This is a genomic window from Enhygromyxa salina (assembly GCF_000737335.2).
Taxonomy (GTDB): domain Bacteria; phylum Myxococcota_A; class Polyangia; order Nannocystales; family Nannocystaceae; genus Plesiocystis; species Plesiocystis salina_C.
This window is the reverse complement of sequence record NZ_JMCC02000123.1, coordinates 1-45,173: the sequence shown is the minus strand read 5'-3', so window position 1 is coordinate 45,173 and position 45,173 is coordinate 1. Positions and strand designations below refer to the sequence as shown.

At 66.9% G+C, this 45,173-nt stretch carries 38 protein-coding genes; 18 read left to right on the top strand and 20 right to left on the bottom strand.

What is annotated here, in order from left to right; all coding sequences use genetic code 11:
* Positions 1-8: 8 nt before the first annotated feature.
* From DB30_RS34975 to DB30_RS41915, 7 genes are all read right to left on the bottom strand, one after another.
* The gene (locus DB30_RS34975) at positions 9-1,178 is read right to left on the bottom strand and encodes a tRNA modification GTPase (protein WP_052557390.1); all 1,170 of its coding nucleotides are present in this window, start codon (positions 1,176-1,178) and stop codon (positions 9-11) included.
* 258 nt (positions 1,179-1,436) lie between these two features.
* Complete coding sequence (locus DB30_RS34970) at positions 1,437-1,940, bottom strand: Jag family protein (protein ID WP_052557388.1); 504 nt, start codon at positions 1,938-1,940, stop codon at positions 1,437-1,439.
* A gap of 62 nt (positions 1,941-2,002) precedes the next feature.
* Positions 2,003-3,793, bottom strand: coding sequence for a membrane protein insertase YidC (gene yidC / locus DB30_RS34965; RefSeq protein ID WP_052557385.1), 1,791 nt, complete (start codon positions 3,791-3,793; stop codon positions 2,003-2,005).
* A 12-nt stretch (positions 3,794-3,805) separates the two neighbouring features.
* The gene (gene yidD / locus DB30_RS34960; RefSeq protein WP_146662006.1) at positions 3,806-4,132 is read right to left on the bottom strand and encodes a membrane protein insertion efficiency factor YidD; all 327 of its coding nucleotides are present in this window, start codon (positions 4,130-4,132) and stop codon (positions 3,806-3,808) included.
* A 28-nt stretch (positions 4,133-4,160) separates the two neighbouring features.
* Positions 4,161-4,580: a ribonuclease P protein component gene (rnpA, locus tag DB30_RS34955; RefSeq protein ID WP_146661998.1), complete on the bottom strand. Its 420-nt coding sequence runs from the start codon at positions 4,578-4,580 to the stop codon at positions 4,161-4,163.
* 63 nt (positions 4,581-4,643) lie between these two features.
* Complete coding sequence (gene rpmH / locus DB30_RS34950) at positions 4,644-4,796, bottom strand: 50S ribosomal protein L34 (RefSeq protein WP_052557381.1); 153 nt, start codon at positions 4,794-4,796, stop codon at positions 4,644-4,646.
* A gap of 539 nt (positions 4,797-5,335) precedes the next feature.
* Positions 5,336-5,602: a hypothetical protein gene (locus DB30_RS41915; RefSeq protein WP_052557380.1), complete on the bottom strand. Its 267-nt coding sequence runs from the start codon at positions 5,600-5,602 to the stop codon at positions 5,336-5,338.
* Here DB30_RS41915 and dnaA point away from each other — a divergent pair.
* The 4 genes from dnaA to DB30_RS34930 all read left to right on the top strand — a co-directional run bounded on the left by dnaA (position 5,601) and on the right by DB30_RS34930 (position 11,231).
* Positions 5,601-6,971 (top strand): chromosomal replication initiator protein DnaA, encoded by a 1,371-nt coding sequence (gene dnaA / locus DB30_RS34945; RefSeq protein ID WP_146661996.1) that lies wholly within the window; start codon positions 5,601-5,603, stop codon positions 6,969-6,971. The two genes, DB30_RS41915 and dnaA, sit on opposite strands and share 2 nt — an antisense overlap.
* A 173-nt stretch (positions 6,972-7,144) precedes the next feature.
* Positions 7,145-8,401 (top strand): GAK system CofD-like protein, encoded by a 1,257-nt coding sequence (locus DB30_RS34940; protein ID WP_146661994.1) that lies wholly within the window; start codon positions 7,145-7,147, stop codon positions 8,399-8,401.
* Positions 8,402-8,504: 103 nt separating this feature from the next.
* Complete coding sequence (locus DB30_RS34935) at positions 8,505-10,196, top strand: ATP-binding cassette domain-containing protein (RefSeq protein WP_146661992.1); 1,692 nt, start codon at positions 8,505-8,507, stop codon at positions 10,194-10,196.
* 93 nt (positions 10,197-10,289) lie between these two features.
* Complete coding sequence (locus DB30_RS34930; protein WP_052557374.1) at positions 10,290-11,231, top strand: AgmX/PglI C-terminal domain-containing protein; 942 nt, start codon at positions 10,290-10,292, stop codon at positions 11,229-11,231.
* On the opposite strand, the gene DB30_RS34925 is transcribed toward DB30_RS34930, so the two are convergent.
* Genes DB30_RS34925 through DB30_RS34915 form a run of 3 tightly spaced genes read right to left on the bottom strand, consistent with a single transcriptional unit; the run spans position 11,218 to position 14,813 of the window.
* Positions 11,218-12,600 (bottom strand): class I SAM-dependent RNA methyltransferase, encoded by a 1,383-nt coding sequence (locus tag DB30_RS34925; protein ID WP_146661990.1) that lies wholly within the window; start codon positions 12,598-12,600, stop codon positions 11,218-11,220. The two genes, DB30_RS34930 and DB30_RS34925, sit on opposite strands and share 14 nt — an antisense overlap.
* 8 nt (positions 12,601-12,608) lie before the next feature.
* Positions 12,609-13,916, bottom strand: coding sequence for a 3-phosphoshikimate 1-carboxyvinyltransferase (aroA, locus tag DB30_RS34920; protein ID WP_240480401.1), 1,308 nt, complete (start codon positions 13,914-13,916; stop codon positions 12,609-12,611).
* Positions 13,917-13,973: 57 nt separating this feature from the next.
* Positions 13,974-14,813, bottom strand: a complete 840-nt coding sequence (locus DB30_RS34915) for an OST-HTH/LOTUS domain-containing protein (RefSeq protein ID WP_146661988.1) — start codon at positions 14,811-14,813, stop codon at positions 13,974-13,976.
* Positions 14,814-14,978: 165 nt separating this feature from the next.
* Between DB30_RS34915 and DB30_RS34910 the strand changes: the two genes are divergently transcribed.
* Positions 14,979-16,211, top strand: a complete 1,233-nt coding sequence (locus tag DB30_RS34910) for an STAS-like domain-containing protein (protein ID WP_146661986.1) — start codon at positions 14,979-14,981, stop codon at positions 16,209-16,211.
* Between the two features lie 133 nt (positions 16,212-16,344).
* Positions 16,345-17,718: a DUF4215 domain-containing protein gene (locus DB30_RS34905; RefSeq protein ID WP_146662004.1), complete on the top strand. Its 1,374-nt coding sequence runs from the start codon at positions 16,345-16,347 to the stop codon at positions 17,716-17,718.
* Between the two features lie 43 nt (positions 17,719-17,761).
* Here the strand turns inward: DB30_RS34905 and DB30_RS34900 are convergent, their stop codons facing one another.
* Positions 17,762-18,520, bottom strand: a complete 759-nt coding sequence (locus DB30_RS34900) for a hypothetical protein (protein WP_146661984.1) — start codon at positions 18,518-18,520, stop codon at positions 17,762-17,764.
* 330 nt (positions 18,521-18,850) lie between these two features.
* Here DB30_RS34900 and boxC point away from each other — a divergent pair, with 330 nt between their 5' ends.
* The 7 genes from boxC to DB30_RS34865 all read left to right on the top strand — a co-directional run bounded on the left by boxC (position 18,851) and on the right by DB30_RS34865 (position 31,016).
* Entirely contained in the window at positions 18,851-20,581 is a 1,731-nt protein-coding gene (gene boxC, locus DB30_RS34895) for a 2,3-epoxybenzoyl-CoA dihydrolase (RefSeq protein ID WP_052557358.1), read from the top strand.
* Positions 20,582-20,609: 28 nt separating this feature from the next.
* Entirely contained in the window at positions 20,610-22,037 is a 1,428-nt protein-coding gene (gene boxB / locus DB30_RS34890; RefSeq protein ID WP_052557356.1) for a benzoyl-CoA 2,3-epoxidase subunit BoxB, read from the top strand.
* A 339-nt stretch (positions 22,038-22,376) separates the two neighbouring features.
* A complete protein-coding gene (locus tag DB30_RS34885) occupies positions 22,377-24,182 on the top strand; it encodes a DUF885 domain-containing protein (RefSeq protein WP_165704086.1) in 1,806 nt (601 codons plus the stop codon).
* 333 nt (positions 24,183-24,515) lie between these two features.
* On the top strand, positions 24,516-25,637 hold the full coding sequence (gene dnaN / locus DB30_RS34880) for a DNA polymerase III subunit beta (protein WP_052557352.1): 1,122 nt from the start codon (positions 24,516-24,518) through the stop codon (positions 25,635-25,637).
* 87 nt (positions 25,638-25,724) lie between these two features.
* Positions 25,725-26,939: a DNA replication/repair protein RecF gene (gene recF / locus DB30_RS34875; RefSeq protein WP_052557350.1), complete on the top strand. Its 1,215-nt coding sequence runs from the start codon at positions 25,725-25,727 to the stop codon at positions 26,937-26,939.
* 526 nt (positions 26,940-27,465) lie between these two features.
* On the top strand, positions 27,466-30,033 hold the full coding sequence (gene gyrB / locus DB30_RS34870; protein WP_146661978.1) for a DNA topoisomerase (ATP-hydrolyzing) subunit B: 2,568 nt from the start codon (positions 27,466-27,468) through the stop codon (positions 30,031-30,033).
* Positions 30,034-30,254: 221 nt separating this feature from the next.
* Positions 30,255-31,016, top strand: coding sequence for a DUF4215 domain-containing protein (locus tag DB30_RS34865; RefSeq protein ID WP_240480400.1), 762 nt, complete (start codon positions 30,255-30,257; stop codon positions 31,014-31,016).
* Between the two features lie 648 nt (positions 31,017-31,664).
* Here the strand turns inward: DB30_RS34865 and DB30_RS34860 are convergent.
* A complete protein-coding gene (locus tag DB30_RS34860; protein ID WP_052557345.1) occupies positions 31,665-32,141 on the bottom strand; it encodes a hypothetical protein in 477 nt (158 codons plus the stop codon).
* A 250-nt stretch (positions 32,142-32,391) separates the two neighbouring features.
* On the opposite strand from DB30_RS34860, the gene DB30_RS34855 reads away from it, so the two are divergent.
* A complete protein-coding gene (locus DB30_RS34855) occupies positions 32,392-32,874 on the top strand; it encodes a CarD family transcriptional regulator (RefSeq protein ID WP_052557344.1) in 483 nt (160 codons plus the stop codon).
* A gap of 427 nt (positions 32,875-33,301) precedes the next feature.
* Here the strand turns inward: DB30_RS34855 and DB30_RS34850 are convergent, their stop codons facing one another.
* From DB30_RS34850 to DB30_RS34840, 3 genes are all read right to left on the bottom strand, one after another.
* Positions 33,302-34,015: an MBL fold metallo-hydrolase gene (locus DB30_RS34850; protein WP_052557342.1), complete on the bottom strand. Its 714-nt coding sequence runs from the start codon at positions 34,013-34,015 to the stop codon at positions 33,302-33,304.
* Positions 34,016-34,022: 7 nt separating this feature from the next.
* Positions 34,023-34,166 carry a hypothetical protein gene (locus tag DB30_RS34845; RefSeq protein ID WP_153258457.1) on the bottom strand — a complete coding sequence of 48 codons (144 nt, stop codon included), beginning with the start codon at positions 34,164-34,166 and terminating at the stop codon, positions 34,023-34,025.
* 227 nt (positions 34,167-34,393) lie between these two features.
* Positions 34,394-35,602 carry a cytochrome-c peroxidase gene (locus DB30_RS34840; protein ID WP_052557340.1) on the bottom strand — a complete coding sequence of 403 codons (1,209 nt, stop codon included), beginning with the start codon at positions 35,600-35,602 and terminating at the stop codon, positions 34,394-34,396.
* Between the two features lie 172 nt (positions 35,603-35,774).
* Here DB30_RS34840 and DB30_RS34835 point away from each other — a divergent pair, with 172 nt between their 5' ends.
* Positions 35,775-36,260: a hypothetical protein gene (locus DB30_RS34835; protein WP_146661977.1), complete on the top strand. Its 486-nt coding sequence runs from the start codon at positions 35,775-35,777 to the stop codon at positions 36,258-36,260.
* Positions 36,261-36,511: 251 nt separating this feature from the next.
* On the opposite strand, the gene DB30_RS34830 is transcribed toward DB30_RS34835, so the two are convergent.
* The 4 genes from DB30_RS34830 to DB30_RS34815 all read right to left on the bottom strand — a co-directional run bounded on the left by DB30_RS34830 (position 36,512) and on the right by DB30_RS34815 (position 40,176).
* Entirely contained in the window at positions 36,512-37,390 is an 879-nt protein-coding gene (locus tag DB30_RS34830; protein WP_052557335.1) for a LolA family protein, read from the bottom strand.
* 21 nt (positions 37,391-37,411) lie between these two features.
* A complete protein-coding gene (locus tag DB30_RS34825) occupies positions 37,412-38,908 on the bottom strand; it encodes a S41 family peptidase (RefSeq protein WP_052557333.1) in 1,497 nt (498 codons plus the stop codon).
* A gap of 26 nt (positions 38,909-38,934) precedes the next feature.
* Entirely contained in the window at positions 38,935-39,642 is a 708-nt protein-coding gene (locus tag DB30_RS34820; protein WP_052557331.1) for a Crp/Fnr family transcriptional regulator, read from the bottom strand.
* Between the two features lie 114 nt (positions 39,643-39,756).
* Positions 39,757-40,176 carry a hypothetical protein gene (locus DB30_RS34815; RefSeq protein WP_052557330.1) on the bottom strand — a complete coding sequence of 140 codons (420 nt, stop codon included), beginning with the start codon at positions 40,174-40,176 and terminating at the stop codon, positions 39,757-39,759.
* Positions 40,177-40,318: 142 nt separating this feature from the next.
* Between DB30_RS34815 and DB30_RS34810 the strand changes: the two genes are divergently transcribed.
* The 3 genes from DB30_RS34810 (at position 40,319) to DB30_RS34800 (ending at position 42,695) form a co-directional block, all read left to right on the top strand.
* On the top strand, positions 40,319-41,515 hold the full coding sequence (locus DB30_RS34810) for a S41 family peptidase (RefSeq protein WP_146661975.1): 1,197 nt from the start codon (positions 40,319-40,321) through the stop codon (positions 41,513-41,515).
* 164 nt (positions 41,516-41,679) lie between these two features.
* On the top strand, positions 41,680-42,294 hold the full coding sequence (locus DB30_RS34805; RefSeq protein ID WP_052557327.1) for a DUF938 domain-containing protein: 615 nt from the start codon (positions 41,680-41,682) through the stop codon (positions 42,292-42,294).
* A 140-nt stretch (positions 42,295-42,434) separates the two neighbouring features.
* Positions 42,435-42,695: a hypothetical protein gene (locus tag DB30_RS34800; protein WP_052557325.1), complete on the top strand. Its 261-nt coding sequence runs from the start codon at positions 42,435-42,437 to the stop codon at positions 42,693-42,695.
* Between the two features lie 44 nt (positions 42,696-42,739).
* Here DB30_RS34800 and DB30_RS34795 read toward each other — a convergent pair.
* On the bottom strand, positions 42,740-45,173 hold a 2,434-nt coding region (locus DB30_RS34795), incomplete at its 5' end, for a TonB-dependent receptor plug domain-containing protein (RefSeq protein WP_052557323.1).

The following is a 45,173-nucleotide window of genomic DNA, read 5'->3' as shown; positions in this document are numbered from 1 at the left end:
CTCGAGCGTCATCGACAAGGCCCCAAACGCGTCGGCGAGGCCTCGCGCGCGCGGTCGCGATGGCGCGCCAGTCCAATCCACTGTTCACCGCCCAGCGTCACGGCGTCCGCGATCGCCCGACGCAGAGGCTCGAGCTCGGTCCCCGGCTCCGCGCTGACACCGATCCACTCCGGCCGGCGACGACCGAGCTCTTGCTTGTTCTCGACCCGGATCAAGCTCGCGCCCGCGGCGATGTTCAGGTTGTCGTGGTCGTCCCGCGACAAGCCGACGCTCTGATCCGCGCCCTCGACCCACACGATCACATCCGCGCTGGCGATCTGCTCGCGGCCAAGCTCGACGCCCGCGACCTCGATGTTGTCAGCGCTCTCGCGCAGCCCGGCCGTGTCGACCAGGCACAGCTCCCGCCCTTCGAGGGTCAGCTCGGCCTCCACGTAGTCGCGGGTCGTGCCCGCGGTCGCAGACACCAGCGCGCGACGGCGACCGAGCAGCGCGTTGAACAGCGCGCTCTTGCCAGCGTTGGGTGGCCCCGCGATGACCACCCGGGCCCGCGAGCGGGCCAAGCGACCGCGCTCGAAGCCCGCCAGCCAGCCCTCGACCGCCTCGCCCAAGCTCGCCGCCGTCGCTGCGAACCGAGCCTCATCGCGCGCGTCCACGTCTTCTGGAAAGTCGAGGTTGGCCTCGATCTCCACGCGCAGCAGCTCGACTTTTTGGCGGACCGCCTCGACCTCGCGCCCGAGCTCGCCGGCGACCAACCGGCGGGCCTGATCCAGCGCGGCCTGGGTCTGCGCACCGATCAGCGCCGCGATGCCCTCGGCCTGATCCAAGCTCAGCCGCCGGTTGCCAAACGCTCGACGCGTGAAGTCCCCGGCCTGAGCTGCGACCGCGCCCGCTTCGAGCACCGCCTCGAGGATCTGCCCGACGTTGCGGGCCCCGGCGTGCACGTGGAGCTCGACCACGTCTTCGCCCGTGAACGAGCGTGGCCCAGGCATCACCCCGACCAAGGCTCGCTCTCCTCCCACCACCAACCGACGCACCGCCAACACCCGCGGCGCCGGCAGCTCTCCCATGATCAACGCCTTGGCAATCGAGAGCGCCTCCGACCCACTCACGCGAATGATCGCCACGCCTCCGTCGGGCGACCCCGTCGCGACCCCGGCGATCGTGTGGTGCTCAGGCACCGACCCTCCTGCCGATGTACTCGACCTCCGCTCGCGCGGTGTCGGACGCAAGCGACCCACACGATCGTCGCCGCTCGACCCTCGCGCGCCGTAACTCTCGCTCGGCCGTCGAGCGCCGTCGCTCTCGCTCGGCCCTCACCGACCATCGCCCTCGCTCAACCCAAGCGTCCGCCCAAACGTCGAGCCCCGTTTGGGGGCCACTCACACCCTCGCGCACAATTGGCCCAAGCGCGGTCACCAACGCCTGTGGGGGCCAAACTAGTCCCGAAAGACAACGACGTGCCGCCGTCGTCCTTCGCCCTCGGACTCGGTCCGCAACCCGTTGAGCTCGCTCATCGCCATGTGCACGACGCGGCGCTCCATCGCGCTCATTGGCTCGAAGTGGTACGGCCGCCCGCTGTCGATCACCTTCTTTGCGACCCCTTGAGCGAGGTCCCGCAACGCCTTCTCACGCCGGTTGCGGTAGCCGCCAACATCCAAGGTGATGCGCATGCGCCCAAGTCCCTCGGCCTGCAAGATCCGCAAGGTCAGGTACTGGAGCGCGTCGAGGGTGGCGCCATGTCGACCGATCAACAGGCCGCCCTCTTCTTCGCTGGTGTTGAGGTCGCAGTGCAGGCCGTCGTCTTCAACGTCGATGTCGACCTCGACTTCGACGCCGAGCAGACCGAGCACTGTCTCGAGGAAGGAGCGAACGACCGGCACCGCCTCGGTGATGCGTTGCTCGAGGTCGGCTTCCTTGCGGCTGTTGGCTTCTTCGGACACGTCAGGGCTCCCTGGGGGTGGGCAACTCTAGTGCGTGACGGCGCCCGATGGAAGGGGTGTTCTTACTTGGACTTGGGCTTGGACTTGCCCTTGCCCGTGCCACCCGCGGTGACGACCTCGGCGGCTGCGCCGGGCTCGTCACCCTTCATTCGCAGCTGCACGAAGCTCTGGATCAGCGACAACACGATGTTGGCGAAGATGTAGATGCCCAAGCCCGAGGGCAGGAACAGCATCATCACCACGAAGATGCCCGGCATCATCCACTGCATCATCTTGGCCTGCTGGGCGTCGCCAGCGGTCGGGTTGATGCGGGTCTGGATGAACATCAGGCCGCCCATGGCGATCGGCAGGATGTAGAAGGGATCCGGCTGGGTCAGATCCGGGAGCCACAAGAAGGTCTCGTGGTAGAGGTCGACGACCGCGCCAAGCATCGCGTAGAGCGCGATCCAAACCGGGAACTGCAGGACCATGGGCATGCAGCCGGCGAGCGGGTTGATGCCGGTCCGCTGAAACAGGGCCTGCATCTCTTGCTGCTGCTTGACCTTGTCGTCGCCGTACTTCTCCCGGACCTTCTCCATCTCGGGCTGCAGCTCCTTCATCTTGCGCATGGAGGAGTACTGCTTGATCGTCAGCGGCAGCAGCGTGAGCTTGATGACGACCGTGAGCATGATGATCGCCACGCCCCACACGCCGGTCAGCGAGTAGAACCAGCGAAGCAGCGACAGCATCATCGTGCCCAAGAACTTCGACAGGCCGCCAAACCAGCCCCAGTCGATCGCCTCGGTCAGATCCGCCGACTCGGGCAGCGCAGACAGGCTCTCGCTGACCGGGAAGTCCTTCAGCATCGAGTCGACCTTGGCGCCGACGTAGAGGCCGAATTCGTAGCGCTTTTGCTCACCCGGACCGAGCGTGATCTCGCTGCCGATCCCGGTGTTGATCATCGCCTCGCCAGCGTCGTCGCTGCTGACCACGCAGCCCGCGAGCTGCTCGGTGGGGACCAGCGCCTGCACGAAGTACTTGCTGTCGAGCGCCCACCAGTCGAGCTTGCCGGTGACGGTCTCGTTCTCGTCCTCGACGTCGTCGAAGTCGAAATCCTTTAGAGGGCCGTTGCGGATGTTGCAGCCGCCGCCGTCTTCCTCGGGTGTCCGACACAGGGCGCGGTGGATGTCGTAGCGGCTCTGCGAGGCCGACATGCCCATCCGGGTCTTCAGCTCGATCTTGTGGATCTGCTGGCCCGCGCCATGGTTCTTGACCGCGACCTCATAGCGAGCTTCATAGCCATCGAGCAGCGTCAGGGACTCGACGACCTCGATGTCGCCCTGCCGGCGCGTGAGCTCGACGCTGCGATCACCGGTGACCCGCAGCTGGCCCGGGATCCGCGACCACTTGAAGTCGGTCTGTGCGGCGACGAACCCGAACTCGAGGGTTCGCGCGCCGGCCAGCAGCAAGAAGTCGATCCCGCGGTCTTCGGCGGCGTCGTGAAATTGATCGGCGAGCGGCTCGACCGCGGTGATCAACCCGCCGGGCTGGTTGTCGACGGTGATCGCCAGCAGGTCGTTGGCGAGACGATGCTCGACCCGCTCGACCACGGGCGCGGCCGGCCCGGGTGGCTCGGTCGCCGGATCTGCGGGGTCGGCCTCGCTGGGCTCGATCTTCTCGATCGAGTCCTTGGGATCCTTGGCCTTCGTTGGATCTTTGCTCGCGTCGTCGCCCGCGGCGTCGAGCTCCGCTTGGGCGTCGAGCTCGGCCTGGGTCGGCTGGGGCGGTGGAAACAGGTAGCTGTAGCCGACGAGGATCAGGACCGAAATGACGACGGCCAGCGCGACCCGATGCTGCATCTTGAGCTCTTGCAAGACGTATCCCTTCTAGCTGGCCTTGGCCGGACTGGGCGCCTCGGACAAGGCGGAGCTGCCGCCGTCCGTACTGCTGCGTGGCGCTGATCGTGGCAAAGGCGGCGGATCATAGCCGCCAGGATGCCAAGGATGACAACGCGACAGCCTGCGTAGCGTGAGCCAACTGCCACGGATGAGCCCGTGATCACGCAGGCACGCGCATCCGTAGTGTGAGCAGCTGGGGCTGAAGCGACAGCTGGGCCCGAGCATCGGTGACAGCGTGACTTGATAGATGCGAACCAGCCCGATCGCCAGCAAGCTCGGCGCGCGGCTGATCCCCCGCCAGACGGACCAGAGCATGCTCGTGGGCGGCTGGTTCATGGGATCGTCATCGCTTGCGCGCGCCAGGCTGCGGGCTGACCAGATCGCCGCGTCGAACCAGCGCCTCGAAGTCGTCGAGCACTTGCGCGAAGGTAGCGCCAGCCGCCTGCTGCTTGGCCACCCACACGATGTCCAGACCTGCAGGCAGCCGCGAGCGATGCTGGCGAAACACCTCGCGGACCAACCGCTTGATGCGGTTGCGGACCACGGCGTTCCCAACCTTGCGCGTCACCGTGATGCCCAAACGAGTTGGCTGCGGTTCGGGTGGCGAAGCGGCATCGACCGGACCCTGGGGGGCCGCTGTTAAACGCGGCATCACGAACACCAAGAAGTGGCGAACGTGATGTTTGCGTCCACGACGTTGAACCCGCAGGAACTCGCGCCGCTGCTTGATCCGCAGTCGCGCGGGAAAACCAAGCGGGCGCACGAGATCCTTTGCGCGAGCTCGGGTTCAGGAGCGATGCCCCCGGAACAGAGCTCGCAGCGCGGCTCACTTGCCGCCGGTTTTGGTGCCGAGGCGCTTGCGGCCCCGACGACGACGACCCGCGATGATCTTGCGGCCGTTGCGGGTGGCCATGCGGGCTCGGAAGCCGTGGGTGCGGGCCCGGCTGAGGTTGTGGGGCTGGTAAGTTCGCTTCGTCATGTCGGCACGGGACCTGGCTTCGACCCAAAAACAAGGTGACTGGAGTCGTTTGGACCAGTCCTGGGGGCGAAGGGGCCGGATCGATAGCAGCGAGCATTGACACTGTCAAACTGGTGTCAGCAAGAGCGAGGCTGTCATCAACTCGGGCGAGACTTCTGTCAGCGCGGTGTTGGGCTGAGACAGATCGCGTGCCAAAAAATTGAGGCGGATGGCCACTCGAGTGATCCAAAGATCATGGATCGTCTCCAAGCACGCGAGCGGGCGGGTCTAGGGGTCGCGCGCTGGATCCAGGCGATCAGGTGGGGCCCGCAAGTCGGCTTGTCATGCGAGTTTGCGGCATCGAGGCGGCGCAAACTCGCTGCTCTTGCGGGCGGGTCTACGCGAGGACTCGCGCGGTCTCGATTTCCCGAATAATTTCAACGACATCAAATTTGGAGGCCAGGTGTCAAGACGGACACAGCGCAGAACACGCGCGATTCTCGTTGGGCTCCAGACCAAAAATCTCTTTGAAATTCAGTGATTTACGATCATTTGGCGGGTCACCGCTTGCCCTGTCCTGGGACGGGTGAGTACAAACCCAGCCTCGCGGCGCCGGCCGCCCCCCGCTTGCCAAAAATGGGGGTGCGAAAAGCGCCGACATTGACACAGCGACCTCGCGCCAACGCGAGCGAAGCACCTCGACTCTGGAAATCCACAATTTCCACGCAGTTGTGGACGGGGCTCTTCAGCCTCAAAAATTGCTCAATGATTTCACGGAGTTCCAGGTTATCCACAGGCTGCTGAGTAGCTGTGGACAGGAGGATCATGGCGGATATTTGGAGCGAAGCACTGCACGGGCTCGAACCCCGACTCGACCGGCAGACCTTCGACATGTGGTTACGACCGATCCGCCTCGCGAGCGTGGACGGTGACCTACTCCAGCTTCGCGCACCCAACCGCTTCCTCAAGGAGTGGTTTGAGACCCACTACCTCGACCTCGCGCTCGACGAGCTCGAGTCGCGTCATGAGCGCAAGTTCAAGGTTGCGATCGAGGTTGTCGAGGAGGCGCCGCCCGAGCCGACCGAGCTGAGCCGGCCCCACCTCGAGATCGTCGTGGATCATCCCGCGACCCGCCCGACCACACATCAGGTCCAACAGCCGGCCGGTCCGCCGCGAGGGCTGCACCCGCGCTACCGCTTCGACTCCTTCATCAAAGGTGGCTGCAACGAGCTCGCCGCGTCCGCAGCGATGGCCGCCGCCGACGAGCCTGGCACCCGGTTCAATCCGCTGTTCATTTATGGCGGCGTTGGGCTCGGCAAGACCCACCTGCTGCACGGGGTTGGCTACGAGCTGTATCGCAAGGATCCCAACTTGCGGATCGTCTACCTGAGCGCCGAGCAGTTCATGAACGAGTTCGTGACCGCGGTGCGCAACAACGAGTTTGACCAGTTCCGCGCCCGCTACCGCCGCGACTGTGACTGCTTGTTGATCGACGACATCCAGTTCATCGCCGGCCGGGATCGCACGATGGACGAGTTCTTCCACGTCTTCAACGCGCTCTACGAAGCCGGCAAGCAGATCGTCGTCACCGCGGATCGCGTGCCCGCCGACATGGCTGGCATGGAAGAGCGCCTGACCTCGCGGCTCAACTGGGGCCTCGTCGCCGACGTCCAACCCCCCGATCTCGAGACCCGCATCGCGATCATCCAGACCAAGGCCGCCCGCGACGACCTCGAGCTCTCGCCTCAAGTCGCGCTGAGCATCGCCGAGCTGGTCCGCTCCAACGTCCGCGAGCTCGAGGGCGCGCTGCTGCGTGTCACCGCGTTCGCCCAGCTCCGCGGCGTCGAGATCGACGCCGAATTCGTCCGCTCCGTGCTCGGCAAGACCGCCACCGACAAGCCCCCGATCACGATCGAAGCGATCCAGAAGGCCGTCGCCGCCTACTTCTCGGTCAAGATCAGCGAGCTCAAGGGCAAGCGCCGTCACCGAGGGATCTCGCGCCCCCGGATGATCGCCATGTACCTGTGCCGGCAGCTGACCGGCTCGAGCTTTCCAGAGATCGGGATGCGCTTTGGTGGAAAGGATCACTCGACGGTGATCAACGCCTGCAAGCGGATCGAGGCGCTCGCCCAAGCCGACGAAGACCTCCACGCGGCCGTCGAGTCTCTGCGCGGACAGCTGGCGCCTCGAGACTGACCGACAGCGGGGCGTCGACCCATGCGCTCGCATGGCGGGCGCGGCGTCCGGCATACTGCGAGCGCCGACCGACAACGGCAGGAGCGGTCCCAGATGCGCCTGGCGTCGTGAACTCGAGCTGATTGGCGCTCTAGAGCGAGGATCTTGGGGTACAACAGCCCGTACGCCCTCCCATGCAAGATCCCTCTCGTTCGGATCCGAACGCGCCGCCGCGGATCCCCGACGCGCGCCGGCAGCGGATCACGCTGATCCAGACCCGCCGCGTGCCCAACCCGATCCGGCTGGCGCGCTACCACCGGGCGCCCGAGATCGGGCCGACCGTGCTGTTCTTCTCGGGGGGGTCCGCGCTGCGCAAGACCAGTCGGGTGCTGACCGAGTACACGCACAACTCGGTCCATTTGATCACGCCCTTCGACTCGGGCGGAAGCTCGGCCAAGCTGCGCGACGCGTTTCCGATGATCTCGGTCGGGGATCTGCGCAATCGGCTGATGGCGCTGGCAGACACGCGGCTGCTCGGGCACCCGGAGGTCTACCGGCTGTTCAACACGCGGCTGGCCAAGCGCGGTGAGCAGGCGCTGCTGCGCGAGCGCCTCGATGCGATGGTCGGCGGCACGGATCCGCTCGTCGCCGGCGTACCGATGCCGCTGCGCAAGTTGATCCGCAATCACCTCGGGTACTTCCGCGAGCACATGCCGGCCAGCTTTGACCTGCATGGGGCCTCGATCGGCAACTTGATCCTCGCGGGGGGCTACCTCAACAACCGCAGCGACATCGACGCGGTGATCTTCTTGTTCTCGAAGCTGGTCGCGGTCCGCGGGATCGTGCGGCCCGTCGTCGACAGCAACCTGCACCTGTGCGCGCAGCTCGAAGACGGCACGCTGGTGGTGGGGCAGCACGAGATCACCAGCCGTCAGTCCCCGCTGTCGGCCCCGATCCGCGCGCTGCGGTTGACCGAGGCGATCGGGTTGGACGCCCCGGTGCCCGAAGCCGACGCCCAGATCGATGATCGGACCGTGCAGCTGATCGACGAGGCCGAGCTGATCTGCTTCCCGATCGGCAGCTTCTGGACCTCCGTGATGGCCTGCCTGCTGCCGCGAGGGGTCGGCGCTGCTGTCGCCCGCGCGGGGTGCCCGAAGGTCTACGTGCCCAACTGCGGCGAAGACCCCGAAGAGCGCGGCCTCCCCCCCCACGATCAAGTTCGCGTGCTGCTCGAGCAGCTGCGCCGCGACGCGGGTGAGGACACGCCGACCGAGCTGCTTTTGCACTTCGTGCTCGTCGACAGCGAGCGGGGCGAGTACGTGGGCGGGCTCGACATCGACGCGATCGAGGCCCACGGGGTGGAGGTGATCGACACGCCGCTGATCAGCGACGAGACCGCGCCGCTGCTCGAGCCCCGCAGCCTCGTCGAGCTGCTGCTCTCGCTGGTCTGAAGCTACGAGCCGAGCGCGACCCAAGCTGGCGCTGAACCGCGCGCAGCTCGGCCGCGCTGGCGTCTCACGTGTCGCGGCGCGCTCGGGGTAAAACAACGCTGTCATGGTCGATCCGTCATCTGCAGCGGCTCGCGACCCCCGGGTGTTGCTCGAGGCTCGCGGCTTGGACATCGATCGGCCGGATGGGGCGCCGCTGCTGCGCAACGTCGAGCTCGAGCTGCGCGAGGGCGAGATCGTCGCGCTGCTCGGCGGCAGCGGGGCCGGCAAGTCGACGCTGGTCAGCGCGCTGCACGATCGCGCGGCCCTCGACGCCGCCGGGTTCTCGGTCCGGGCCCAGCTGCTCGAGCGTCACGCCGGGGTCGGCATCGTGCCGCAGCGGGGCGCCCTGTTCGATCATCTGGACGTCGCCGGCAACTTGGCGCTGGCGATGCGCAACGCCGACCCCCCGCGCGAGATCACGGCGGGGGCCCTGCAGGACTCGCTGGCGAGCGTGGATCTGCCCAAAGACTGGGCCGGCGGTGAAGCGCGCGAGGTCGGGCGGCTGTCGGGCGGCGAGGCCCAGCGGCTCGCGGTCGCGCGCACGCTCGCGGGTGGGCGGCGGATCTTGTTCCTGGACGAGCCCTCGGTTGGCCTGGATCCGCTGCGCGTCGAGATGCTCGCGGATCTACTGCGCGCGGAGATCCTCGAGCGCAAGGCGGCCGCGCTGGTGATCACCCACGAGCTCGAGTTCGCGGCTGGGTTCGCGGATCGGTTTTGGTTCATGGATCGCGTCGAGCAGCGGATCGTCGAGCTCGATCCGCTGGCCGAGGTCGCGTTCGGCGAGCGCCCCAGCGCGCGCAAGCAGCTGAGCGAGGCCAAGCGGCCGCGGGCGCTGCGTCGGCAGGTGGCCGCGGGGATCGGGGATCAGATGATCGCCCGGCTCGCCGAGGATCAGGATCCGCAGGGATCCCTCGCCCCGCGCGGCGTGTTGGCGCGGCTGGCTGCGCGCGCGGGTGGGGCGGCCAAGCGCGTCGGCGCGACCGCGTTCGGCGGGCTCGAGATCGGCCCGCGCGTGGCCGCCAACGCTGTGCGGGCGCTGCTGCGGCCGCGCGACTTCATCGAGGTGATGATCCCGGTGCTCAAGCAAGCGCTGTGGCGGCCGGCGGCGTTCTTCTCGATCGTCTCGCTGCTGATCGGCTTCACGCTGCTGTACATCCTGCACCGCTCGATCGGCGGGGGTGAGCTGCCGATCCGGCCCGAGCGGGTGTTCTCGCTGATCGGCTCGATGCACGTGATCGCCCTCGCGCCGCCGCTTTCGGGGATCTTGTTCGCCGCGACCTCGGCCAACGCCGTGGTCGCCTGGCTCGGGGGCATGTCGCTGACTCGCCAGACCACCGCGCTGGAGGCCTTGGGGATCAGCAAGGCCCGGTACCTGTGGGTGCCCGCGTGGCTGGGGCTGGCGGGCTCGTACCTGGTCATGGCCGCGCTGTTCACCCTGGGCATGGTGGTTGGGGGCGTGATGTACCTCGAGCTGCGGGTGCCCGAGCTGGATGGGGGCTGGACCTTCGCGTGGGAGCTGCTGACCGCAGACATCGTGGATCCGCCGCCCGAGCGCGCGGTGTTTCGCCTGCGCGCGCTGGGGCTGTGTTGCGTGTACGCGCTGGGGATCGCCGGCGACGCGATCGCAAAGGGCTCGCTCGAGAAGCGCTCGGCCGAAGACGTGACCGTGGCGATGGTTCGCAGCGTGATGGTTGCGACGCTGTGGATCGTGGCGCTGGAGCTTGGCTCGCTGGTGTTGATCTACGCGGGCGATTGAGTGGATGTGACGGCGCAAAGCGGCTCACCATCGCTATCCCCGCTCCGTACAAAACGATCCGTTCTGATCTGGCGGCTCGGCTACACTCGAATCATGACTCGCACCGCGGTGGTCTCGGTCTTGCTGCTCGCGTCTGTGGCCTGCGATGGACGCAGCAGCCCCGCGGCGCCCGGAGACGCGAACGCTGCGAGCGAGCCTGGGGCGACCGCCGCGGACCCGCCAACCCAAACGATCTGCGAGCATGCCCGCGACCGGGTCGTCGAGTTGACCGAGATCGACGGCCAGTTGGCGGAGCAAGACGCGCCCGCGGACCAGCGGGCGACGGCGCGCGAGCGTGGCGAGGCGCTCACGCAGAGCGTTCGCCAAGCGTTCGTCAGCGTATGTCTCTCGCTAGATAGCGAGGATCTGCGGTGTATGGCCAAGATTGACCACTACGCCGACGCAGCCCTGGCCGCGAAGCGCGGCGACCATGACTGCGGGGTGACGGCTGCCGGGGGCTGCGAGCAATGGAGCGCGGCTGCCCATGAGGCCGAGGCGAGCTTCGGGGGGTGTCACGAGGTCGTCGAAGAGGTCGTCGGCAGGGCGATGGCCCTCACCCGACCCAAGCCAAAAAATTGGCAAGTCGTCGGCACCATGGTTCGCAACAACGAAGTTCGCGACGAGGACGAGCGCTCTGTGGGCACCTTCGAGGCCGGGGACGAAGGTGGCAAGGCCGATGTCCGCTTGGGCGCGGCGACGGTCGACGGCCCCCTCGACCACGACTTCGTCCGTCGCATCGTTCGCGCCCACGCTGGGGAGCTGAGTGCCTGCTACAGCGCCGGCCTGAGCAAGAACCCGGCGCTGGCCGGCGCGGTCACCATCGAGTTCACGATCAACGCCGAAGGTCGAGTGTCCACGAGCGCGCCCGTCGACCCGGACACCTTCGGCGATCCCGGAGTCCCGAATTGCATGGCCAAGGCCATGAAGAAGTGGCGGTTCCCCGAGCCCTTGGGCGGGGGCGAGGTCCGGGTGAGCTTCCCCTTCACGCTCGAGTAGTTTGAGGACGGCGCGACAGCCAGGCGACCAGCTCGAGGTGGGCGGTGTGCGGGAGCGTGTCGTAGCCGCGCAGCGCGATCAGCTGGTAGTCGGGGCGGAGGCGGTCGAGATCCGCGGCCAAGGTCTGCGGGCTGCAGCTCATCAGATGCACGCGGGGCGCAGCGAGCTCGCGCAAGGCCGCACACACGGACTCGCCAAGCCCAGCGCGAGGGGGATTGGCGACGATCAGCGCGGGCGTGGGGCTCGCGGCGTCGAGCCACGCACGCGCGAAGTCCTCGACGGTCTGGGGCTCGATGCCCAAGCGCGCGGCGGACTCGGGGTACGACTCGCAGGGGATCACTCGCTCGAAGCGCTCTCGCAGCAAGCGAGTGGTCACGCCTGCGCCAGCGTAGAGATCGAACGCCAGCTCGCCGGGCGGCATGGGTTGGCCGTCAGGCAGCGCGACGAGATCGCGGTAGGCGAGCGCGGCGACCTCTGGGTTGGGCTGCAAGAACCCGAGCGGCCCGAGCTCGAGACCTGCGTCGAGATCCAGCTGCGCGAGCCCGGCGATCACCTGCGGGGCGCCGCCGCGGATCGCGTTGCCCGAGCTCGACTGCACACTCCAGGCAATCCCATCGGCGATCCCGAGCTCGTGCAGGCGCGGCCCGAGCTCGCGCGCGGCCCGACTGGGCTCGGCCCCGCAGATCAGCGTGAGCAGCAGCTGGGCGCCGTTGGTCTTGGCCCACACGTAGCGCAGATCCCCGCCCGCTTCGCGCCACGGCTCGATCCCAAGCTCGTTGGCCTGCAGCTCGAGCGCGTCGAACCCGTCGCGGATCCGGGGATGATCGACCAAGCAACCGCGCATGTCGGCGATGTGATCCCCGCGACGCTTGCCGGCCGCGCGGCTGCCCAGCCGCAGCCGGCCCGGCTCGCCTCCGACGACGCGCTTGCTCGACCAGCGATAGTCGAACTCGGCGCCGCCGATGATCCCGCCAGAACCCTCGAGCTCGAGCCCGTACTCGCGCAGGATCCACGCCCGCTTGGCCTCGCGCTGCGCGTCGAGGTTCAGGCCCATCAACGGGCAGCCGCCGCAGCTCGGCTTGGGTCGGCGATCCCCCGGGGCGCGCTGGTGCTGCTCGTGGCGGGAACACGGCGGCTCGCGCCGGCTCGGGCTCGCGCGCAGGAGCTCGTTCACGCGGCCGTGCGCGCGCGGGGCATGACGGGCGAGCGCTTCGATGCGGACGCTCGCCCGCTCGCCGGGGAACAAGCCGGGGACCAGCAGCGCCCGCTCGTCAGCGCCCGCCTCGAGCTTCGCCAGGCCCTGGCCGCGATCGTCGATCCCGATCGCGTCGACCTCGAGCAGCTCACCAACTTTTGGAATTCCGTTCATGTTCATCGTCACAGGGTCACCACAAATCCGAGCTGGGCGAGGACCTCGAAGTAGCGCGGGAAGGTCTTGTCGACGCAGCGTGGGTCGTGGATCTGAACCTCGCCGACCATGGCGAACGCCATCGCCATGCGGTGATCCAAGTAGGTGTCAATCGCGACCCCGCGTCGCGGCCCGTTGGCCGGCGGCTCGATGTCCAAGCCATCTTCGTGCTCGACAACCTCGGCGCCAAGCTTGCGCAGCTCGGTCGCGCCCGCGGCCAGGCGATCGCTCTCGTGGTGACGCAGCACCTCGACGCCGCGGATCCGCGTGGGCCCGCTGGCGAACAGCGCGAGCACGGCGGCGGTCAACGTCATGTCGGGCATGTCGGTGAGATCCAGCTCCTGCCCGCGCAGGGCCGCGCCGCCGCGGACCGTGGTTGAATCGGGGGCCTGCTCGACGTTCGCGCCAAACCGCTCGAGCACCCGACAAAACGCGGCGTCACCTTGCAAGCTGGCGCTGCCGAGCTCGGGGATCGTGACCTCGCCGCCCCAGATCAACGGCAGCGTGAGCAGGTAGCTGGCCGCCGACGCGTCGGGCTCGACCACGTAGCGCGGGCAGGCTTGCAGCGCGCGCGGCTCGACCACCAGCGCCGCGCCGTCCTCGGACCAGCCGGCGCTGCCGCCAAACGACTCGATCACCGCGAGCGTCATGTCGACGTAGGGCCGGGCCGGGGTGCCCTCGCGCAGCTCGATCCGCACGGGACCCAGCGCGCTGCAGCCGGCGATCAACAGGGCTGACACGAACTGCGAGGAGGCGGGTCGCTCGAGGACGATCCGCCCGCCGCTGAGCCCACGACCGCCCAGCACCCGCAGCGGCAGCGCGCCCGGGGTCCCACGCCACTCGAAGCGCGCGCCAAGCTCGGTCAGCGCGGCCAGCAAGGCGTTCATCGGCCGCTCGCGCATCCGCGGGCTGCCGTCAACGATCACCGCGTCCCAGCCGGGCTCGCGCGCACCAGCCAGCGTCGCGGTCAAGAAGCGCGCGACCGTGCCGGCCGTGCCAACGTCCAAGCTTGGCTCGCCCGTCGCCGCGCCCACCCGCGGATCCCCGCCAAGCTCGAGGCCGTCGGCGATCTCCAACCCGGTGCGCCGCACCGTGATGCCCAGGCGATCCAAGCAGGCGAGCATCAACACGGTGTCGTCGGCGTCGAGGCAACCCTCGATCCGCGTGGTCCCGCGCGCGATCGCGGCGAGCAGCAGCGCGCGATTGCTGAGGCTCTTTGAACCCGGCGGTCGCAGGGTCGCTCGGATCGGTCCGGGCGGTCGGCCTACCGTGATCATGTCGCTCACGCGCGCAGGATACTCGGCTTGCGGTGAGCCCAAAGCCCCAGCGGCCCCTCAGCCCGGCTTGGTCAGCAGCAGGCGAGCTGGCACCGGCCACTGACCAAGCTCCTCGAGGGTCATCTCGTCGATCGCAGCCTTGAGAAACGCTCGGAGCTGGTCCTCGTCGAGCCCAAACATGCGGCGTTCATCGCGGGTTGCCTGGGTGCGGGCAGCGGCGGCCTTGGGCTTGGTCGGCGGCCTGAAAAGTTTGGCGATCGGCAAACCGTGCTCACTCGCCCACGCTCGAAGTTCAGCGGACACAGCTCGACGCAAGTACTCGAACCAGGCGCGCCGGAGCCCGAGCGCTTGCAGCTCCCCGAGCAGCTGCCGATAAGGACTGTGCTCGGAACGCCAGGTGCTGGCGACGGCCAGCAGCGCGGCGCGTGTCGGATCCTCGTTGTCCTCGGCAAACGATTGCAGCAGCTTTACCTGTCGCGTGCGATCAAAGCGAGGCATCTCGACATAGCGCTCCGGCTCGTCCGCGACGCCGTCTGGGTCTGTCTCGACGTGACAGTCCGACAAATCGACCCAGCCACGATGAGACACGTCGATGTCCACACACGCGTTCCAGATCGTGTGTACGATCTCGTGATCCTCGACAGGCATGCTCGCTGGTTGTGTGAGGCCACCGAACACAAACCATCGATCCTCTGACTTGGGACCGAAGCGGACCACGCCGATATCTGTGGCCGCGGTGAGCAGCTCGGTGAAGCTCGCGTATCCGTAGCTCTCGACGGTAAAGCCGGGCAGTTTGCGGCGAACCTGGAGGCCGAGCTCCGCGAGGTGGACCTCCGGCTTCCCCAACTCATCTGCGAGCGAGCGCAGTGCAGCATCGAAGTCGGAGAGTGATCCCATGAGGCCGAGAATGGAGACGAAAATAAAGGCAGAGGACGAAACCTCTGCCTTTGAATGACCAGCTGTCGCTGTCTGACATCCTACGAGTAAAACTCGCCGATGCCTCCGCTGAAGGGTGCTCCGCGGTCTCTGGCAGTCTGTCCCATGCTAAATAGCGTGTCAAACATGGCGTCAATCACGATCAGGCGTGCCGTGCGCATTGCGGAGACCCTCGCGGGTCCTCCAGAAGGGTGGCATCTAGAGCAGCGAGAGCCGAGCACCAGCGCAATCGTCGTTCGCTGCGCGGAGCCCCCCGTAGTCTTCGCCGAGCCGATCGCCGTTGCCATGCTCGGCGCATGGGCCACCTACCAGCGCACGCTTGGTCGAGAGATCATCATCGACCCCACCTTGCAAAGCCCGAGCGCGTTCCGGTCGGGCCTGCTCTCCGCCCTCGCGGGCCGAACCACGGGTGGAGCCGCAAACAGTCGATTCTTCCGCTTGGTGACTGAGCAGGAGGCGCAAGACAAGCTGCCCGATTATGTCGAGGCCATGTTGAAGAGCGCGCCCGAGGCCGAACAAATCGCTCTGTACTGTCTCTCAGACCTGATCCAAAACGTGTTCGATCATGCCCGCACCAATGGTGCGGGTGCGTTCTGTGCCATCGCCTTCGACAAGCGCACCAGTCGGGTTCGCCTCGCGGTGGCCGACTGCGGTCAGGGCATCCCGGCAACGATCAAGCCCCACTACGAGGGTGACCTCGACAACCAAAATTCGCTGCTCCTCGCTTTGGAACCCGAGCTCTCTGGCAACTCCGCCCGAGACGGGGTCAATCGCGGCGTCGGACTGTACTTCGTGCGACGACTCGCCCTCGCCGCCAGTGGTGGCTTCTGTGCAGTCACAGAGGAGCTGTCGGCGCGCGCGTCTGCTCACAGCCCGTCCGACTTCGTTCCCAGGATCGTCGCCCTGCCGCACAGGTGGCAGGGCACTGCGGTCGCAGTCACGTTCAAAGCGATCGGCGCCGAGTATTCGGGCCCCATGCAAGCCATCAAGGACGAGATCGAGGGACGCGGGCCTCGATATGCCGACATCCGGTTCTTCAAGAAATCAGCAAACGCTCCCGACTGGCAGCGCGTGAAGATCGACAGCGACAACGGCAAGTTTGCGATGGATCGCGGTCGGGCCACTGCGCTCGCCCAAGACCAAATTCTTCCGCTGCTTCGCCTGGGCGCCAAGGTCGAACTCGACTTCACGGGTGTCGCCAAAGCGACCCAAGCGTTTTGCCATGCGCTCATCGTTCCACTGCTCCGCAGTGGCGGTGCCAACGTGCTCGGGCGCCTCCAGTTTGTGGGGTGCTCTCCCCGCACGCGATCACCGATCTGCTTTGCGGTGAACTACGCGAGCACGACAGACGACGCCTGAAACCAGTGTCTGCGGTAGCGTCCGGGGCCCGGGCGGGCAGGCAACGCGAACTGAGCAAGACCCTCGGGCTCGCGGCGCCCACGCTGTGCACAAACTCCTGGTCCCCCCGGCGCGATCCGCCGAGAATCCCAGTATGCGTCGCCCTTTGTTTGGTCTCACCGCCCTGCTTGGCCTGCACTCGCTCGTCGCGTGCACCCCCGACGCCCCCGGCGACGAGGGCTTCACGTTCACGACCACCGCCACCAACAACCCCGGCGACGGCGACGGTGACACCCAAGAGACCGGGACCTCGAGCGGCGACGGCGACGGCGATCCCGGCGACGGCGACGGCGACTCCAGCTGTGGCGACGGCGTCGTGCAGGCCGGTGAAGAGTGCGACCTGGGCCCGCAAAATTCCGAGTCCGGTCAGTGCACGCCCAACTGCTTCATCGCCGCGTGCGGGGACGGCTTCGTGTACGAGGGCTTCGAGGAGTGCGACGACGGCAACGGCGTCAACACCGACGCGTGCGTGGCCGGCTGCAAGCTGGCCAGCTGCGGCGACGGCTTCGTGCACGAGGGCGTCGAGATGTGCGACGACGCCAACGACGACGACGCCGACGGCTGCAACAGCATGTGCCTGCCAGGCTCGTGCGGCGATGGGATCATCCAGGACGGTGAGCAGTGCGACGACGGTAACGCGGACATCACCGACGACTGCCCCGCGTGCGCGCTCGCGTTTTGTGGCGACGGCTTCACGCAGGCCGGGGTCGAGGCCTGCGACGACGGCAACATGGACAGCAACGACGCCTGCACCCACCCGCTCTGCGAGGAGAACGTGTGCGGCGATGGGATCCTCTACGAGGGCGTGGAAGCCTGCGACGACGGCAACGACGTCAACGGTGACGCGTGCACGCTCGAGTGCGCGACCGCGGTGTGCGGCGACGGCATCAAGTACGTCGGGGTGGAAGACTGCGACGACGGCAACGACGTCGACGACGACACCTGCACCAACGCGTGCGAGTTCGGGGTCCTGGCGTGCATGGGCGGCTCCGTCCAGATGTCGATCAGCCCCAACAACGACATGATCGTCTGCGACGATCCCAACAACCAAACTTGCGAACAAGACATGGAGACCCTGTGCCCGCCCGGGTGGGGTCTGTGTTCGTACCAGCAGTTCGTCGCGCGCAACGACGGCTGGAACTACGCCGTCAATAACCAGACGATCGTCGTCGCCGAGATCTACTGCCGCGGTGGCAGCGGCGCCGGTCACTTCACGATTGGCCCCTACGGCAACCCGGGCACCCTCTCGACCGACATCCCGCTCAACTGCGGCTACGGAAGCTCGCGCGACGCGTGTCCTTCCAACTTCGGCTGCAACGAGCAGCAGGTCCAGGCGCTGTGCTGCGCGCCAACCAACTCGTGCGGCAACGGGGTCGTCGACGACGACGAAGAGCAGTGCGACGACGGCAACCAAAACGAGGGCGACGCTTGCCTCAACAGCTGCACCAACCGCTCGCCGGGGTGCTGACCGGCCGCCGAATTATCGCCTGCAGCTGGCGTCGGCGTGAAGGTCAGAACCGGCCGGCGACGCCAAACCCGTAGGTCTGCGCTCCGAACACGGGCACCGGCACCAGCTGCGCGGTCGCGGCTTGCTTGCGTCGGTGCTGGTGGACGCGTGGACTGCCGAACCCCACCAACATCGCACCGGTGACCGTCGCCGCCGCGCCCACGAACATCCCAACCCCGACCGAGGCTGGGGGCCGATCCTGGCGGACGTAGATCACGGTGGTGCCGGCCAGCAGACCCAGCCCGCCAACACCCACCAGCGAGCCCGCGACGACCATCCCGAGCCCGGGCGGCGGGCGTTCGGCGGGGTGCATCGCTCGCCACCCGTCGAGGTCCATGCCCGACGCCTGCTCCCACTGTCGGTGCGCGGCGCGACGTCGCTTGGCGTAGTGAATCCCCACCGCGCCCGCGGCTACGAACGCAGCCCCGATCGTGAGCGGTGCGACCCCGAACACACCGACACCGTCCGGGTCGCTGACCAAGAAGGTTGTGCCAAACGCCACGTTGCCTGCGCCAACGATGACACCGACGACACCCAGCGCGAGCAACCCGTGACCCCGCGGCGGTGGACGACTCGGGGTTGGCGTTAGCGTTGGCGTTGGCGTTGGGCCGGCGACGGGTGGCGCCGAGTCGAGGGCGGTCGGCCGCTCCGACTCGCTCGTTGGTTGATCGCTCGCGGTCACCGGCGACTCAGCCAGCGCTCTTCCGGGAGCCAACACGCACAGCGACATCGTGAGCACGAACAGTGAACGGGCGCGAACCATCCCGATCAGTCTACAGCCGCAGCAGGCGCTGCTCGGGCCAACCACCCACCGAAGAGCGCGGTTTTCGGTGTGGTCTCGCACGGGTTGTGAGCGAGGGACCGTGCGCTTTCGCGATCGGCGATCGAACACGCCCGCGAGCCGTTCGCGTCGCGCGGCAGCCAACAGCACAGACCCGCACCAAGCCCGCGTGACCGCGAACGTAGGGCTTGGCGCGGATCGCTAAACAGGCAAATACCCGTGTGTACTCGCACGAATTCAGCGTTCTATCGTGCGACGCCGCACGCGGGCGTCCAACCCAGAGTCGCCGGGTGGCTGCTATTTTCCCTCCACATGGGTGACGGTGCAGCGCAGACCATACAGGTCGAGTTCGAGAAGGACCCCTCCTCCTACAAGCACTGGAGGGTCGAGTACGACGGCGGGATCGCCAAGGTCATCATGGACGTGGACCCCGATGGCGGTCTGGTCCCCGGCTACGAGCTCAAGCTCAACAGCTATGACCTCGGGGTCGACATCGAGCTCGCGGACATCGTGAGGCGCATGCGCTTCGAACACCCCGAGGTCCGCACGGTGCTGCTGTCCTCGGGCAATGATCGGGCGTTTTGTGCCGGGGCCAACATCACGATGCTCGGCCAGAGCTCGCACGCGTGGAAGGTGAACTTTTGCAAGTTCACGAACGAGACCCGCTGCGAGCTCGAGGACGCGACCAACAACAGCGCGCAGACCTATATCGCGGCGTGCAACGGCACCACCGCGGGCGGCGGCTACGAGCTGGCCCTGGCCTGCAAAGAGATCTACCTGCAAGACGACGGCAACTCGGCGGTCAGCCTGCCCGAGGTCCCGCTGCTCGGCGTGCTGCCCGGCACCGGCGGCCTCACCCGCCTGGTCGACAAGCGCAAGATCCGGCGCGACCTCGCCGACGTATTCTCGACCACCGCCGAGGGTGTGCGCGGCAACAAGGCCGTCAAGTGGAACCTCGTCGATGGGGTCTACCCGCGCTCGAAGTTCGACGCCAAGGTTCAGGCCCGGGCCGCGCAGCTGAGCGCCGAAGCCAGCGCGCAGATCCAAGCCCAAGACGGCGCCGGGGCCCGCGAGGGCGTGAAGCTTGGCCGCCTGCAGGTCGAGCTTGGCGGCGACGCGACCACGACCACTCGCCAGTACACCTGCGTGAAGCTCGAGTGCGACGCCACCACCCGGATCGCAACCTTGAAGGTGCGCGGCCCGAGCGAGGCCGACCTCGCCCTGGTCCGCGAGGGCCCGGCGGCGATCCACAAAGCCGGCGACGCCGTGTGGGCGCTGCGTGCCTACCGTGAGCTCGACGACGCGCTCTTGCAGCTGCGCGTCAACCACATCGGGATCGGCCTGGTCTTGGTCGAGGTCGAGTCCGACGTCGCGCGCACGATCGCCTACGACCAAGCCCTGCTGGAGGCGGGTGACCCGGCCAAGCACCCGAGCTCGCAAGCGTGGTTCACCCGCGAGATCGTGTTCTTCATGGCCCGCACCCTGCGGCGCATGGATCTGACCAGCCGCTCGTTCTTTGCGATCGGATCAGCGGGAACCGGCTGGGGCGGCAACCTGCTCGAGCTCGCGCTCGCCAGCGATCGCTTCTACCTGCTCGATGATCCCGACAGCCCGGTCGAGGTCGGCGCCAGCGAGATCAACTGGGGCCCGCTGGCCATGAGCCACGGCCACCACCGCCTCGCGGTCCGCTTCATCGGTGAGCCGGATCAGCTCGAGGCCTTGCGCGGCAAGAACGGCGAGGTCCTCGCCCCCGAGCAGGCCGACGAAGCTGGGCTCGTGACCATGCTGCTCGACGACATCGACTGGGACGACGACACCCGCGTGGCGATCGAAGAGCGCGTGAGCCTGTCACCCGACGCGCTGACCGGGATGGAGGCCAACCTCCGGTTCCCCGGCCCAGAGAACTGCGACTCCAAGATCTTCGCCCGGCTCACGGCCTGGCAAAACTGGATTTTCATTCGGCCCAACGCGACCGGGCCCGAGGGCGCGCTGACGCTCTACGGTCGCCCGGAGCGCCCGCGCTTCGACTGGGAACGAGTCTGAACCCTCGCGACGAGAAGGACACCAACTGATGACGGCAAGCACCTCGGTCGACCTCAACAGCAAGATCCCCAACAACGTCGGCCTCGCCGACGACACCAAGCTCCGCCGTGCGCTCGAGCGGTGGCTGCCCAACTACCTCGAGTGGTGGAACGACATGGGCCCCTCGGACTTCGCCGACAAGCCGGTCTACCTGCGCACGGCGGTCAGCGTCGACACCGACGGCTGGGCCCACTACGACCACGTCCGCATGCCCGACTACCGCTGGGGCATCTTCTTGAACCCGCGCGAGGCCAGCACCTCGCAGATCCGCTGTGGTGACGACGCCGGCAAGCCAGCCTGGCACGAGGTCCCCGGTGAGTTCCGCAACTCCTTGCGGCGGATCATCGTGACCCAGGCCGACACCGAGCCGGCCTCGGTCGAGCAGCAGCGCTTGCTCGGCCACATGGCGCCCAGCCTCTACGACATGCGCAACCTGTTTCAGGTCAACGTCGAAGAGGGCCGGCACCTGTGGGCGATGGTCTACCTGCTCCACAAGCACTTCGGCCGCGACGGCCGCGACGAGGCCGACGAGCTGCTCAACCGGCGCTCGGGCGACGTCGACAAGCCGCGGATCCTGGGCGCGTTCAACCAGCCTTGCGATCACTGGCTGAGCTTCTTCGCGTTTGCGATGTTCACGGACCGCGACGGCAAGTTCCAGCTCGCCGCGCTGGCCGAGTCGGGCTTCGACCCGCTCGCGCGCACGACCGAGTTCATGCTGACCGAGGAGGCCCACCACCTGTTCGTCGGCCAGACCGGCATGCAGCGGATCATCCAGCGCAGCGCGCAGCTGCAGAAGCTCGATCCCAACGGCGACATCCGGGCCCAGGGCGGGATCGACTTCGACCTGATCCAGCGGACGATCAACTACTGGTTCACCTACAGCCTCGACCTGTTTGGCGGCGAGGTGTCCAACAACGCCGCTGATTTCTTCGGCTCGGGGCTCAAGGGCCGCTACCGCGAGATGAAGAAGTACGACGACCACAAGGCGATCGGCGGCACCTATCGGCTGCCCCACGTCGAGGCCGGCGTGCTGGTCGACAAGGACATCCCGCTGCGCAACGCCCTCAACGCGCTGCTGCGCGACGAGTACGTGGCCGACTGCGAGAAGGCGCTGCGCAAGTGGAACAAGGCGCTCGAGGCCGAGGGCAGCAGCGTCCGGCTCACGCTCCCGAGCACCCGCTTTCACCGGCACCAGGGCATCTACGCCGGGCACCTGTTCAACCCGGCGGGCGAGCTGATCAGCGAGCAGGAGTTCGAGGCCAACAAGCACCGGTGGCTGTTGGTGCCGGAGGACAACGACTACCTGATCTCGATCATGAAGCCGGTCTACGAGCCCGGGAAGTTCGCCAACTGGATCGCTCCGCCGTCGCGTGGGATCGAGGGCCAGCCGGCCGAATTCGAATACGTTCGGCTGTAGTTTAGCCCCCCACAGACACCAACCACTTCGCTCGCTCGCTTCGCTCGCTCTTCTGAGGCTAGCTGTTCGCCCTGGCATGTGTGGCCCCCACCGGGGGCTCTTCCTCTTGCCCCCGAGCGATTATGGGGGGTGGGCGGCGAGCGAGTTCTCGCTGGCGGGCATGTGTGGCCCCCACCGGGGGCTCTTCCTCTTGTCCCCGAACGGTGGGGGGTAGGCGGCGAGCGAGTTCTCGGTGGGCGGGCAACCGGGGCGATTGTGGGGGTGATGAGTGGGCGGTTCGCGGCGGGCTGGCGTGTGTGGCCTGTTGTCGGGGTTGGGGTGGAGGCGTACGGTCACTGCATGAGCCGCAGTGCCCGCATGATCCGCGCGACGCTGATACTTTGTCCGGTGCTGCTGGCGGCATGCGCGACGCCGCCGGTTGTCAGCGAGACGCCGCTGCCGCCGCCGCCCGTTACGGATACGAGCGACCCCAAGCCGGAGCTGAGCGTCGACGCGCAATTTTTCGAGACCGCCAGCCAGCTGCTCGATGACTACTTCGACGCGTACCCGCTGCGCGCGGTCACGCTTGGGCTGCACAAGTATGACGGCCGGATCCGTGACGCCTCAGCGGACGGCCTGGCGGCCGAGATCAGCCGGCTGAAGATCGGGCTGGAGCTGCTACGCAGCTTTGAGCCGGCAACGCTGAGCGCGCGCGCGCAGGTCGAGCAGGCGGCGTTGATCTCGACCTTCGACGGGGAGCTGTTCGAGCTCGAGGTCCGTCGCTCGCCGTGGCGCAACCCGATGTTCTACATGGCGGATGTCGAGCTCACGCCCTACATCAGCCGCAACTACGCGCCCTTGGCCGAGCGGGCCGCAGCGCTGGGCGAGGCGGCCCAAGCTGGCGTCACCCATCTCGAGCAGGCCCAGCGCAACCTCGAGGACTACCTGCCGCGGCCCTTCGTCGAGACCACGCTCTTGCAAGTCCGCGGCACGATCAGCTTCGTCGAGGTCGACGTCCCGCTCGCGCTGCGCGGGCTGACCCGCGACGACCAAGCCAAGCTCGACGAGGCCCTGGCCGCGCTGGCGACCGCGCTGCGCGGCTACGAGGCGTTCCTGATCGAGCGTCAGGCCAGCGCCACCGACGAGTTCGCGCTTGGGGCGGATCAGCTGCTCGAGATGCTCGCGCGCTCCCAGGGTATCGAGCTCGATCTCCCAACCCTCACGCGCATGGCAACGGCCGACCTCGAGCGCAACCTCGCGCTGGTCGAGGCGGCGGCCAAGCAGATCAATCCGCGCAAGTCGGTCGCCCAAGTCATGGCCTCGGTGACCGCGGACAAGCCCGCGCCCGACCAGGTCCTGGCCGAGGCCACGCAGCAGGCCAACACGGCCCGGCAGTTCCTGATCGACCATGACCTGGTCACGATCCCGGGCTCCAACGCGGACCCAGACACCGACCTCGACACCGTGACCCAAGCGATCGTCGAGGTCGTCGAGACGCCCCCCTTCATGCGCTGGAACAGCGCGTTCTTGGACGCGGCCGGGCCCTTCGAGCAGACCCCACTGCCCAGCTTCTACTACATCTCACCGCCGGATCCGGCCTGGCCCGCGGACCAGCAGCGCGCCTACATCCCTGGGCGCACCGACCTGCTGTTCATCACCGTCCACGAGGTCTGGCCTGGCCACTTCCTGCACAGCCTCCACGTCGCCCACAACGACTCGCACATCCTCCAGTCGCTGTGGAACTTCACGACCGGCGAGGGCTGGGCCCACTATTGCGAACAGATGATGTGGGAGCAGGGCCTGTCCGACGACCCGCGGGTCCAGCTGGGCCAGCTTCAAAACGCGCTGCTTCGTGACGTCCGCTTCGTCGCGGCGCTGGGGCTGCACACCAAGACCATGAGCGTCGACGAGGCCACCGAGCTGTTCGTGACCAAGGCGTTTCAAGATCCGGTCAACGCTCGGCAGCAGGCCGTGCGTGGGACCTTCGATCCCATGTACCTCGGCTACACGCTGGGCAAGCTGATGATCCTCGACCTGCGCGAGGCGTGGCTCGCCAAGCAGCGCGCCGCCGGGGCCGACGACTCGCTCCGGCGCTTCCATGACGAGCTGCTGAGCCACGCCGCCGCCCCGCTCCCGGCGATCCGCAACTCGATGCTGGGCGAGTGAGTAGGACCCCGACCGCCGAAGTGAGCCAGCGCGCAGCGCCAGGTGCTCTCCACAGGCCGGGGATAATTGTCCGGGGACGGCGGACCGCGCCGATCAGCAGGGGAAAACAGACCGTTTCGTCCACTGTGATCCCCGGGAGATATCCAGAGAATTCGCAAGTAAAATCAAACAGTTGAGTCAGTTGCCCCCAAATCCACAGGACAGATCGAGATCGAGAGTTCTTTTTAAAATTTAAGTACCTGATCACCTTACCCCGCGCGAACAAATGGAGCCGCGCAAACGCTCTCCCAACCGACCCGACGGACTGGTACAACCCTGCGAGCAAGGACCCCGATGGAGTTTGAGATCGACCAAGCCCGCTTCTTGTCGGCGCTCACCCTGGCACAGACTGTCGCTGATCGGCGCAGCACGATGCCGGTGTTGGCCAACGTGCTGCTGCGCGCGACCACCAACGACGAGCTGGTGTGCTGCTCGACCGACATGATGATCGCGCTGACCGAGACGGTGGCGTGCAAAGTCAGCGACCCGGGCAGCCTCACCCTCGGGGTTCGCCACTTGCACAACGTCGTGCGCACGCTCCCGTCGGGGGCCGTCAAGGTCAAGAGCCTCGACAACTCGTGGGCGCAGCTGCTCGCCAGCCGCTCGGAGTTCAAGCTCATGGGCATGCCCGAGGGCGACTTCCCGGAGCTGCCCGATCCGGCCGGCGTCTCGTTCACGCAGATCCCCAGCCACAAGTTCGTCGACCTGATCGACAAGACCCTGTTCTCGGTCTCAACCGACGAAGCCCGGGTCAACCTCAACGGCGCGCTGTTCGAGTCCGACGGCGCCCAGGCAACGATGGTCTCGACCGACGGCCACCGCCTGACCAAGTACAGCATCGCGCTGGAAGGGCCGGCGCTCGCCAAGTCGATCATCATCCCGCGCAAGGGCATGGACGAGATCCGCAAGGTCCTCAACCGCGTCGAGGGTGACTGCAAGATCGGCGTCTCGGACCAGTACCTGTTCGTCCAGGCCGAGGCGCTCACGCTCTCGGTCAAGCTCAACAACGTCACGTTCCCGCCGTGGCAGCAGGTCGTCCCCAAGGACTTCCAGCGTCGCGCTGGGATCGGCCGCGAGGAGCTCATGGGCGCGCTGCGACAGGCCGCCGTCATCGCTCCAGAGAAGACCGCCACGGTCAAGCTGCAGCTCGACAAGGGCAACCTCGAGCTCCACGCCGACAACCCCGAGCTCGGGGCGATCAACCTGGATCTGCCGGTTGACTATGAGGGCAGCTCGCTGACCGCCGGGTTCAACGCGAACTACCTGATCGACGCGCTTGGGGCCGTCCACACCGAGCGCATCTACCTGGACTTTCAGGGCGAGCTGGATCCGTGCGTGCTGCGTCCCGCCGCCGACGACGGTGAAGAGGCCGCCCAGGCCGACTTCCTCGCGGTCGTCATGCCGATGCGGATTTGAGCCGCCGGGGGTCGTCGTGACTGCGGCGGGCAGCTGGTTGTTCGCCGACTGGCGTGTCCGGTTGCTGGGCCAGGGAGCTTGGGTGGCATGCAGCTCGGTCGGCTGACGCTCGCGGACTTTCGCAATTTCCGCGCCGGGCCAGCCGAGGGGGTTGGGCAAGTCATCGAGTTTGGCCCGCGCTTCACGGTGCTGTGGGGCCACAACGGAGCCGGCAAGACCAACGTCCTCGAGGGGCTGTACCTGATCTCGACCTTGCGCTCGTTTCGGACGGCCGACCTCAAGGCGATGTTGCGGCGCGGCTGTGATCACGCCCGCGTCGAGGTCGAGGCGTTCGACGACGAGCTCGGGCTGACCACGCGGCTCGAGGTTCGGATCGATCGCACGGGCCGCTCGACGCGACGCAGCGCCCGGCTCGACGGCAAGCTGATGCGCTCGGCGGTCGAGTTTTACGGGCGCGTTCAAGCCGTGCTGTTCACCCCGGAGGACCTGGGGATCCTGCGCGGCTCACCCAGCGCGCGGCGGCAGTTCTTGGACCGCGTGGTGTTCGCCCGCGAGCGCGCCCACATCGGCGACGTGCAGACCTACGACAAGCTGCTGCGCTCGCGCAATCGCGTGCTCAAGGCCGAACCCGCGGACCTGCGCGCGAGCGAGCGGACCCGCCTGCTCGACACCTACGATCACGGCCTGTCCGAGGTCGGCGCCCGGATCTGGACCCGGCGGGTCGAGCTGGTCGAGCAGCTGCGCGGGCCCTTCGCGGCTGCGTTCGCCCAGATCCACGACCGCGACACCCTGGCCAGCGGCAGCTTCGAGAGCGGGCTTCGCTACATGAGCCGGGTCGCGCCAGACGCCGCGCCAGCGCAGGATCAGCAGACCGCGCTCGAGGCCCGGCGCGAGACGCTCGCGGCCGCGCTGGTCGAGCACCGTCGGCGCGACGAAGCAGCCCGACGCACCACTGTGGGGCCCCACCTCGACGACCTCGAGGTCACCCTCGACGGGACCGCCGCCGGCGACTTCGCGTCGCAGGGGCAGGCGCGCGCGCTGGTGTTGGCGTTCAAGATCGCCGAGCTCCGGGCCGCTCGCGTGCGCAGTGGCCGGGCGCCCCTGCTGCTGCTCGATGACGTGTCCAGCGAGCTCGATCCGGTCCGCAGCGTCAAGCTGTTCGAGGCGCTCGCGGCCGAGGTTGGGCAGTGCGTGTTGACCACCACGTCCGCCCACCACATCGAGCTTGGCGCAGGTCTGGGGGCCGGCGTGGATCGTCGGGATCTCGAGCTGCGTGACGGGATGATCGTAGCGGCGAGCTGAGGCCCGGTTGGTCGTGATCACGTCCCCAAAAGCCGGGTGGAGCGCCCTCCGGTGGCGGTTGGTACCCAGACGGGGCCACACATACCCCCGCGAACAAACGGCCGATGGGAGCGAGCGAAGCGAGTGACCCGAAGTGCGAAGCCGGGCCGGGGGGGTCAAAGCAAAGTGTGAAACCGGCCGTGGGGGATGGAGCGCCGCCCGGTGGCGGTTGGTGCCCAGACGAGAGCCCCCTTCCAGGGGGCCACACATACCCCCGCGAACAAACGGCCGATGGGAGCGAGCGAAGCGAGTGACCCGAAGTGTGAAACCGGCCGTGGGGGTCAAAACAAAACAGCCGATTTCCTCGGCCCAGGCGCCGGTAAAAGCGCGATCCCAGCCTGGTAAGCGATCTGCTTCGGTGCTATGTTGCGCACCGTCCCAAAGCCCCTCGACTGGCCGCTGACAAGGGCTTGCGGGAGCTGACGGCAGCGGGATTCAGAGGGCGTGATTGCAAGCGCGGGCACGCTCGACATCAGCAAAGACATTCATGGACGCCACGGATAAAGACGGTGCCAGCGTGACCCCGCATTCGAGCCCTGCGGGTGTGAACCCCAACTACGACGAGACCTCGATCGCCCACCTCGAAGGGCTCGAGGCCGTTCGCAAGCGCCCGGGCATGTACATCGGTGATACCGACGTCACCGGTCTGCACAAGATGGTCTTCGAGGTGCTCGACAACTCGATCGACGAGGCGCTCGCCGGGTATTGCAAGTCGATCCACATCACCTTGCACCCCGACGACTCGATCAGCGTCGAGGACGACGGCCGCGGGATCCCAACGGGCATGATGGAGGTCGAGGGCAAGCAGGTGTCTGCCCCCGTTGCGATCTTCACCAAGCTCCACGTGGGCGGCAAGTTCGACAACCAGGCGTACAAGGTCTCGGGCGGGCTCCACGGCGTCGGCGTGACCGTCGTCAACGCGCTCTCGGACTGGCTCGAGCTCGAGATCTGGCGCGAGGGCAAGGGCTACACGGCTCGCTTCGAGCGCGGCGAGGTCACCCAGGATCTCACGGTCAGCGGGCCCACGACCAAGCGTGGCACCCGGGTCTTGTTCCACGCGGATCCGCTGATCTACGGCACGGTCAAGGTCGACTTCGAGACCCTCGGCTCGCGGTTCCGCGAGCTCAGCTACCTGACCGAGGGCGTGTCGATCACCCTCACGGATCTGCGCCCGATGATCGGCGGCGCGCCCAAGCGCGAGCAGGTGTTCACGGGCGAGGGCGGCGTCGCCAGCTTCGTGGACCTGCTCACTTCCAAGCGCACCAAGATCGGCCAGCTGATCGATCTGCGCTCCGAGGTCCCCTTCGAGTTCGAGGGTCACGACCACGAGCTCGGGGTCCAGGTCGCGCTGCAGTGGACGGACGCCTATCACGAGCACATCCACTGCTACACCAACAACATCGCCAACCGTGACGGCGGCACCCACCTGACCGGGCTGCGCACGGCCTTGACCCGCGTGGTCAACACCTACGCGGCCGACAATAATTTACTCAAGGGCCACAAGTCGGCGGTCAAGGGCACGCTCGCCGGCGAGGACGTCCGCGAGGGGCTCGTCGCGGTCATCGCCGTCAAGCACCCGGACCCCAAGTTCAACAGCCAGACCAAAGAGAAGCTGGTCTCCAGCGAGGTCTCGGCGTTGGTCCAGACCGCGGTCACGGAGGCGCTCAACCGTCACTTCGAAGAGAAGCCCAAGGACGCCAAGCTGATCGTCGACAAGGCGCTGCTGGCCGCCCGGGCTCGCGCGGCGGCCCGCAAGGCCCGCGAGACCATCACCCGCAAGGGCATCCTCGACGGCCTGAGCCTGCCGGGCAAGCTGGCCGACTGTCAGGCCAAGAACCCCGAGGAAGCCGAGCTGTTCATCGTAGAGGGTGACAGCGCAGGTGGCTCTGCCAAGCAGGGCCGGGATCGGCGGACCCAGGCGATCCTGCCGCTGCGCGGCAAGATCCTCAACGTCGAGAAGGCGCGGATCGACAAGATGTTGTCGAGCCAAGAGATCATCACCTTGATCACCGCGCTCGGCACCGGGATCGGCGAAGACAACTACGACATCGACAAGCTTCGCTACCACAAGATCATCATCATGACGGACGCCGACGTCGACGGCTCGCACATCCGTACGTTGCTGTTGACCTTGTTTTATCGGCACTTCGTCGACATCGTCGATCGGGGCTACCTCTACGTCGCGCAGCCGCCTCTGTACAAGGTCAAGTCTGGCAAGCGCGAGCACTACCTCAAGAACGACGCGGGGCTCGACGACTTCATCATTGACAACGCGATCGAAGACCTCGAGCTGTCGATCAACGGTGTCGCGGTCGCGCCCAAGATCCTCGCCGAGATCGCCCACGCCGGGGTCCGGCATCGCAACTTGCTCGAGCTGCTCGAGCGTGAGCATCGCCAGCCGGTGATCAACGCGGTGCTGGATCTGATCCAAGAGCGCGGCCGCGACGTGGTCGAGGCTGCGTTCGTCAACGCCGACGACGAAGCGCTCGCCGAGTTTGGCACCCAGGTGGTCGAGCGGGCGCGCCCGCACCTGCCGCTGACCAAGATTCAGAGCCAGGTCGCCCGGGTCAAGATCCCCGGCGACGCCGACGAGCTCGAGCGCGCCATGATCCGGCTCGAGGTCTACGCCGACGGTGTGACCGTGCACGAGGATCTGGGGCTCGCGCTGCTGCGCTGCTCCGAGATGCGCGAGCTCGGGCGGATCCGCGAGGAGCTCGCGTCCAAGGCGAGCGGCAACGGGTCGGACAAGATCCAGCTGCGCCGCAAGACCGAGCTGATCGCGGAGCCCGAGCGGCTGCTCGACGTCGTCGACTCGGTCGGCGAGGTCGGTCGCAGCGGGCTGCAGATCCAGCGCTACAAGGGCCTCGGTGAGATGAACCCGGATCAGCTGTGGGAGACGACTATGGATCCCGAGCGGCGTGCGCTCTTGCAGATCAAGGTCTCGGATGCCGACCTCGCCGACGAGGTGTTCACGGTCCTGATGGGTGACGACGTGGCTCCGCGTCGTGAGTTCATCACCGAGAACGCGCTCAACACCCGCAACCTCGACGTCTGAGCTGGGTTCAGCGCGGGTGAAGTGGATTCAGCGCGGGCGAGGTCTCTCTCCCGCCTGGCGGTGTCATTCGCAGACTGGGTCACTGCGGGCAGCGAAGTGGTTTCGCCCGGCTGAGCTTCTTGCCCACTCGCGGGCGGCGTTCACTCCGGCGCAGCGAACTCGCGGCTTTGGTCCAGGTTGGGCCTGGACGTCGGGGTTTGGAGTGCTCCATCATCGTGAGCATGAACAAGCCTGGACTTGCGCCGCTCTCCTTCATCGCCGCCGCGATCGCCTTGCTCGGCTGTCCGGCTGACGACGTCATGACCGACACCATGCCGAGCACCGTCAGCACGACCATGATGACGGCAGCCACCCTCGACACGGGTGATGGAGACGGCGACCCAGACACCACGGGTGACGGTGACAACAACTGCGGTGACGGTGTCGTGCAGCCCGGCGAGCAGTGTGATCTTGGTCCGATGAATTCTCCGACCGGTCAGTGTACCCCCGACTGCACGATCGCCTCGTGCGGCGACGGCTACGTGTGGGCCGGCCTCGAGGAGTGCGACGACGCCAACAACAGCAACACCGACGAGTGCGTGGAGAACTGCAAGCTGGCCGACTGCGGCGACGGCTTCACGCAGACTGGCGTCGAGGAGTGCGACGACGGCAACCAAGACGAGGCCGACGGCTGCACCACCATGTGCGTGCCTGCGATGTGCGGCGACGGGATCGTGCAAGAGGGCGAGCAGTGCGACGACGCCAACCTGCTCACCGGTGATGACTGTCCCGCCTGTCAGCTGGCGTTTTGCGGCGATGGCCACATCCACGGCGGCGTCGAGCAGTGCGATGACGGCAACATGAACAGCAATGATGCCTGCGTGTACCCGCAGTGCGTTCCGAACGTGTGCGGCGATGGTCACATCAACGTTGGCGTCGAGCAGTGCGACGACGGCAACGACGACGAAAACGACCTCTGCGCCAACGACTGCACGTTGACTTAGCCCCCCCGCGAGCGACTAGAACTTTGCCGAATGCGGACGCTTCGCGTCCGTTCGCTCGCTTCGCTCGCTCGTCGGGCCGGCCGTTTGTAGGCGGGGGTATGAGTGGCCCCCCGAGGGGGGGCTTCGGCTGTTTAGCCCCCCCGCGAGCGATTTCGACTTTGCCGAATGCGGACGCTTCGCGTCCGTTCGCTCGCTTCGCTCGCTCGTCGGGCCGGCCGTTTGTAGGCGGGGGTATGAGTGGCCCCCCGAGGGGGGGCTTCGGCTGTTTAGCCCCCCCGCGAGCGATTTCGACTTTGCCGAATGCGGACGCTTCGCGTCCGTTCGCTCGCTTCGCGTCCGTTCGCTCGCTTCGCGTCCGTTCGCTCGCTTTCCGTCCGTTCGCTCGCTTCGCTCGCTCGTCGGGCTGGCCGTTTGTAGGCGGGGGTATGAGTGGCCCCCCGAGGGGGGCTTCGCTACACGTAGCGGACGTGCTCGCGTTGTCGCTGGACGGGCTGCTTAGCCCCCCGCGAGCGGTTTCGACTTTGCCGAATGCGAACGCATTCGCTCGCTCGTTCGCTGAGCGGTGGCTTCGCTACACGCAGCGGACGTGCTCGCGTTGTCGTTGGACGGAGAGTGGTCGAAGTCGACGGGGTTTAGGCTTCGCCGGGGTCAGTCGAGGTACTTGATCTCGGTGACGGTGGCGTTTTCGACGGCCAGTTCGACTTCGCTGGAGGTGCCGTCGCAGTCCGTGTTGATGCGGACGTAGTCGCCGATCTTCGGGCCGCTCGTGCAGCGAATGAAGGTCTGGTACTGGACCACGCGGCCGCGGGCCTCGATGTCGCGGGTGCTGGCGGGCAGGCCCCAGGCCATGTGTGCGGCGAATTCCTTGAAGCCAACCTTGATCTCGCTGGTCTCGACGGCGTTGCGCTCTTCGCTGGACAGCTCCAACCACTTTTGCCAGAGGCCGGCACCCTCGAGGAACCCTTGGCGCTCGGACTCCTTGAGCTTGACGTACTCGAGCTGCTGCGCGTCGTCGTCGATGACGTAGTAAAAATTGCGCGCGGGTGTGGGCAGCCGGTCTGGGTTCGGCGTGCAGGCGGCGAGTGAGAAGATGAGCGCGATGGCGCCGAGGGTCCGTTGGGCCATGGCGGCGCATCATAGAAAACAGGTCCCCGGGAGCAAGAAGTGTTTTGCAAAGCAAATGCAAACCAAGTGTAGCCCGCGGCCCGGACGGCAGCGGGCTCGTCGGGCCGACTGGGTCACGCCAAAGTGCGCTGTCACCGGGATCCAAAATGCGCCCAAAGGGGTGTCTGCCCGGTGGATTTTGACTTTTTACGTTGCGCGTGGTACGAGATACGGCCCGCCGCAGTGCGCTCGCGGCCAGAGGGCTCCTACCATGGCCGAGTTCCAAGTTGGCGATAAGGCCGTATATCCCGGTTACGGGGTCGCTGAAATCACGGGCATCGAGAACCGAGAGATTTCGGGGACCGAGCAACGCTTCTATGTTCTGCGTGTGCTCGGCAAGGACATGACCTTGATGGTCCCCATGAGCAACGCCGACTCCGTCGGGCTGCGCAACCTCATCGGTACACCCGAGGTCACAGAGGTGTTCGAGGTCCTCCGTCGACGCGGCGAGAAGATCTCCACCGCGACCTGGAACCGGCGCTACCGCGAGTACATGGAGAAGATCCGCACGGGCTCGCTGACAGAGATTGGCACCGTGATGCGTGATCTGTGTCTGCTGCGCAGCGACAAGGATCTTTCCTACGGCGAGCGGAACATGCTCGAGACCGCGCGGGCGCTGCTCGTGCAGGAGCTCGCGCTCGCCAAGGGCGAGTCCGAAGAGGCCGTCGAGGCTGAAATCGAAGCTTTGTTTTAGACCCCCGCGGTCGGTTTCGCACTTCGGGTCACTCGCTTCGCTCGCTCCCATTGGCCGTTTGTTCGCGGGGGTATGTGTGGCCCCCTAGAAGGGGGCTCTTGTCTGGGCACCCACCGCCACCGGGGGGCGCTCCATCTGCTCGGTCGGTTTCGTACTTCGGGTCACTCGCTTCGCTCGCTCCCATTCGCGGGGGTATGTGTGGCCCCCACCGCCAGCGGGCGGCGCTCCATCTGCCCGGACGGTCACTCGCTTCGCTCGCTCCCATTGGCCGTTTGTTCGCGGGGGTATGTGTCCCCTCGAAGGGGGCTCTTGTCTGGGCACCCACCGCCGCCGGGGGGCGCTCCATCTGCCCGGTCGGTTTCGCACTTCGGGTCACTCGCTTCGCTCGCTCCCATTGCCAGCGGCTGCAGTCGGCGAAGTCCAAAGCCTATGTGGGGGTCGATAACGCCCAGTCGGCGGGCGCGGGCGGCAGCGGCGTGTTGGGGGTCTTGCCGTCCATGCGATGCGCGACGAAGTCCGCGACGGTCGGGTGACGCAGGTACGGGTTCTCGCGCAGCTGGGCGTCGAGGGTCGCGGTCGGGGTTGGGCCGTAGTTGTGCCCCGGATACATGATCGTCTGGGCCGGGAGGCCTTCCACGAGCGACTTCAGGGTCGCGTACATGGTCTGCGGCTCACCCCCGACGAAGTCACACCGCCCGCAGCCATTCACGAACAAGGTGTCGCCGGTGACGATCCCATCGCGCAGCCGGTAGCTGCACGATCCGGGCGTGTGCCCGGGCGTGTGCATCATGGTGATCTCGAGGTGTTCGCCCACGCGGACACGATCGCCAGGCTTGGACACCTGCAGGTTCTCGCACCGAAACCCCGAGAACTCGACCTCGGGCGCGAGCATGTGAACCGGCACGTCGAGCGTGCCCAGCAGATCCTCGACGGCGTTCACATGATCGAAGTGGCTGTGCGTGCACAAGATCGCCGCGATCTCGACGTCGAGACGCTCGGCCTCCGCGAGGATCGTTGGCGCGTGCCAAGCCGGATCCACGATCGCAACCTTGCGGCTTGGCCGATCCCCAATGAAGTAGATGAAGTTGTCCCAGGGCCCGAGCAGCAGCTGGTGAACGAAGGTGCCGTGGTTGTCAGACATACTGGCCTCAGAACGTGATGAGGGACCGAATTGACCAGCCCTCGTGCATCGGGTCGATCTCGATCTCGCTGGCCCCGCCGACCGCCATGCCCCGCCAATTGCGCCTGAGCGGCTTGTTGGCGGCGTGAGCAACGGCAGCGCGCGTCGTCATCACAGCCACCTTAGACCCTCCCGGCCGCTTTGCCACATCCCCGAGGCTGGAGCGCCACCCGGTGGGGTTTGGTGCCCAGCGAAGCGAGTGACCCGAAGTGCGAAACCGTCCGCGGAGATGGAGCGCCGCCCGGTGGCGGTGGGTGTCCAGACAAGAGCCCCCTAAATGGGGGCTCGAACGCATCGCCTGTGCCTATGGGACGCACGATGTGCGGAAGAATCTAGCGACTACTCGTCATCGACCGGCTTGGGCGGCTTGACGGGCTTGGGCTCAGCTTCAGCTTCGGGGGCGGCTTCTGGCTCGGGTTCGGCGGCCTTGGGGAGCTCGGGCTTGGCGATGAAGTCGGTCGGGATCTCGCCCGTCATCGAGTCGAGGAACGCCAGCATCTGGGTCATCTCCTCGGGGCTGAAGGGGCCGGCCCGCTTGGTCTGATGCTCGACCATCTTGGCGACGATGTCGGTCAGCGTGGCGATCGAGCCGTCGTGCAGGTACGGGCCGGTCTTGGCCACGTTGCGCAAGGTCGGCACCTTGAACACGAAGCGATCGCGCTCGTCACTGGTGACCTCGAACCGGCCGTTGTCGCGCAGTCCTGGCCAGGGCTTCTCGGTGCCAACCTTTTGATAGGAGGCGCCGCCAAAGTTGAACCCGTTGTGGCAGCTCTGACAGTCGGTGTCCAAGAACAGCTGCATGCCCGCGAGCGCCTCGGCCGACAGGGCGGCGTCGTCGCCAGCGAGCCACGCGTCGATCGGCGCGGGCGTGGTCAGCTTGCGCTCGAACGCACCGATCGCGTTGGCCATGTTGTCGAAGCTGACCGGCTCTTCGGCGTCGGGAAACGCGGTGGCGAAGGCTTCAACGTAGCCGGGGATCGCGGCGAGCGTGGCGACCACGGTGGCGTCGTCGGGCATCGCCATCTCGATCGGGTTGAGCACGGGGCCTTTGGCCTGTTCTTCGACGTCGGCCGAGCGGCCATCCCAAAATTGCGCGAGGTGGCCGGCGGCGTTGTAGACGGTTGGCGAGTTGCGCTCACCGAGCTGCGCCATGTGGCCCTGCGAGGTCGGGAGGTTGTCGACGCCAAACCGATCCAGCGCGTGGCAGGCGTTGCACGAGATGTCGCCGCTGGCCGACAGCCGACCATCGTAAAAGAGCATGCGACCCAGGTTGACCTTGGCTTCGGTCGCGGGGTTGTCGGCTTTGGGAAACTCTGGCGGGAGCACCCCGAACACCTTCGAGGCCCGCTCGCGCAGCGCGGCCGGGTCGAGCTCGGCCTGCTTGGGTGGGGTGAGCGGGACCCGACCGGCGTGGACCTCGATCTGGGAACCATGGCCGTCGCCGTGCTCGCCGCCACCGCCGCATGCCGGCAGCGCCAGCGAAGCGAGTGCGGCCAGGACACCAGCCGGGGCGATGACGCGTGACGGAAGCTGGCCGGGGCTGTTCATGCCGGCATGGTATCCGCCGGGCACACGGTTGCAACCGCGTGCGTGCAAGTCTCGAGTCCACGGTCTTTCCGGTCGCCAACGCGACCGATTGTGAGTCGGTGCTTGCCTGGCGTGGGCTTGCTTGTCACGATCGCACCCCGTGGATCGTCAGCGCGCTTTCAATCGTTCGTTCGTGTCCCTCGCACTGGTCGGCCTGACCACGCTGTCGCTCGGCGCGTGCTCGAAGGCGCCCCCAGCCGACGTTGCTGATCGATTGTGGGTTGCGCAGATGCCCACCGGACCGCGCGACCAGATTGACGCGTTCGTGCTGACGGATGTCGGCAAGTACAGCGGCGGCAGCTTCTATCACGGCTCGCTGTTCCGCGGCGTCCACGACAGCTTCAAGTGGACGACCAAGGCAAAAGATCGCGGGGTGATCCACATCCTTCAGACCCAGCACGACGTCGAGGTCCGCACCCAGCCTTGCAAGCCGGATCGCGGGTTTGATCAGTGCATCCTGCTCGAGGGTGACCCCAAGAAGATCGTCCGCTACCAGTCGCGCAAGCGCTGGGCGATCCCCCGCAAGGGCAAGGCGTCAGATGTGCCAGCGCTGCTGCTCGAGCTGTCCGAGGACGACGAAGATCTCGAAGCGGCTTTCATGACCCCCAGGGACGATTGATGACTTCGCCTCGCTCGCTTCGCTCGTTCGGATCTGGTTAATTTGTGCGCGGTGGCATGTGTGGCCCCCTAGAAGGGGGCTCAGCTGCTGTGAGCGGAGGCCTTCGAGTAGGAGCGGAGACCTTCGAGTAGGGGCGGAGACCTTCAAGTAGGAGCGGAGACCATCGAGTAGGAGCGGAGACCTTCGAGGTCGTCGTCTCGGCGAGCCGACTGGGCCACGCACACCAACGATTGGGTCGGCAACCCTCGTACTCACTTTGGGCCTGGTTCGGGGGCTTTTGGCGGGGCTTCGATCGGTGGTTGGGCCGCCGGATCTGCCGGGACCTGCTCGCGCTCGCTGGGGAACAAGAACGCTGACGGGTCGATCTCGACGTTGACCTCGAAGCTGGTGATCTCTTCTTTGAGCTCGATCAACGCCTTGATCGAGCTGCGCTTCTTCATGGAGAACTGATAGCCCTCGACCACCTGGTAGTCCTCGGCGTAGGCCTCGATCGGCAGCGGGCCCATCGGCGTGACCTGGGTGGTCTTCATGTAGCGGATCAGCTTGGTCTTGGTGTCGAGGCCGATCACGATGTTCGGTCCACCGTTGGACACGAGCTCGACCTCCCACACCTCGACGCCGTCGTTCGTCACCTTGCCAAGGGTGTTGGCGGCCGCGAAGTGCTGCTGCCAATCGTGGCCGGGGAACATCAGCGAGCTCTGCAGATACGACTGCGCTTCTTCGCCCTCGAGGAGGCGCAGGCCGGTGATCGGTTCGTCGACCCAGATGTTGGTTCCATCGTAGCCAGCGCGGCTCTTGCCGACGCCCTCGACCTCTTGCTCGAGGTAGAACTTGCCGCCTTTTTGCCACCACATCTGCATGGTGCCGCGCAGCTTCTGCTCGCCAGTGTCGATCGTGCCGACGGCGTGGATGGTCTCGAACTTGTTGATGATGTCGGCCCCGCCCGCGGCCTCGACGTGGGCCGCGAGCAGCTCGGCGCCGGCTGGCAGTTGAACCGCCGGTTCGCTGGGAGCCGCGGGCTCGTGCTTGGTGCCGCCTGCGGGGTCGGACTTGGGGGTGGTCGTGTCTTGCGAAGTGCAGGCCAGCAACGCCGCAAACGCAGTGATCAGGAGCTTGGGTGGGCGCTGCATGACTCGTCTAGTTGGGTGGGGCTAGTTGGATGGGGTGGGGGCGTCGGGGCCGGCCGCGCGCAGATGAGCGACGGCGGCGTCGAGCACCGGATCCCGGCCGGCGGCGTAGTCGGCTCGAGACTCCGTGACCGCGAGCTCGGGGACCACGCCCTCGCCTTCGGCGGCGGAGCCCTTGCCAGAGTGGTAGTCGCCAACGACGTACTGGATCAGCCCGCCGTCGGGCAGGGTCTCGATCATCGATGGCAACGCCATCCCGGGGCTGGGCCCGGCGCCCACGATCTTCACGCGACCCGCGTCGCGCATGCCAAGCGCGAAGATCTCGGATGTGCTCGCGGTGCCCTCGTCGACGAGGATCACGATCGGACCATCGAACGCGTCGGGGTTGGGCTCGACGTTGAACTCTTGGTTGAACTCCCGCATCTGCAGCACGCCGAGGCTGGCGCCCTCGCGCAGGAACATGCGGGCGATCGGGATCGACATGGCCCCGACGCCGCCGGGGTTGCCGCGCAGGTCGATGATCAACGCGCCCATGCCTTGCTTGCGAAGCTCGTCGACGCCGGCGCGCAGCCGCTCGGTCATGGGCAGCATCCAGAAGTTGAACGCGAGGTAGCCGACTTTTAGTCCGGTCGGGGCGGCGTCGGGCTGCTCGTTGGGGCCCTCCGCTGGGATCATCCGCCACTCGACCGTGGTCGGGAGGTTGCGGAGGTTGCCAAGGCTGATCCGCTCGCCCTCGGGCAAGAAGCACGCGACCTCGAGCTCGCGCTCGGCGTCGGCCTGGGTCGGATCCAAGAAGCTCAACCGCTTGGTGCCGTCCTCGGGGCAGTTGAGCTTCGCGCCGATCGCCTGGGCGATCATGAACGCGCCCTCGGCCGAGCGGCCTGCGTGAGCTTCGACCGCGCTCGCGGCCGCCTCCGCGATCTCGTCGACGGACTCACCCGCGATCTCGGTCAGGATCGCGCCGCGGGGTATGCCGCTGGCATGATCGTCGACGGCCTCATCGACGACGACCGCACGACGCTCGGACCCACCGGGCTCGAGCGGCAGCCAGCGCACGTTGATCGGGACCGTCGCGGGGCCGCTGTCGCGCGCGCGCGCAGTGGAGCTGGGTGTTGGCGCGGTCGCGTGCAGGTGGCTCTGCCCGAGCAGACCCAGCAGCTCGTTGATCGCGACGTAGGCCGCGGTCGTGTCATCGCCGGCCGCGAGGATCTGCTTGGCGTACTGCTCGCGCAGGGCCGGCCAGTCGAGGCAGGCCAGGGTTGGATCGTAGTGCTTGCTGCCGACCGTGCGCCAAACTTGCTCGAACGCGGCCATGTGCGGCGCGTCTGGCAGCGCGGGCAGGGTCTCGTCGTCGAGCGCGTCCCACGAGCGGCAGTTGGGCGTGTGGGGCGGGCCTTCGGCCTCGAGCGCGGCGAGCGAGTGGGGATCGGGTGGCTTGGGGGTGTCTTTGCAGCCCAACGCAGACAGGCAGCACAGGCACAGGCCAAGCACGCCCAGCCGGCCAGTCACGCTGGCGCTCATGCGGTGGTGAACAGGGGGCGCGAGCGTCACTCGTAGGTGACCATCTCGAGCGCGCTCAGATCCATGACCACGATCTCTTGGCGGCTCAGCTTGAGGATGCCTTCGCGCTGCATGCGGTTGAGTGCCCGCGAGATCTCTTCGCGGACGGTTCCAAGCCGGGCTGCGACCGTGTTCATGTCGAGCGCCCGCGGGATCACGTGGGCCTTGCCCTGCTCGGCGCCGCTGCGGATCGCCAGCGTGTACAAGAAGCTAGCGAGGCGCCGCTGCACCGAGCGCAGCGACAGATCCAAGATCAGGTCGATCAGGCGGTTGGCGCGAAAGGCTTGGTGCCGCATCAGCGCGAACGCCATCGCTTCGGACTGCGACAACAACTTGATCACCAAGTCGGTGTCGAAGCGCCACACGTCGCCGTCTGTCATGGCGAACGCCGAGGCCGCACACTGCACTTCGCGGGGCAAGAAACCCTCGCCGATCAGCTTGCCGGCCCCAGCTAGATACAGGATCTGCTCGCGGCCTTCGGAAGAGATCAGGCTGAGCTTGAACTCGCCAGATCGGACCAGGAACAAGCCCGGTCCTGGATCACCGCGGCGGAACACCGGGCGCTTGCGCTTGATCTCCACTCGCGTGGCGCTTTCACTGAAGGTCTTGATGACCTCCTCAGGGACCTTGTCCCAACCGGCATACCGCAACAGATGGCTGCGGATCTCCTCGGCTTCGGCGGGCTCGATGGCCATGCGGCGAGTGTAACGGCAAGCGGAGGATCCGCCAAAGCAAGACCCACCCGCTCGGACGGTGTCGGAGCGGGCGGGTCGCCTGGGAAGTCCACTAATCAGACACCCAGTGGTGCCTTAGCCGAGAATGCGGCGAGCTGCGGTCACGCTGCGCATCACACCCAGCGCCCGGGTCGAGGGCTGGCCGCCCAACGCCGCGATGTGCAGGGTCTCGCCGAGCACCTTGATCGACTTGACGCTCAGGTCCCGATGCTCGCCGTTGCGCTTGATCGTGGCCTTGGCACGCCCGCGAGACACAATTGGTGTGATCGCCGCGAGCATCTCCAAGTCGAGATCCGTGCAGCTGCTGGCGACCAACATCCCGTAGTCATCGGCGATCAGGACCACGTCGAGCTCGCTGCCGTCAGCGGCCGCCGACAGGGCCAACTCGATGGCGTCGCCGGTGCCTTTCGAGCGCTGCTTTCGGCGTTCGACGACGCGACGGCCGGGGCGGGGGAGGGGAGTGACACGAATGGGTGAGCGCGCGGTCGAGTTCATGGGAGGCGTCCTCGGTTGGTACGCGCTTATCCTACATGTAGGATAATGTGCTCGGCCAACAATTTGCTTTTTTTCGTGCCCGGCCGGTTTCGGCTCCCACACCCAAGTGGACCTGGGTGCCAGCCTTGGTCACCATGAAAGGGTGCGCTCGTCCCGGTTGTCGCTGCTGCTTGGTCTGTCGCTGGGCGTGATCAGCACACTGACGATCCAGCGGGCGATCTCCGAGGCTGACGCCAGCAAGGGCAAGGGGTCCGCCGGGGCGCAGCTCGATCGCCAGCAGTTTCACGACAGCCTCGACGTCGTGCTCGATCGCTACGTCGAGCCGGTCGACGCCCCAGAGGTGATGTCGCGTGGGCTCAAGCACATGGTCGCGGGGCTCGATCCCTACAGTCACTACCTGACCGCGAACGAGCGCGACCTCGCCAAGAAGCGCCAACGCCAGGGCGCCGACGCGGGGTTGGTGACCTCGCTGCACCGCGCGGGCAACCAAGCCGGCGCCGAGCTCGAGGTGATCGCCGTGCATCCTGGCAGCCCCGCGGACAAGCTGGGGATCGGCGCGGGGACCCGGATCCTCGCGATTCGGGGGCGGCCCAGCGCGCAGCTGCTCAGCAACGTCGAGGCCCAGCTGCAGCTCAGCGGCGCGGCCGGTGAGATCGTCGCGCTGACGATCGATCGCGGCAGCGGGCCCGAGCTGCTCGACATCGAGCTCGCCAAGCCGAGCGCCGCGGCCGGCGTCTCGGCAGAGTTGATCGACGCGGGCGGCGGCCACTTCGTGGGCGCGATCGAGATCCACAGCTTTCGTCCGGGCACGGGTGATCAGGTCAAGCGGGCGCTCGCCGAGCTGCGCGGCAACGCGGGGGCTCGCGGGCTCGCTGGCGTGGTCTTGGATCTTCGCGGCAACCCAGGCGGTGAAGTCGACGAGGCCGTGTTGGTCGCGGATCTATTCGTCAAAGCTGGCGTGCTGACCCGCACCCGCGGTCGTGGGGGCGTGATCATGCGCGAAGAGTTGGCGACCGAGGCCGGCACGGACAGCGAGACGCCGCTGGTCGTGCTGCAGGATCGGCGCTCGGCCTCGGCCGCGGAGCTGCTCGCGGTCGCGCTGCAAGACAACCACCGCGCCAAGCTCTTGGGTGAGCGCAGCTTTGGCAAAGGCACGGTGCAAGAGGTGATCGGGATCCCCGATGGTTCGCTGCTCACGCTCACGGTCGCGCGCTATTTTTCCCCAGACGATCGTGGGATCGATGGTCACGGGGTCGAGCCCGACGTCGCCCTCGAGCAGCTCGATGGCCGCGCGGGCCTCGACGCCGCAACCCGCGAGCTCGTCAGCCAAGCCCAATAGGCACTCGATGGCGCACGCGGACCAAAGGTCAGTGGCCAGCGTCGAATCCAGTTGGTTGCGACCTGGCATCTGTCGTGGACGTGTGCTCGCGAACCAATTGGTGGGTCGACGAGTTTGATGTACCCACTACACGCCGTGTCAGAACAGCGCCAGATGATCGGAAGATGAGTACAGATCCGCGACTCGACTACCCCGCAACGCAGCGCAACCGCGAGGTCATCCTGGAGGTGCTCCGCGAGGTGCTGCCGGAGCAGGGGACCGTGCTCGAGCTCGCGAGTGGGAGCGGCCAGCACGTCGCGTTCTTCGCGAGCGCGCTCCCGCAGCTGCGCTGGCAACCGAGCGATCATGACGCCAGCGTGTTCGCGAGCATCGCCGCGTGGACGGATGATCTAGGCAACGTGGCGGCGCCCGTGCGGATCGACGCGGCAAGCCCAACTTGGCCGCTGAACCCCGGCTGGGCCTGCGACGCGGTGATCTGCGCGAACATGATCCACATCTCGCCGTGGGCTGCGTGCTTGGGCTTGCTCGATGGGGTGTCACAGTGTCTACGCGAAGCGGGTCCGCTGTGTCTGTATGGCCCGTTCATGCGCGGTGGCGTGCACACAGCACCCAGCAACGAGGGCTTCGACAAGAGCCTTCGCGCCCGGGATCCACGCTGGGGTGTTCGCGACCTCGACGAGGTTGCGCGAGCGGCCACGCGCCGCGGTCTGGTCTTGGACCGTGTGTTCGAGATGCCCGCGAACAACCTCAGCGTGGTCTTTCGCCGCGTGAAGCGCTGAGTTTGACAGCGTGGCAACACGACTTGCGCTGCGGATCGAGCCGGCCCGGCGCGAACGAATGAGATCATTGGGCTTTTGCAAAAGTCGCCTGATTGATGATGTTTCGTCGCCCTTGGTATGCAGAATGCACAACTGTGTGCGTGCGGCATTTTGCCCCGCAAGCACCCGACCTCGAGCAAGACCTCGAGCAAGACCTCGAGCAAGACCCCGAGCAAGATCAAGTAAGGACCGCCATGACCCGCTACGACCGACAAGACCTCGAATTCGTCCGCATGTTCGTCGATTGCGTGACGATCCGTCCGTTCCTCGATGACCTATTACGACTCAAGCGAAGCATGGCGATGTTCAATCGCCCCGTTGGCGTCGAGCGTCCCAAGGACACGTCGACCGTCGCGGCTTGAGCCCAATGTGCAGATGAGTATCGCCGGATAATTGTGCACGGTACTCAGAAGACAGCGCGCAGTCCTAGCGTGGGCAGTACATAGCGAATCGCCTGCGGGTTCACGCAGCCATCATTGGCCATGGCGCCCACGCTGTCCTGCGCGAGCGAGTCACAGCGCAGCACCTCGCGCGCGAAGTTTGCGTTGGCCAGATCCAAATAGAGGTGCAACCGGGCCTGCCGAAGCGCGAAGATCCGCTCGACGCGAACATCGAGCTGCATGAAGGCTGGCATTCGGGCGTCATTGCGATGGTTCGTCCAAGCTTCGACCAAGTCTTCGAGCTGGCCGTTCGCGTCGAGCTGTCGCGTGGTGTAGGGCCGGCCGCTGTTGACATGAAAGCGGCCGCCGATCCGCCACTTGCGGTTGACGTTCCAGCCCAGCACTGCGTTGAGGATGTGACGCTGATCCCAAGTCGCGGGCGCGAACCCGCCGAGCGGGTAGTCCCGCACCGACCACGACAAGGTGTAGGCCAGCCATCCGTAGAGCTTGCCGTTTGGGACCAGGCGCAACATGGTCTCGAGTCCCCAGCTCCAGCCGGACACGCGGATCAGGTAGTCGTCGAACTCGTCGGCCGTTGAAGGATCGCCGCTGGCGTCCAGGCCCTGGCTGAGCTCGTAGTCCTGCATGTTGCTCAGGCGACCGACGTAGGCGTCTTGGCTGAGCACCGCACGATCCGCGATCTCCCAGGTCCATCCAAAGCTGCCCTGAAGGTTGCGCTGCAGTCCGTCCTCTAGCCCGACGCTCTCGATCCCGGGGATCGGCAGCGGCGGGTCGGGGGCTTGGTGATACAGGCCCAGGCTCTGGCGTAGGCTCACGCGCTCGCTGACTTGCTCACGCACGATCACGCGCGGATCGAAGCCGAGCGCGCTCGAGACGGATCGGGCCGCGGGCAAGTAGGGGCTGGGTCCGGTCGAGACCCACAGGTCTCCGCGGATCCCCGGACGGATCTCGATCGGACCGCGGCGATAGGCGACGTCGAAGTACAGCCCCGTGACCGAGACGACCCGCTCGCTCAACAACAAGGACAGGTCTTCGATCGAGCTGGTCAGCTCGCCCGCGCCAAACCCCTGCGGCAGTCGAAAGATCTGCAGCTCTTGATCCAGGCCGGTGTGGAGGGTGACGCGCTCGCCCACGCGCAGCTGGGCGTCGATGCGCGGGGCGACCCGCCATTGATCCACGCGGATCGATTGAACCCCCGAGCGGTCCAGGCCCAGCGTCACGCGGTAGTCGACGCGGCCGCCGTTGCGGACCCGCTGGCGGATCCGCTGATCAATGCGATGAAATTCCAGGCGCACGTAGGGATCGGGATCGTCGTCGATCGTCGGGATCGGGATCCCGTCTTCATCGAGGGTCGACACGAGCGCGCTGCGCTGGCCAAGCTCGTCGTAGCTGCCGAACACGAACGCGGTGTAGCGAGCGCGCGGGCCCAGGTCGTGATCGAGGCGGGCCTGGTAGTCCCAGAACCGGATCTTCACGTTGAGGGCCGGGATCGCCGAGAGGATCAGGCCGGTGTAGCTGTAGTGGCCAGCCAGCGTCAGCGCGCCGCGACCGGGCTGACGACAGCTCGGCTGGGTCTTGCGATCTCGCGCGCAGCTGGGATCGCGCGGGCGATCGAACGGGATCTCGAGCAGCGCGCCAGCGTCCGTCAGGCGTACGTCGAGCTCACCTCGCAGTCGATCGCGCGCGGCCATGCGCGTGCGGCCCTCGACGATCCCGCTCGCGTAGCGACCCAGTCGGACCGGCGCGCCGCTCGGATAGAAGTCGACCTCGTCGATGAAGTAGGGGTGCACGACCGAGGGGCCAATCGCGACGTGAAACAGCGCCGGGACCCGGACGCCGTCGAGGTAGTAGCCCGTGTTGCCCGGCGCCGCGCCACGCACGACCACGTAGGGCAGGAAGCCCGAGACCTGCGCTGCCCCGGGCAGCGACTTGATCACCGCAAAGGGATCGCCGCCCGAGCCCGGGATCTCGTGCAGCTCTTGCTCGCGCAGGGTCGTGCGGCTGACTGCGACCGGGCGCTCGGATCGGACGACGGTGCGATAGCGGTTGCCACTGAGCGCCACGCGAGCGCGCAGCTCGAGGACCTGCTGCTCGCCGCGAACGATCTCGACCTCGAATTCGAGCGGCTCGTAGCCGTCGGCGCGCAGCGAAAATTTGTGGATGCCCGGCTCGAGCCACGCTTGCGCGACGCCGCTCGCGTCGGTCTCTGGTTGTTCGTCGTCGACCGATGGGTCGACGCCAAGCTCGAACAGCCGCGCGCCCGCGAGCGGGTCGCGGGTGCCGTGGATGTAGACCAGCAGTCGCAGCTGACCGTGCGTCGCCGGGCTAGCGTCCGGCGCAGACTCGGACGCGGCCGGGGGCGCGGACTGGCTAGCGTCCGGCGCAGACTCGGACGCGGCCGGGGGCTCGGACTGGCTAGCGTCCGGCGCAGACTCGGAC

Coding starts and splice junctions, on each gene's coding strand:
- yidD (WP_146662006.1), bottom strand. CDS start 4,132: ATGCTCTGGTCCGTCTGGCGGGGGATCAGCCGCGCGCCGAGCTTGCTG.
- rpmH (WP_052557381.1), bottom strand. CDS start 4,796: ATGACGAAGCGAACTTACCAGCCCCACAACCTCAGCCGGGCCCGCACC.
- dnaA (WP_146661996.1), top strand. CDS start 5,601: ATGGCGGATATTTGGAGCGAAGCACTGCACGGGCTCGAACCCCGACTC.
- DB30_RS41915 (WP_052557380.1), bottom strand. CDS start 5,602: ATGATCCTCCTGTCCACAGCTACTCAGCAGCCTGTGGATAACCTGGAA.
- DB30_RS34940 (WP_146661994.1), top strand. CDS start 7,145: ATGCAAGATCCCTCTCGTTCGGATCCGAACGCGCCGCCGCGGATCCCC.
- DB30_RS34935 (WP_146661992.1), top strand. CDS start 8,505: ATGGTCGATCCGTCATCTGCAGCGGCTCGCGACCCCCGGGTGTTGCTC.
- DB30_RS34930 (WP_052557374.1), top strand. CDS start 10,290: ATGACTCGCACCGCGGTGGTCTCGGTCTTGCTGCTCGCGTCTGTGGCC.
- DB30_RS34925 (WP_146661990.1), bottom strand. CDS start 12,600: ATGAACGGAATTCCAAAAGTTGGTGAGCTGCTCGAGGTCGACGCGATC.
- aroA (WP_240480401.1), bottom strand. CDS start 13,916: ATGATCACGGTAGGCCGACCGCCCGGACCGATCCGAGCGACCCTGCGA.
- DB30_RS34915 (WP_146661988.1), bottom strand. CDS start 14,813: ATGGGATCACTCTCCGACTTCGATGCTGCACTGCGCTCGCTCGCAGAT.
- DB30_RS34910 (WP_146661986.1), top strand. CDS start 14,979: ATGGCGTCAATCACGATCAGGCGTGCCGTGCGCATTGCGGAGACCCTC.
- DB30_RS34905 (WP_146662004.1), top strand. CDS start 16,345: ATGCGTCGCCCTTTGTTTGGTCTCACCGCCCTGCTTGGCCTGCACTCG.
- DB30_RS34900 (WP_146661984.1), bottom strand. CDS start 18,520: ATGGTTCGCGCCCGTTCACTGTTCGTGCTCACGATGTCGCTGTGCGTG.
- boxC (WP_052557358.1), top strand. CDS start 18,851: ATGGGTGACGGTGCAGCGCAGACCATACAGGTCGAGTTCGAGAAGGAC.
- boxB (WP_052557356.1), top strand. CDS start 20,610: ATGACGGCAAGCACCTCGGTCGACCTCAACAGCAAGATCCCCAACAAC.
- DB30_RS34885 (WP_165704086.1), top strand. CDS start 22,377: ATGAGCCGCAGTGCCCGCATGATCCGCGCGACGCTGATACTTTGTCCG.
- dnaN (WP_052557352.1), top strand. CDS start 24,516: ATGGAGTTTGAGATCGACCAAGCCCGCTTCTTGTCGGCGCTCACCCTG.
- recF (WP_052557350.1), top strand. CDS start 25,725: ATGCAGCTCGGTCGGCTGACGCTCGCGGACTTTCGCAATTTCCGCGCC.
- gyrB (WP_146661978.1), top strand. CDS start 27,466: ATGGACGCCACGGATAAAGACGGTGCCAGCGTGACCCCGCATTCGAGC.
- DB30_RS34865 (WP_240480400.1), top strand. CDS start 30,255: ATGAACAAGCCTGGACTTGCGCCGCTCTCCTTCATCGCCGCCGCGATC.
- DB30_RS34860 (WP_052557345.1), bottom strand. CDS start 32,141: ATGGCCCAACGGACCCTCGGCGCCATCGCGCTCATCTTCTCACTCGCC.
- DB30_RS34855 (WP_052557344.1), top strand. CDS start 32,392: ATGGCCGAGTTCCAAGTTGGCGATAAGGCCGTATATCCCGGTTACGGG.
- DB30_RS34850 (WP_052557342.1), bottom strand. CDS start 34,015: ATGTCTGACAACCACGGCACCTTCGTTCACCAGCTGCTGCTCGGGCCC.
- DB30_RS34845 (WP_153258457.1), bottom strand. CDS start 34,166: ATGACGACGCGCGCTGCCGTTGCTCACGCCGCCAACAAGCCGCTCAGG.
- DB30_RS34840 (WP_052557340.1), bottom strand. CDS start 35,602: ATGAACAGCCCCGGCCAGCTTCCGTCACGCGTCATCGCCCCGGCTGGT.
- DB30_RS34830 (WP_052557335.1), bottom strand. CDS start 37,390: ATGCAGCGCCCACCCAAGCTCCTGATCACTGCGTTTGCGGCGTTGCTG.
- DB30_RS34825 (WP_052557333.1), bottom strand. CDS start 38,908: ATGAGCGCCAGCGTGACTGGCCGGCTGGGCGTGCTTGGCCTGTGCCTG.
- DB30_RS34820 (WP_052557331.1), bottom strand. CDS start 39,642: ATGGCCATCGAGCCCGCCGAAGCCGAGGAGATCCGCAGCCATCTGTTG.
- DB30_RS34815 (WP_052557330.1), bottom strand. CDS start 40,176: ATGAACTCGACCGCGCGCTCACCCATTCGTGTCACTCCCCTCCCCCGC.
- DB30_RS34805 (WP_052557327.1), top strand. CDS start 41,680: ATGAGTACAGATCCGCGACTCGACTACCCCGCAACGCAGCGCAACCGC.